This is a genomic window from Paenibacillus sp. NRS-1781 (assembly GCF_050467745.1).
Lineage (GTDB): Bacteria > Bacillota > Bacilli > Paenibacillales > Paenibacillaceae > Paenibacillus > Paenibacillus terrae_A.
Map to the genome: position 1 here is coordinate 1 of NZ_JBITPI010000007.1, position 45,609 is coordinate 45,609.

Annotated in this window: 41 protein-coding genes and 3 pseudogenes; 28 read left to right on the forward strand and 16 right to left on the reverse strand. The window is 47.0% G+C overall.

Translation table 11 applies throughout. From position 1 onward, the window contains the following. Positions 1–6: 6 nt before the first annotated feature. Positions 7–662, reverse strand: a pseudogene (locus tag ACIFO6_RS02200) (DUF2278 family protein). A 41-nt stretch (positions 663–703) separates the two neighbouring features. Here ACIFO6_RS02200 and ACIFO6_RS02205 point away from each other — a divergent pair. The 7 genes from ACIFO6_RS02205 to ACIFO6_RS02235 all read left to right on the forward strand — a co-directional run bounded on the left by ACIFO6_RS02205 (position 704) and on the right by ACIFO6_RS02235 (position 6,935). Further along, entirely contained in the window at positions 704–1,528 is an 825-nt protein-coding gene (locus ACIFO6_RS02205) for a C1 family peptidase (RefSeq protein ID WP_430037618.1), read from the forward strand. Between the two features lie 16 nt (positions 1,529–1,544). Further along, a complete protein-coding gene (locus tag ACIFO6_RS02210; protein ID WP_430037621.1) occupies positions 1,545–1,859 on the forward strand; it encodes a protease inhibitor I42 family protein in 315 nt (104 codons plus the stop codon). A 561-nt stretch (positions 1,860–2,420) separates the two neighbouring features. Further along, positions 2,421–3,713 carry a homocysteine synthase gene (locus ACIFO6_RS02215; RefSeq protein WP_014279530.1) on the forward strand — a complete coding sequence of 431 codons (1,293 nt, stop codon included), beginning with the start codon at positions 2,421–2,423 and terminating at the stop codon, positions 3,711–3,713. 125 nt (positions 3,714–3,838) lie between these two features. Beyond that, positions 3,839–5,821, forward strand: coding sequence for an FAD-dependent oxidoreductase (locus tag ACIFO6_RS02220; RefSeq protein ID WP_430037625.1), 1,983 nt, complete (start codon positions 3,839–3,841; stop codon positions 5,819–5,821). A gap of 83 nt (positions 5,822–5,904) precedes the next feature. Beyond that, positions 5,905–6,213 (forward strand): hypothetical protein, encoded by a 309-nt coding sequence (locus ACIFO6_RS02225; RefSeq protein WP_430037628.1) that lies wholly within the window; start codon positions 5,905–5,907, stop codon positions 6,211–6,213. 195 nt (positions 6,214–6,408) lie between these two features. Then, positions 6,409–6,531: a hypothetical protein gene (locus ACIFO6_RS02230; RefSeq protein ID WP_262384859.1), complete on the forward strand. Its 123-nt coding sequence runs from the start codon at positions 6,409–6,411 to the stop codon at positions 6,529–6,531. A 104-nt stretch (positions 6,532–6,635) separates the two neighbouring features. Further along, on the forward strand, positions 6,636–6,935 hold the full coding sequence (locus ACIFO6_RS02235; RefSeq protein ID WP_430037631.1) for a hypothetical protein: 300 nt from the start codon (positions 6,636–6,638) through the stop codon (positions 6,933–6,935). Between the two features lie 98 nt (positions 6,936–7,033). On the opposite strand, the gene ACIFO6_RS02240 is transcribed toward ACIFO6_RS02235, so the two are convergent. After that, a complete protein-coding gene (locus ACIFO6_RS02240; RefSeq protein ID WP_430037634.1) occupies positions 7,034–7,279 on the reverse strand; it encodes a hypothetical protein in 246 nt (81 codons plus the stop codon). A 537-nt stretch (positions 7,280–7,816) separates the two neighbouring features. Here ACIFO6_RS02240 and ACIFO6_RS02245 point away from each other — a divergent pair. From ACIFO6_RS02245 to ACIFO6_RS02260, 4 genes are all read left to right on the forward strand, one after another. Further along, positions 7,817–9,319, forward strand: coding sequence for an HD-GYP domain-containing protein (locus tag ACIFO6_RS02245; protein WP_430037637.1), 1,503 nt, complete (start codon positions 7,817–7,819; stop codon positions 9,317–9,319). A 174-nt stretch (positions 9,320–9,493) separates the two neighbouring features. Next, a complete protein-coding gene (locus tag ACIFO6_RS02250) occupies positions 9,494–10,939 on the forward strand; it encodes an ATP-binding protein (protein WP_430037640.1) in 1,446 nt (481 codons plus the stop codon). A 50-nt stretch (positions 10,940–10,989) separates the two neighbouring features. Further along, positions 10,990–11,700: an NAD(P)H-binding protein gene (locus ACIFO6_RS02255; RefSeq protein ID WP_430037643.1), complete on the forward strand. Its 711-nt coding sequence runs from the start codon at positions 10,990–10,992 to the stop codon at positions 11,698–11,700. Positions 11,701–11,773: 73 nt separating this feature from the next. Then, positions 11,774–12,154: a RidA family protein gene (locus tag ACIFO6_RS02260; protein ID WP_014279543.1), complete on the forward strand. Its 381-nt coding sequence runs from the start codon at positions 11,774–11,776 to the stop codon at positions 12,152–12,154. 90 nt (positions 12,155–12,244) lie between these two features. Here ACIFO6_RS02260 and ACIFO6_RS02265 read toward each other — a convergent pair whose 3' ends face one another. Further along, complete coding sequence (locus tag ACIFO6_RS02265; RefSeq protein ID WP_430037646.1) at positions 12,245–13,000, reverse strand: tryptophan-rich sensory protein; 756 nt, start codon at positions 12,998–13,000, stop codon at positions 12,245–12,247. Between the two features lie 416 nt (positions 13,001–13,416). Between ACIFO6_RS02265 and ACIFO6_RS02270 the strand changes: the two genes are divergently transcribed. Continuing rightward, positions 13,417–14,541, forward strand: a complete 1,125-nt coding sequence (locus tag ACIFO6_RS02270; protein WP_430037649.1) for an NADH-dependent flavin oxidoreductase — start codon at positions 13,417–13,419, stop codon at positions 14,539–14,541. A gap of 110 nt (positions 14,542–14,651) precedes the next feature. Further along, entirely contained in the window at positions 14,652–15,239 is a 588-nt protein-coding gene (locus ACIFO6_RS02275) for a GNAT family N-acetyltransferase (RefSeq protein ID WP_430037652.1), read from the forward strand. On the opposite strand, the gene ACIFO6_RS02280 is transcribed toward ACIFO6_RS02275, so the two are convergent. From ACIFO6_RS02280 to ACIFO6_RS02300, 5 genes are all read right to left on the reverse strand, one after another. Further along, a complete protein-coding gene (locus ACIFO6_RS02280; protein ID WP_430037655.1) occupies positions 15,169–16,104 on the reverse strand; it encodes a response regulator transcription factor in 936 nt (311 codons plus the stop codon). The genes ACIFO6_RS02275 and ACIFO6_RS02280 overlap by 71 nt on opposite strands. 6 nt (positions 16,105–16,110) lie before the next feature. After that, positions 16,111–16,590, reverse strand: coding sequence for a sensor histidine kinase (locus ACIFO6_RS02285; protein WP_430037659.1), 480 nt, complete (start codon positions 16,588–16,590; stop codon positions 16,111–16,113). Then, positions 16,488–16,868, reverse strand: coding sequence for a sensor histidine kinase (locus tag ACIFO6_RS02290; RefSeq protein ID WP_430037727.1), 381 nt, complete (start codon positions 16,866–16,868; stop codon positions 16,488–16,490). The genes ACIFO6_RS02285 and ACIFO6_RS02290 overlap by 103 nt, the downstream gene beginning before the upstream one ends. 251 nt (positions 16,869–17,119) lie before the next feature. Further along, positions 17,120–18,013, reverse strand: a complete 894-nt coding sequence (locus tag ACIFO6_RS02295) for an AraC family transcriptional regulator (RefSeq protein ID WP_430037662.1) — start codon at positions 18,011–18,013, stop codon at positions 17,120–17,122. A gap of 97 nt (positions 18,014–18,110) precedes the next feature. Next, positions 18,111–18,674 (reverse strand): dihydrofolate reductase family protein, encoded by a 564-nt coding sequence (locus ACIFO6_RS02300; RefSeq protein ID WP_430037665.1) that lies wholly within the window; start codon positions 18,672–18,674, stop codon positions 18,111–18,113. Between the two features lie 105 nt (positions 18,675–18,779). On the opposite strand from ACIFO6_RS02300, the gene ACIFO6_RS02305 reads away from it, so the two are divergent. From ACIFO6_RS02305 to ACIFO6_RS02335, 7 genes and pseudogenes are all read left to right on the forward strand, one after another. Beyond that, positions 18,780–19,718, forward strand: a complete 939-nt coding sequence (locus ACIFO6_RS02305) for a helix-turn-helix transcriptional regulator (protein WP_430037668.1) — start codon at positions 18,780–18,782, stop codon at positions 19,716–19,718. Positions 19,719–19,881: 163 nt separating this feature from the next. Continuing rightward, positions 19,882–23,007, forward strand: a complete 3,126-nt coding sequence (locus tag ACIFO6_RS02310) for a DEAD/DEAH box helicase (protein ID WP_430037671.1) — start codon at positions 19,882–19,884, stop codon at positions 23,005–23,007. A 20-nt stretch (positions 23,008–23,027) separates the two neighbouring features. Then, entirely contained in the window at positions 23,028–23,744 is a 717-nt protein-coding gene (locus tag ACIFO6_RS02315; RefSeq protein ID WP_430037674.1) for a phosphoribosylglycinamide synthetase, read from the forward strand. A gap of 150 nt (positions 23,745–23,894) precedes the next feature. Beyond that, positions 23,895–24,773: a M15 family metallopeptidase gene (locus tag ACIFO6_RS02320; RefSeq protein WP_430037677.1), complete on the forward strand. Its 879-nt coding sequence runs from the start codon at positions 23,895–23,897 to the stop codon at positions 24,771–24,773. Positions 24,774–25,052: 279 nt separating this feature from the next. Further along, positions 25,053–28,127, forward strand: a complete 3,075-nt coding sequence (locus ACIFO6_RS02325; RefSeq protein WP_430037680.1) for an ATP-binding protein — start codon at positions 25,053–25,055, stop codon at positions 28,125–28,127. Between the two features lie 145 nt (positions 28,128–28,272). After that, a pseudogene (locus tag ACIFO6_RS02330) lies at positions 28,273–28,362 on the forward strand (DUF350 domain-containing protein); the annotation flags it as partial. A 200-nt stretch (positions 28,363–28,562) separates the two neighbouring features. Then, complete coding sequence (locus ACIFO6_RS02335) at positions 28,563–29,639, forward strand: Gfo/Idh/MocA family protein (protein ID WP_430037683.1); 1,077 nt, start codon at positions 28,563–28,565, stop codon at positions 29,637–29,639. Between the two features lie 90 nt (positions 29,640–29,729). Here the strand turns inward: ACIFO6_RS02335 and ACIFO6_RS02340 are convergent, their stop codons facing one another. After that, entirely contained in the window at positions 29,730–30,230 is a 501-nt protein-coding gene (locus ACIFO6_RS02340) for an NAD(+) diphosphatase (RefSeq protein WP_430037686.1), read from the reverse strand. A gap of 139 nt (positions 30,231–30,369) precedes the next feature. Next, positions 30,370–31,585: pseudogene (locus ACIFO6_RS02345) on the reverse strand (MFS transporter). 164 nt (positions 31,586–31,749) lie between these two features. Between ACIFO6_RS02345 and ACIFO6_RS02350 the strand changes: the two are divergent. Both ACIFO6_RS02350 and ACIFO6_RS02355 read left to right on the forward strand, forming a co-directional pair. Further along, positions 31,750–32,172, forward strand: a complete 423-nt coding sequence (locus ACIFO6_RS02350) for a MarR family winged helix-turn-helix transcriptional regulator (protein ID WP_430037689.1) — start codon at positions 31,750–31,752, stop codon at positions 32,170–32,172. A 176-nt stretch (positions 32,173–32,348) separates the two neighbouring features. Then, the gene (locus ACIFO6_RS02355) at positions 32,349–33,500 is read left to right on the forward strand and encodes a glycosyltransferase family 2 protein (RefSeq protein WP_430037692.1); all 1,152 of its coding nucleotides are present in this window, start codon (positions 32,349–32,351) and stop codon (positions 33,498–33,500) included. Between the two features lie 204 nt (positions 33,501–33,704). Here the strand turns inward: ACIFO6_RS02355 and ACIFO6_RS02360 are convergent, their stop codons facing one another. Together ACIFO6_RS02360 and ACIFO6_RS02365 are read right to left on the reverse strand one after the other, a co-directional pair. Continuing rightward, positions 33,705–34,133 (reverse strand): DUF3995 domain-containing protein, encoded by a 429-nt coding sequence (locus tag ACIFO6_RS02360; RefSeq protein WP_430037695.1) that lies wholly within the window; start codon positions 34,131–34,133, stop codon positions 33,705–33,707. A gap of 12 nt (positions 34,134–34,145) precedes the next feature. After that, positions 34,146–34,700: a TetR/AcrR family transcriptional regulator gene (locus ACIFO6_RS02365; RefSeq protein ID WP_430037698.1), complete on the reverse strand. Its 555-nt coding sequence runs from the start codon at positions 34,698–34,700 to the stop codon at positions 34,146–34,148. Positions 34,701–35,219: 519 nt separating this feature from the next. Between ACIFO6_RS02365 and thrS the strand changes: the two genes are divergently transcribed. After that, on the forward strand, positions 35,220–37,133 hold the full coding sequence (gene thrS, locus ACIFO6_RS02370; RefSeq protein ID WP_430037701.1) for a threonine--tRNA ligase: 1,914 nt from the start codon (positions 35,220–35,222) through the stop codon (positions 37,131–37,133). 201 nt (positions 37,134–37,334) lie between these two features. Here the strand turns inward: thrS and ACIFO6_RS02375 are convergent, their stop codons facing one another. Then, positions 37,335–38,138, reverse strand: coding sequence for a GTP pyrophosphokinase (locus ACIFO6_RS02375; protein ID WP_430037704.1), 804 nt, complete (start codon positions 38,136–38,138; stop codon positions 37,335–37,337). 266 nt (positions 38,139–38,404) lie between these two features. Between ACIFO6_RS02375 and ACIFO6_RS02380 the strand changes: the two genes are divergently transcribed. The 3 genes from ACIFO6_RS02380 to ACIFO6_RS02390 are packed head-to-tail and all read left to right on the forward strand — an operon-like array spanning position 38,405 to position 40,537. Next, positions 38,405–38,866 (forward strand): S-ribosylhomocysteine lyase, encoded by a 462-nt coding sequence (locus tag ACIFO6_RS02380; RefSeq protein WP_430037707.1) that lies wholly within the window; start codon positions 38,405–38,407, stop codon positions 38,864–38,866. A gap of 5 nt (positions 38,867–38,871) precedes the next feature. Beyond that, positions 38,872–39,642 (forward strand): SDR family NAD(P)-dependent oxidoreductase, encoded by a 771-nt coding sequence (locus ACIFO6_RS02385; RefSeq protein ID WP_430037710.1) that lies wholly within the window; start codon positions 38,872–38,874, stop codon positions 39,640–39,642. Positions 39,643–39,664: 22 nt separating this feature from the next. Then, positions 39,665–40,537, forward strand: coding sequence for a MetQ/NlpA family ABC transporter substrate-binding protein (locus ACIFO6_RS02390; RefSeq protein WP_430037713.1), 873 nt, complete (start codon positions 39,665–39,667; stop codon positions 40,535–40,537). Between the two features lie 558 nt (positions 40,538–41,095). On the opposite strand, the gene ACIFO6_RS02395 is transcribed toward ACIFO6_RS02390, so the two are convergent. Then, positions 41,096–42,052: a hypothetical protein gene (locus tag ACIFO6_RS02395; RefSeq protein ID WP_430037716.1), complete on the reverse strand. Its 957-nt coding sequence runs from the start codon at positions 42,050–42,052 to the stop codon at positions 41,096–41,098. A gap of 90 nt (positions 42,053–42,142) precedes the next feature. Here ACIFO6_RS02395 and ACIFO6_RS02400 point away from each other — a divergent pair, with 90 nt between their 5' ends. Then, on the forward strand, positions 42,143–42,439 hold the full coding sequence (locus tag ACIFO6_RS02400) for a hypothetical protein (protein WP_430037719.1): 297 nt from the start codon (positions 42,143–42,145) through the stop codon (positions 42,437–42,439). 196 nt (positions 42,440–42,635) lie between these two features. Next, positions 42,636–43,948, forward strand: a protein-coding gene (locus ACIFO6_RS02405) for an IS1182 family transposase (protein ID WP_430037730.1) whose coding sequence is annotated in 2 segments (ribosomal slippage) — positions 42,636–43,158 and positions 43,158–43,948 — 1,314 coding nt in all. Because the reading frame shifts where the segments join, the coding sequence is not laid out codon by codon here. A 139-nt stretch (positions 43,949–44,087) separates the two neighbouring features. On the opposite strand, the gene ACIFO6_RS02410 is transcribed toward ACIFO6_RS02405, so the two are convergent. Together ACIFO6_RS02410 and ACIFO6_RS02415 are read right to left on the reverse strand one after the other, a co-directional pair. After that, a complete protein-coding gene (locus ACIFO6_RS02410; RefSeq protein ID WP_430037721.1) occupies positions 44,088–44,594 on the reverse strand; it encodes a hypothetical protein in 507 nt (168 codons plus the stop codon). 201 nt (positions 44,595–44,795) lie between these two features. Beyond that, on the reverse strand, positions 44,796–45,470 hold the full coding sequence (locus ACIFO6_RS02415; RefSeq protein WP_430037724.1) for a hypothetical protein: 675 nt from the start codon (positions 45,468–45,470) through the stop codon (positions 44,796–44,798). Positions 45,471–45,609: the final 139 nt, after the last annotated feature.

The window sequence follows — 45,609 nt, forward strand, 5'->3', positions numbered from 1 at the left end:
GGTTAATCAACAGACGTGTTTAAGTGTATAACCTGTATCATCGTTAGTACACCATGACTGAGATTGAAAAGCCAAGAATAATGCGACCCAACGGTCTTTAAACTGAATTAGCAATCCCCCGTCTTGCCAAACTCCATTATCTTTTTCCCATTTGGGATTTCCTGAGTTACCTTGGTTCATATGAATATCGTGAACTCCATTTCCGGGTTTGAAATGAAAGTATTCATCCTCCTTATGTTCAGGGCCAAATCGTTCTCCATAAGCATATATAACAGCTTCTTCATCAATGGCTTTTTGAACATAGTTTGTTAACTTTTCGTACAAATCGTTGTCGGGACCAGGTTTAATATTTGGGAGTGGTGTCATTTGTTTAGGATCAAACAGACGGCCCCTGACATAATCCAAGGCAATCTCCCGATTGTTTTTATTGATTCCAGTGAAGCCTTCTGCCATACCTTGCAGATGGGTAATTTGCGAGGAATTAAAATTTTCGCCAATCAAATAAAGAACTTCTGACGGCCAAGCTTGTGATTGGATATTAATGGCTAATCTGAACTTTTCTTTGCTATGCGATACTTCCATGAGCACTTCTAGATGCGGGTCATCTTTTCCTAATTTAAATTCTTTAGAATTGCTTTTAGCACACCGTATTTAATGGGCATTGTTATAGTCTCCTTGTGATTAATTTTTTACATTTTCTAACGTGTCTTCTATTTTGCCGCCTTTTATTATTCCTTCAAAATTTGAAGTTAAAGGAATAACTCCTGTAAGAGATCAGGGACACGAAGGAACGTGCGTTGGATTCTCCTGCGCTGTAGGTATGAAAGAGTGGCAAGAGAGAGATAAATATGTCGGACTCTCACCCAGATACCTCTACGAGAAGGCAAAAGCAGCAGATTCAGCCCCAGATAATACACCTCGATGTACTCCTGATGGAGACGGGACATCTATTAGGGTAGCCATGGATATACTAAAAAAACAGGGAGTATGTGAGGAAAGCTTTTGGAAGTATGAAGCCTGTAATCCTGGTAGTCCCCAAGCTGGAGCAGATACAAATGCAGCAAAATATAAAATAAAAGCATATGCAAATCTGGATACGATAAAAGCAATGCAGAGAAGCTTAGTTGTGAACGGCCCTTTTGTAGTCGGGACATCGGTATACAAAAATTGGATGGACTCAAACGTAGCGGCTACAGGTAAAATACCTTTACCCGGAAGTAGTGAATTTATAGGTGGACATGCCATATGTATTGTAGGCTTCGATGATGAAACTCAACTGTTTAAATTTAAAAATTCTTGGGGAACTCGTTGGGGAGATAATGGATTTGGCTACTTACCTTATGATTATCGTATTCAAGCCCAAGCTGAACATTTCTTTTTCGAAGCATATAGCGCAACGGATCTAATCGACAATGTTGACGCCTTAGTCGGTGCCAAGGAGAAAATATTGCAGCAAATGGGTGAAGAGTTTAAAGAAGGGGTTGAGCTTCATCATTGGGGGGGAGATCAGGTTATTAAATATCACTAGAAAGTCAGGTGATTTAATGATCATTTCCATTGAAGAGAAGGACAATGGTAAAATCCTCCGTCTAAAAAAAGGCGAAGCCTTCCAGATTACCCTACTTGAAAATGCATCTACAGGATATACATGGTTGGAAGAAATCGTTGCAGAGAAAAATGTGGTTTTGCTTGAGAAAGAAGATTATGTTGGTAATCACACTGTAATTGGAGGATCTGGTGTCCGAGCTTGGACGTATACGGCAAATGAAGCAGGTCAGAGAAAGGTGAGATTTCATTACCAAAGGCCGTGGCTACAGGAGGCTGTAAAAAGTTTTGAAATTACGGTTATTGTAATATAGGGACGCTGAAAAGCGTTCCTTTTTTAATAAGGGGGATTCTATCCAAAGAGTATATACCGTATTTATCGGATTAGGTTCAAATGTAACTGTTAATTACGTTGCCTATCATATCCGATCTAAAGCCTTCTATCCTGCTGGATATGCTACCCCTGAACTGGGCTCAGCTTGTGGAAGAACAACGTAAACGAATATACGCTAAATAAAGGACTACAGCTCAGAAATATCCTTTCTGATTTCTATCGAAAACACCTCTTTACAACCTCTTTCACCTATTTGCTGTAATGTATATTGCTCGGGTTTTGGGCAGACGTTGAATCCAGTTTAATTCAAATAATCTGTTCTGAAACCTGAAGGTAGTTGAGTTAGAAAAAGAGCATTCCTACGAAGGTGTCGGATGTATTGCGCAAAGTGGTATAAACAGCATGAGTCAAATTGGAAATTTATAATTTCCTACCTGAATAATGAGAATTATCTTCCCAAATCGTTCTTTTTGTGCGAGAATGGTTAAAAAATCATTTATGATTGCGCTTTACAGCACGTATAACAAGGGAGGAAATAACCATGTCAGAAGATCGCAAGCTTTCATTCGAAACTCTCGCTGTCCATGCCGGACAACAAATTGATCCTACTACCTTTGCCCGCGCAGTTCCGTTATACCAAACCACCTCGTATGGATTTCGGGATGCTGAGCATGCGGCTGATTTGTTTTCCCTAAAAGAGTTCGGCAACATTTATACGCGCCTGATGAATCCAACCACGGATGTGTTTGAGCAGCGGATCGCAGCTCTGGAGGGAGGGGCTGGCGCATTGGCAACGGCTTCAGGAGCAGCAGCCATTTCCTTTTCCATTCTGAACATTGCCGGAGCAGGGGATGAAATTGTATCGGCATCCAGTCTGTATGGCGGTACATATAATTTATTTTCCACGACGCTACCCAAGTTGGGCATTAAGGTGCATTTTGTGGATTCGGATGACCCGGAGAACTTCCGTAAAGCCATTACGGATAAAACGAAGGCGTTATATGCCGAGACGATTGGCAATCCGCAGGGCAATGTGCTGGATGTGGAAGCCGTGGCAGCGATTGCGCATGAATACGGTATTCCGTTGATTGTGGATAACACGTTCCCAAGCCCGTACTTATTGCGTCCTATCGAATACGGAGCGGATATTGTCGTGCATTCGGCGACGAAGTTCATTGGCGGACACGGAACGTCCATCGGTGGGGTGATCGTGGACAGTGGCAAGTTTGACTGGAAAGCAAGCGGCCGTTTCCCGGGACTGACTGAGCCGGACCCGAGCTATCACGGGGTTGTATACACCGAGGCGGTGGGGCCTATTGCCTATATTATCAAGGCGCGGGTACAACTGCTGCGTGATCTTGGGGCAGCTATTTCACCGTTCAACTCATGGCTGCTGCTTCAGGGCCTGGAGACACTCCATCTGCGGCTGGAAAGACATAGTCAGAATGCTTTGAAGGTAGCGCAATATCTCGAAAGCCACAAGGATGTGGAGTGGGTCAGCTACACCGGATTGCCAAGCCATCCATCCTACGAATTAGCCCAAAAATACCTGCCGAAAGGGCAAGGGGCGATCCTGACCTTCGGTATTAAGGGTGGCAGTCAGGCGGGAAGCAAGCTGATTGAAAATGTGAAGCTATTTTCCCATCTGGCGAATGTAGGTGATTCCAAATCTCTGATCATTCATCCGGCTAGCACAACGCATCAGCAGTTGAATGCGGAGGAACAGGTTGCTGCCGGAGTCAAGCCAGAGCTGTTGCGTTTGTCCGTCGGGACGGAAGCGATCGACGATATTTTGTACGATTTGGAGCAGGCGATCGCGGCCAGCCAGCAGTAGTTAAGGTTGATCAGGTGGGGGGTAACCTCCACCTTTTTTGCGTCCATGTCATGGAGAAATAACGTTGACAACATACCCCTATAGGTATATATTATACCCCATAGGGTATATAAGGGGGAGAAAAAATGGGCAGAACAATAGTTATTATTGGCGGGGTAGCAGGTGGAGCTTCTGCTGCGGCGAGATTGCGTAGATGGAACGAGGAAGACGAGATTATAATGTTTGAGCGCGGAGAGCATGTTTCTTTTGCGAACTGTGGTCTTCCTTACTATATTGGCGGCACGATCCATGCGCGGGAGAAGCTGTTCCTCCAGACACCTCAAGGGATTCGAGATCGTTTTAATATAGATGTACGGGTACTCACCGAAGTAATTGAAATAGACCGAGAGCAGAAGCTCATTCGCTTCCGTGATGTGAAATCAGGGAAAATGGGAGAGCAGCCGTACGATATGGTGGTTTTGTCGCCAGGGGCCAGACCGATGATACCTGATATTTCCGGATTAAACGAAGCCACTAATCTATTTACGCTAAGAAATATTCCTGACACGGACGTGATTAAGGAATATGTAGATGAAAAGCATCCGCGACATGCCACTGTCATCGGCGGCGGATTTATTGGGCTGGAGATGGCTGAGAATCTGCGGGAGCGTGGACTTAAGGTAACGATTATTGACCAAGGAGAACAATTGCTTCATCCGCTAGATCCTGAAATGGCTAAACTGGTGGAACAGCATATGAAGCTGAACGGGGTGGAGGTGCGTTTAAAGGAAGGGGTCGCGGCTTTTACAGATCAGGGTACACGGCTCCGTTTGGCTTCCGGGGGTATGCTTCAGACGGATTTGGTTATTCTCGCGATTGGTGTTGTTCCCGAAAATGAGCTGGCCATGCAAAGCGGATTGGAGCTTGGTTTTCGTGGGGCTATTCAGGTAAACGCCCAACTGCAAACCAGTGATCCGGCCATTTATGCGGTAGGCGACGCCATTCAGGTCAAAGACCGCAATCACGGGTTTGCAACGATGGTATCGCTGGCTTGGGGAGCCAATCGGCAGGGTCGTTTGGTGGCGGATCATATGAACGGTCAGGCCATTTCTTATGATGGTGCGCTCGGAACGTCCGTGATTAAGGCGTTTGCCTTGACCGCAGCATCTACAGGCAATAACGAAAAAACATTGCTGCGGCTGGGTGTTCCCTATAAGGCTGTTCATATTCATCCCGCTTCGCATGCAGGTTATTATCCGGGAGCATCGCCCATTTCCATGAAGCTGCTCTTTAACCCGGAGACAGGAATGATATATGGGGCACAGGCCGTTGGAGTCGATGGAGTAGACAAAAGGATTGATGTGATTGCGACCGCCATTCGTGGACATTTGGAGGTGCGTGAGTTGGCTGATATCGAGCTCGCTTATGCCCCCCCGTATTCTTCGGCCAAAGATCCTGTCAATATGGCTGGTTATGTGGCTTCGAATATCATGGATGGGCTGGTCCAAACGATGCAATGGCATGAAGTCGATGATTTTTACCGCACAGGCGGCGTTATTATTGATGTCAGGGATGAGGTGGAGCTGCAAGCAGGAGTCATTCCGGGTTCTATCCATATTCCTTTGCCAGAGCTGAGAGAACGGATGTCAGAAATCCCTCGTGATCTGGAGATCGCGGTATCCTGTCAGGTTGGCTTGCGGGGCTATATTGCGGCTCGAATGCTGATCCAATACGGATATCAGGTGAGAAACGTTGATGGTGGCTACAAGACATATTCAGTTATGGCTGAACAGGATTCTGATTCTGATCTGTCTACAGGGGGCAAACTGGGCGAGGAAGCCAAAGACGGATCAGGCACAGAGCTAACCCTGCTGGATGCCTGTGGATTGCAATGTCCTGGTCCTATTCTCAAGGTATATGAAGCCGTTAAGGCTATGGAAGAAGGACAAAAACTGGAGGTTACAGCAACCGATTTCGGTTTTGCGAGAGATATTGAAGCATGGTGCCTCAAAACCGGGAATACGCTGGAATCTCTGGGAGTGTCCCATGACAAGGTTAAGGCTGTAGTGCACAAAGGTTCCAGTAAGTCGCCTGCTCAGGCTCCTTTTCGCTGTCAAAGTCGAGAATAATTTGTACAAATTATGGCTTGGTTCGCTGTGTGACGTCTGTTACAATAGAAGGGACATTTACGAATGGATAGAAAAAAGATCGGATGGTGAGCATTTCTATGCTTTGGGAAGCAACTATATATTTTGTGATTTTGGTAATTTCTGCTCTAAGCGTGATTGTGGTATCAGGTAGCCGGAGGACGGCGAGTACAATTCTTCTGGTGCCTATCGTTTTATTTTGTACGATATTTATGGTGCAAGGTTCAGTACTTACAGCGGTGAAGCACCCGACGATGGGAGCTAATGTTGGTTCGGGCATGGCATTTTTAACAACTTGGGTAGTCACCGGAATATTGTTTGCTGTGACGATTGTGATTACTTTCGTTAAATATAGCAAGAAGAACGAGGCGTAATTCAGCCTTAACCTCAGATGAATTAGGGCTTGCGGTCATTTGCCGAAAGCCCTTTTTGTATTTAATTAGCATGTACTGGTTTGCCTCAAGAAGATACCTGTTGTGGAGTGTTTGGAAAAAAATAGAGCTGGGTTCCAAAAAGAGGTTTACAGGATTAGTTGGGAAGTGTATACATATAGTAAGGAGGCGATTGCTATGAGTGATCGTGGATTTCATCTGTTCTATATTATTTTCCTGACGGTTCTGGCATTAGGAAGCGTTGGTGGAATCGTCTGGTGGCTGCGTTCTGTCGGTCGTCAGGAGAAAGAAAAAAACTGAATTTGAACCGGACCGTAAAAGTCCAAAATGCAGCTTCCAGTAGGAGGGTGCATTTTTATGTGTTATAATAGGAACATATGTTCTTTATGGTGGGAGGAAAGACGATGTTGCCTGATTTGGAACGAAAGCTGTTACGGATTCTGTATAACTATTTTGCCCAGCATCGCCATATGCCGACGATGACGGAATTGACCGTCAAAACGGGGAAGAGGGACAACGAGATTACAGCCGCTTTGCGGCATATGGAAGAGGAGTGTTATATTACATGGGAAAATAACTCCAGTACTCAGCATGTGGTTTTGCTGGAAGGGTGGGAGCGGCCTTCGACGGACAGGGGCACCCGCCCGGAAACAGGGCGATCAACCACGCCGCAGGGCGGCACGGAATACTGGACGAATTATTAGAGTAGAACACATAGCTGGAAAATTAATGAGTTTTTAAGGTGCATATCATTTAGTTTTAAGAAAGGGGGACTATAATGACCCTATTAACCCCTTTTTGATCAAGCTATAGGCTCTGCCGGTGTATCGGCAGGGTCATTTTTTTGTTCATAGATGCTCTCGGCGGTGACTAGATAAATGGACGCTAAAAATCCCCCGGGGATCATCCGGAGGATGGGTGCAGCTTGCGTGAACTGCACGGCCTGCTCGAACTTCATGGTTCGACGGCATAATATATATTCAACCCCTGCTGCCTTGCATAATATGGTCAGCATGTTCATAAGGGGCAGTCCGATTCCACTGCTCATTTTCCAAACGACAAAAGCCCTACCTCTCTTTCGTCCTTGCGGCTCCGATGACCGCGCCAGTGTGAATGTGAAAATCTTCGGCAAAAGCTCAAAATTCTACATTAGGGTTATACATAAAATTTGGAGAAGCTCCATGCGGTGATTAGGAGTAATAGCTTGTTGCGCGGAATCCTATGGGGTTTAATACATACTACAATAGTATAACAAGATCGATTTTAAAATGCAAGGAATTTCTATATTTTTGATGATAGCTGGCCTGGCAAAGTAAAGTTACTCCTTATCGTTCTCCATATAGTGTACATAACTGGAGAAGCGGATCACACCTTTATCAATACGAAAATCAACTACAGAAACAACAGAATGAAGGTAATTCTTTTGAGTCAATGATTATTGCTTCCGTGCGCGATATCCAGTTTTTTGGTTAAGGCAGCATATTGCAAATTGCTCAAGCAAGAAGGTTAACTTTTGCCGACTGTACTCCGATATTGAATAAACAAGATATTTTGTGAGTGTACGGATGAAAAGAGGGGTAGCATTTTGCCGATCTATAAGCGTTTTATTCAGCATGTTATCCTGAACTATATTATAGGTTCGTTTATAGCTGTTCTGTTGGTAGGCGCAATTTTTATATTTTCCACGTTAAATGTAGCCCATTATGAATTTTTAGGTCTTATGAAGATCATTGCTTTTTCCAGTATTATTATGATTGTTTGCGAAACGCTGGTATTTAGGATGCATCTGGGACCAGTTCGTCACTTTTTTCTGGATAAGCGGACGACGTTCGAGGATGTAGAAGCGATGTATATACGGATTCACCGTCTGCCTAATCTGTCTGTGTTACGTATTATGGGCCCGCATTTGCTCGGTTTTTCCATCCCGGCAGCTGGTATGGCCATATGGATGATTCATACCAGACAGCTCACCCTGCCCTTCTATTATGTGGGAATTGCCTGTATAGGGGCTTGTCTGGTTGCTTCGATGCACGCGATGATTGAATTTTTCCTGACGATGAGGGCGATCCGTCCGTTGCTGGTAGAAATTAGAGACCGGACTTATCAGAAATATGGAATTAACCTATCGCTTAGGGGACGGGTATTACTATCCCTCCGGCACAAATTTCAGCTGAGCGCAACGTTGATTGGTGCTTTTCCGCTGTTTTTATTTTGCCTGGCTACGCAGATTCGGCTGGAACATCTGGATGAGGCACTTTCCAGCTCCTATTGGGTATGGGCGGGCACGATTTTACTATTTGGTGTGGCCTTCGCTTATCTGGGAGGATGGCTGTTAACCCGTGAGATTGAGCAGCCCATTCACCATCTGCTGGAAAAGATGAACGAAGTAAGGGAAGGCCGCCTGAACGATAAAGCTAGCGATTTGTACTCTGACGAATTTGCAAAGCTGGTTGAAGGCTTTAATATCATGGTTGAGGGATTGAAGGAACGGGAAGATAAAAACAGTCAGCTACAGGAAAGTTATTTCGCCACCTTGGCGGCAGCACTGGATGCCAGGGACGCTTATACCGCAGGACATTCTTTGCGTGTGGCTGAATACTCGGTGATCATTGGACGGCGGGGCGGTTTGAATGAGACAGACCTCGATTTGCTGCGCAAAACGGCATTACTGCATGATATCGGCAAAATCGGCGTAGCCGATGCCGTGCTGCTCAAGGATGGCAAGCTGACGGACGAGGAATTTGACCAGATTAAAATGCACCCGGTCATGGGAGAAAGCATTCTCCGCCAAGTGGAGCCAGCCTATGCCATGGCCCCTTATTTACCCGGTGTGCGTTCGCACCATGAGCGTTACGATGGCAAGGGATATCCAGACCAGCTCTGCGGGGAGGATATCCCGCTATTTGGACGGATCATTGCGGTAGCGGATGCGTATGATGCGATGACGTCTGACCGCCCATACCGGAAGGGCATGCAGAAAGAAAAAGCGGTAATGATATTGGAAGACGGAAAAGGAAGCCAGTGGGACCCTTACTTTGCCGAATTATTTGTCGATGAATGGCGCCGGAACAAAGGCATCATGAGTTGACCCTATACTGTATATCCATCAGGGCGAGCCGTTGCGGTTCGCTTTTTTATATACGGATGTACGCATCTTTAGACATGTCGAAAGCTGTAGCTTCATGTTATGATATACGAGAACAGTACAAGCGGTCTGCATAGGCCTGGCATCCAATTTTTCGCGCTATGGGAGTGTGAGTCCATGCAATTTTCAATGATGTTTCTAATGAATCTGGGGATGCTGATTGCCGTTGCCTATGTGGCGAACGTGATTTATAAATATGGGTTGAGTCGTACCTCTTCGCGATTTCAATATATCAGCTCGGTACTGCTGGTGGTATTTGGCGGATGGGTTAGCTCTTGCTTCGGCTTTAACTTTAGCGAGACGGTTATTTTTGATCTGCGCTTTGTGCCGTTAATTATTGCGGCGTTGGTGTATCCTCGCTCCTATACGCTTATTATTATCGGGGTAGCGATCGGGCTTACGAGATTTACCTTCGGTGTGAATATGGCGGCGTGGGCCGGCTTTCTGAATATGAGCATTCTGGGCGTGCTGTGCGCCGGATTGAACTACTGGATGCGCCGTTCCACCTGCCGTCTGATTATTAAGGCATCGGTGACCATTTTAGCGGTTAATATCGTAAATACGTTGAATATTGCCTTTCTGGGCGTCATTCCATGGCACTATTATGTGGCGGAAGTTGTTCCTCTCACTTTGCCTATCGGCATTGTACTCAGCTTTTTATTTGCGCTGATTTTACGTGATTTTCAGATGGAGCAGATGCGTAATTATCAGATTATACAGGCGAATCAGCTATTATCGGAACAACGCGATGAGTTACAGAAGACGAAAATCATTTTGGAAGAACGGGCCAAGCAGTTAATGGTGGCTTCCCAATATAAATCCGATTTTATGGCAACGATGTCGCATGAACTGCGTACACCACTTAATAGCATTATTAATCTGGCGCAGATCATCAACGAGCAGGGAAAAGAACTGGATGAGGACGAGCTTTACCAGTACAGCGAGCTGATTTATGTCTCGGGGCATGATTTGCTCCAATTGATCAATGACATTTTGGACTTGTCTAAAGTCGAGGCTGGACGGATGGAAATCGTCAGTGAGCCGGTCAGCGTGCGCGAGATTGCGCAGTTGATGATGATGCATTTTGAAGTCACCGCCAAGGACAAGAAGCTTGAATTCAGCTTGAAGGAGTATGGTGATATACCGGATGAAATTCGATCCGATCCCAAACGTGTACAGCAAATTTTGCGGAACCTGTTGTCTAATGCTTTTAAGTTCACTCATGAAGGACGTGTACTGCTGGAAATCAGCACTCAGCATCTGGAACGAAAAGGGCAGGAGCGAGATTGGGTTGTATTTGCGGTAAAAGATACGGGCATCGGCATCTCCAAGCTTCAGCAGCATGTTATTTTTGAGGCATTCCAGCAGGCAAACGGTTCTATTAACCGAAAATATGGAGGAACCGGACTGGGGCTGTCGATTAGCCGTGATTTATCCCGCTTATTGGGCGGTTTTATCCGTTTGGAGAGTGAGGAGGACAAGGGAAGCACATTTTTCCTGTACCTGCCCATGTGTCCGTCTGAAAGCAAGGAGGCGGGCAAACGGCCGTTTAAATTAGCCTAATAATACAGATGCAGGGAGCAGATAGGTTACAGGCATAAAGGAGGTCTATCGTGGAACGTAAAGCGGTCGTTGTGGGTGCAACGGGGCTTGTTGGAGGTTATGTTGTACGGGAGCTGCTGGTGCAAAAGGAATACAGCCGCGTCATGGTTGTGGGCAGACGTCCGTTGGAAATCAAGCATCCCAAGCTGGAGCAGGCATTCATCGACTGGGAGCAGCCGCAGGAAGCGGCATCCGCCTTCGAGGGGGTTGCTGATGTTTTTTGTTGCCTCGGGACGACGATGAAAAAGGCTGGCTCCAAGGAGCGGTTTCGTCAGGTGGATCTGGACTATCCGGTTCTGACCGCCCGGTTGGGCAAAGAGGCCGGTGCGGTGCAGATGCTCGCCATCTCCTCGATGGGAGCGGACCCGGAATCGCGCATGTTTTACAACCGTACGAAGGGTGAGGCTGAGGAGGCGCTTGCCGATATGGGCTTGCCTGCGTTGCATTTGTTCCGTCCGTCGCTGATTTTAGGCACAAGGCCCGAACGTCGTTTTGGCGAAGCCGCCGCGGCTGTCGTGATGAAGGCACTGGATGGTGTGATGACAGGCAAGCTGGCTTCCTACCGCGCTATCCCGGCCTCGGTGATCGCACGGGCTATGGTACGAATCGCTCTCGCTCATGCGAGCGGCGTACATATTTATCCGAATGATATCATTCGGGTCATCGGAGCTGAACTGACACCCGGTGAGGGTGATTCAGGGACAGAGCGTAACAGTCCTTAATGCGAAATAGTGGCTTTGGACTTCCCGTGCTATAATACGGAGAACCAGTATCAGGAAGGAGAATTCAAGCTATATGAAAAAAACAATTGCCACTGAAAAAGCTCCCGGAGCTATTGGACCCTATAGCCAAGCTGTAGAGGCGGGTGGTTTTATTTACACCTCAGGACAGCTTGGACTGAATCCGGCAACAGGTGAGTTCGGTAAGGATGTACAGGAGCAGGCTCGTCTGTCCTTGAGCAACGTACAAGCTATTCTAGAAGCGGCTGGAAGCAGCCTGAACCAAGTCGTGAAAGCGACCGTATTCCTGAAAGATATGAACGACTTTGTCAGCGTCAATGAAGTATACAGCTCTTTCTTCGAGCAGCCGTATCCGGCCCGCAGTGCGGTGGAGGTAGCACGTCTGCCGAAGGATGCACTGGTAGAGATTGAAGTTATCGCCTTGAAAGGCGAATAGACTAGAGGGACATCAAAGAACTTCCAAAATCCACACTTGATGTGGAAATGGAAGTTCTTTGATGCCTGTGGTATACGTGATGAGATTCCTTTAGTCCCGGTCCCGGTTACGGGCAAAGAACAGCCATAGCGAGTACACCAGGATGATTGCGGCCAGAATGAATGCAGCCAGCCGCACCTTTTCATTGTCTGGATGCTCGATGGCGATGGCGACATAAGCCCACACGAACACAAGTGGATAAATGCTGTCACGATACGGGAAGCTGACCATGATGGCAAGCACGGTGCCGATGATCAGAACGTTGATCGCCCAAGTAGTATCGCTGAGTCCCCAGCCGTTCCACTCGTTCTTTTCCAGTACCACCGCGATGTTGATGATGGTAGCGACGGATACCCAGCCAAGGTTCAGACTGAACGGCAGCTTGACGAACCACATTTCCCCGAGGGTTGGTTGCGGCGTACGAGAGCGTACATATACGACAGCCAGAGAGAGCAAGTACAGTATAATGACAATCACACACAACTCTACATATACATACTGCCACAAAAAAATCCAGATGATGTTGAAGATACAGCTTAAAATAAAGAAAACCCCGATAGACTGAACGCTCGTCTTGGTTTGTCCTGCCGATGTAGCCTGATACACAACAAAGCAGGCAAGCAGCAAGTAAATAACCGACCAGATGGAAAAGGCATAACCCGCAGGTGTCAGCAGGGTAGGGTACATGTTGGATACGGCAGCGGTGCTTCTTCCGCCGATGGGAAGTGTGGAAGCCAGAATGTTAATGACGATGACAGCGATAAACGCAATGATATTCCACCATTTCAATGAATGGCTTCGTGACATAGGGGCATCTCCTCCTCAATGAATGATGAACCGTGGAATGACCGACTGGTCACAATCTTCTACTATGAATATACCCACTTTGCTACCAAATATGTCCTTGCCGGAAAAGTTTCAAGCTACAAATATTTTATTAAAAGGGCGTATCTATACACAGCCATATGTAATCCAATGATAAAAATGTTAAGCACTAGAAGTGAAGAGATAGGAGCATGAATGGTTTGGAATCCGGGTACTCTTATTTTCCGGACAGTCTAAGGAAGGTCAAAAGGTTAGATTTGACTTTATGGAGGCGGATCATTATACTGTGGTTACTATAACCACTGTATTAAAGTAAGCAATTAAAGCAAGTCACAGTAGGCAGGCTTTATGGTTTACAGTCTCATCTGATCTGACTTAAACTGAAGGAGAGAAAACGAATGAATCCGAAATATAAGCCTTTATTTGATACTTTTACCCTGCCATCTGGCGTTACATTGAAAAACCGTATCACGATGGCTCCTATGACCAACTTTGCGTCTCATGAAAATGGTGAAGTCAGTGACCAGGAGTTGGCTTACTACCGTGAACGTTCTGGCGGTGTAGGTGCGGTCATTACCGCTTGCGTGTACGTGACTCCAGACGGTAAAGGCTTTGTTAATGAGTTTGGCGCGGACAAGGATGAAATGATTCCGAGCCTGCGTCGTCTGGCTGACACGATTCATCAAGAGGGTGCGAAAGCCATCCTGCAAATTTACCATGGCGGTCGTTTGTGCCCACCGGATCAAATACCGGACGGACAGCCGATCAGCGCAAGCGCGGTGGCTGAGGAAAAAGAAGGCGCACCTGTGCCGCTTGAAATGAACACCGATGATATTCACCGTGTTATCCGTGCCTATGGCGAAGCGACTCGTCGCGCAATTGAAGCGGGCTATGACGGTGTGGAGCTTCACGGCGCGAACGGTTATCTGGTGCAGCAGTTCTTCTCCCCCCATTCCAACCTTCGTACCGACGAATGGGGAGGAAGCCTTGAAAAACGATTGACCTTCCCGCTGGCAGTTGTCCACGAAGTGAAGAAGGTGATCGCAGCGCATGCGAAGCAGCCGTTCATTTTCGGGTATCGTTTGTCTCCTGAGGAAGGACACACACCAGGCATTACGGTGGAGGATACGCTGGTACTCGTAGACCGTCTGGCGGATGAAGGGCTGGATTACCTGCACATTTCCGTTAACCATTTCTTCGGCGGTTCGTTCCGTGATCGTAGCGACGAACGTTCACGTACCCTTCTCATCTATGAGAAGGTTGGAAACCGCGTGCCGATTATGGGAGTTGGGTCGCTGAATACACCGGACGATGCACTTGCAGCGCTGGAGACAGGTGTACCGCTGGTTTCACTGGGACGTCCGCTTCTGATGGAGCCGCAGTGGGTTCAGAAGGTGCAAAACGGAACAGAAGATACGATCCGCACGACATTGTCCAAGCAAGCTCAACAAGAACTGGTCATTCCGGACTACCTGTGGGATGCGCTGACGACGATGCCTGGCTGGATGCCTGTTACGGATTAATTTTTGAATTGAAGGGATACCCTGGGTTGCTGTCAAGCATCCGGGGTATTTTCCTGTCGTATGTCCCGTGAGTACGAAACATATGAAAGTGAGAAAGAAGGAAATTGACAATGTTACATGAAGCTAATGGTTCGTTTTCGATAGAGTCCACCCATCCCGGGTTACGGATTCGACTTTTACAAGTAAGTGATGCAGAACGATTATTGGAGATTAGACGCGAAAATTTTGATTTTTTTAAGCCATTTGAGCCGGAACGGCCTGAAATTTACTTTACGCTGGAAGAACAGGCCCGCCTGATTTCCATCGGCCTTGAGGCTGTCCAAGCCGGGCAGGGATATACGTTTGGACTTTTTTTGCCGGAAAATGATAAGCTGATCGGCAGAATGGAGCTATCAGGCGTGGCCAGAGGCCCTTTTCAAAATGCAAATCTGGGGTACTTCGTAGATCCTGCACATCACGGACAAGGCTACGCCACCTCAGCAGTAAAGGATATTGTACGTTACGCCATCCATGAATTGGGATTGCACCGTATACAGGCCGGGGTTATGCCAAGAAATACGCCATCCAAACGAGTAATGGAAAAGGCCGGATTTCGCCGGGAAGGGTTGGCTCTAAACTATTTGAAGATTAATGGTATCTGGGAAGATCATGTGCTGTATGCGCTAACGGCTGAGGATCTACAGAATGGCGCCTTCTGAACTCGCCGGGCGTTACGCCTTCCAGTTTTTTGAATACCTTGCCAAAATATTTTTCGTCCTGATAACCGACCATACCGGCAATATGATGAAGGCGGAGCTTGTCATTTAATAGCAGCAGCTTCGCTTTGTCCATTCTGATCCGACATAGATACTCGGACAGATTAACGCCGTATTCCTGCTTGAATTTACGAGAAATATATTCTCGACTGAGGTAAAAACGGCTCGCCATATCCTGTAGGGAAATCTCCTCGTCGTAGTGAGCATCCAGATAGCGGGCAATATCACGGATAACAGGATTACTGGGGCTATGGCTTGGTGTAAGGGCCTGCCCAGCTGCCAGCAGCCGGTTCTCGACCAGCTTCTGCCATAGGGGCAGGGATAGCAAGCCCCGCTTGTCGATCGGCAGGGCAGGGATGGAGCCGTGCTCGTCTGCCAGTTCCTCCCCTGCCGCATCGCCGGGTCTGTCGTTCAGCCAGCGGGACGGTTCGCCCCAATACAGCAGAATAATTTCGTCCATACGCTCCAGATGGCGGAACGCAATCCCGGTTTGGGAATTCCCGAGAAACTCGTTGCAGATGTTCATCAGGGAAAAGCCCAAAAGTGTGTGCAGCGTCTTGTATTTGTCCAGCATATCGGCATTCAGTTGAGTGGTGCTCATCACCGCTGCCATTAGGGCCACCCCGTCCTTGCCAGGCATCCGCATATCCGTGAGTACAACAGGTGGCGAAAGGGCGGTGATGACCTCAATCGCCTGATCGCCCGACTCTGCTTCAATGACCTCAGTCACGCCACAAGCTTCCCAATGTACAAGCATTCGAACGGCATGGCGCACATGCTTTTCATCATCCACAATCAGGACCTTCATGACAGGTCACTCTCCCTTAATATGAATTTCGGTATGAGTTTCGGTACGAATTTCGAGTGTATAACGAACGCCATGAGGCAGAATATTGTCTACATACAGGGTATTAGAGCCGTCTTCGAAGTGAAGCTGGATGCGCAGCAGCACATTACGGAGTCCGATAGAATCCGACTCGCTGGTGTTCGGTTCCTCATAGGCTTTCAGCGGACGTTTCAGCATATGCTGGAGCTGCTCCAAATCAGCCCACGGAATTGATACTCCATTATTTTCCACTAATGGCTGGAGAATCATTTTGGGCACCTGATCATCCAGGACCCCATCTGCCCACTGGTAAGTGACCTCTAATTGCTCGCCAAAGCGTTCTTTTTGCAAATCAAGATACTGCTTTACATGCTCGGCCTCTTCCTTGAGGGTAACGACCGTATGATCCCGCATGTTATAACGGAGCATTTTGGCAAGGGAAGAGAGCAGGGAATAGATTCGCGGCACCTCATGCTGTAGAGCCAGCGTTCCGATAGACTGTGCGTATTGTATAAAAAATGAGGATTAATCTGTTCTTGAAGCGCTTTCAATTGATGTGTCTCGTTCGCCAGTTCGAGCTTGTATTCCTGTAAAATGAGGTTGTTGATGGTATCCATCATCTGTCGGAAGCGGCGTGACAGCACTCCGATCTCATCATTGCTCATGGCCCGTAAATAAAGCGTGCGATTAGGGATTTTCTTAACGAGCGTCCAGCCTGACAGGCTGGCATCCAGCTTGCCATACACCTGCAATGCCGTATCGTCTTCAATAACACCGTGCTCGTCTTATTTAGAAATTCGATTAAGCAGGCCGGATTCCTTCCAGTGTGTTCTAATCGCCTCTTCCTGTCCACTACAGAGCATGTGGGATAATTTGAAAAGCAAATAGTTGGAGCAAAACCGGGGGCTCCTGCCATCCATGTTCCGTTGCCTGTCGCAGTTAACTCGACAGGCTTTATTTATTTTAAGCTTTCCGAAACAGAACCAGCACTTAACTCCTAATTATTGCTTTTATTTCTAAATTTCCGGAAATTGTTGGGGGTTATATGATGATGTTTTTTAAAAGACTGAATGAAGTGATTTACATGATTGAAACCAACCCTGTGGGCTATTTCAGTTATTGTATAATCTGTTGAAATTAATAGTTCGCTGCCTTTCTTGATACGGTACTTAATTAAGTAGTCGTAAGGTGTCATATGAATGGTTCTTTTAAAGCTACGAGTGCATTCCGAAACACTTAGATGCGCTGAATCAGCAATCTCTTGCAGTGATATATTATCGGGGTAGCTCTGATGGATGAAGCTGAGCATTAATTGAAGTCTTTCTTGTTGCAGCTTTAAATATTTAGGTACTTCCTCAGAAGAAAGCGAAATGTTAGAAATTAAGGTGAACCATAATTGTACAGTTTTGATAGAAACCTCATATTCCCATCCCCAGCTTTTTTTTATATCAAATCTTTTTTTCATATCCCAAAGCATTTCCAGTACTTTAGTTTGCCATTCAGCATTCCCTTTGATGACTAGCGATAATAAGAGAGAGTTTGTAAAAGGCAGTACATAATTTTTTTCCATCGCACTATCCGCATAGAAGGCCAGCAGCTTCTCTGGAAAATTAAAACTCACGTATTGACCGTTATGTGTTAGGTGTGTAGTAACATGTAGGACCCCTTTATTAATAAAAATGGCCTGTCCTGCTTCTAATTCATGGTCAATTCCATTGACTTGTATAGTTAGTTTTCCTTTAGTTACTAAAGTAATTTGTAGTTCTTCGTGCCAGTGTAAATCGTTGAAGCCTCTACCTTCAGGGATGATTTTTAGAGCATTAGCAGTGTACATAATGTATGGAAATGAAGCATCCGGATATAAAATAGTCTCGTGTAATTGTTTAGACATTATAGAAGTCCTTTCCGATGGTGATATTATTATATCCGATCATTCATTTATCTAACAGTCATGTGCACAGACAAGGCTCTTAAAACGGACAGACTGTTCAGACCGTATCTGGCCGATAAGATGGGAGCATATAATGAAGCATAACGATATCCCCGCGGTGTTCTATTTGCTGGAGTTCAAACGTACTTGGCAGCGTGCCTTCCGGAAATAGCGGTATTCCTTGTCCGAGCACTTTGGGAATGACTGCAATGATTGCCTTATCCAGCAGTCCCTCTCGCATGAAGTCCTGAACTAGCTGTCCTCCACCCACCAGCCATACTGCACCCTCGGATTGTTTTTGCAGACGCGGAACAAGCTCAGACAGAGCTTCGTCTGTAAACGTAACATGCGGTGCCTGGTGATGCCCCGTCAATGACCGGGTAAGCACATAACACGGCTTGTCGGCATAAGGGAAAGCGTCCGAGAGCTTCAATACCTCCTCATACGTCAATCTGCCCATCAGCACCGTGCCTACGGTGTCGTAAAAGTCGGCATATCCATTGTCCCCGCCATCCCCTTTGACATCATACAGCCAGTCCACTGAGCCATCCGGCAGCGCTATATGCCCATCGAGACTCATGGCAATATACAGTACAACTTTGTTTGATTGTATATCCTTCATCGTTTATCGCTCCTTTCTATCTCCTATGCTACAATATATTTATGACATGCTTTGTCGTAGTTAAACGGCGATTTCAATTTAATATTTTGCTAAAAGGAGTACCTGATGAACGAACGGAGAATTGCCCTTATGAGGATACTGGATTCCCGAAAAAAATATACGGCACGTGAGCTTGCCGAGCGTTTTGACGTCTCCGTGAGGACGATACAAAGAGATCTCGACTATTTGCAGCAGACCGGGTTACCGCTTTATACCGAAACGGGCCCTCATGGTGGATACCGGGCGCTCCCCAATCGACTGCTTCCGCCCCTTCATCTTGCCCGCAACGAGGCCTTGGGACTTTTTCTCATGCTGCAACTGCTGGAAGAGATTCCGGATATCCCTTTCGGATCAATTCGTGAGCATGTATCCGAGCAATATTATGCCGGGCTTCCACAGGATGTGCGGGACAGCATTGATCAATTGAAGGATTATATCTCTTTTCGCATGCTGCCTACTCACGCAGAGTCGCCCTACACCTCGCTCATTTTGGAGGCTGCGTTGAATAAGCGCCGGGTGAAAATGCATTACCGCTCCGCTTCCGGGGAAAAGTGGACTGAAGTATATCCGGTGGGGCTATATTTTGATCACGGATATTGGTACATGCCAGCGCATAGCAAAGACCGAATTATCCTGTACCGTTCAGATCGGGTCATCGTAATGACCATGCTGGAACAAACCTTACCCAGCCTTCCCACACTCCGGGAATGGATGGCTTCGGATGATTCTCGTACGGGGATTCCGTCAAAAATAAAGTTTACCTCGTTGGGTGCCCGGCTGGCGGAATCAGACCCCCTCTTCCAGAATGTCTCCCATCAGGATTGGCATGGATATATTCCGCCCGAGGAATTGAGTTATGTATCCAGACTCCTGTTAAAGTATGGGCCGGAGGCCGAGGTTATATATCCGGAAGAGCTGCGTATGCGAGTTAGGCAGCTGCTGCAAGACAGCCTGAATCCTTATCTGAAGGATGCGGAAGCTGATGATGAAGAAAAAGAGACTTGATCCTATAGACTATAGATCGAGTATTTTTTTATAGTTAATCACATGAATATGTAAGGTTATTAACTAATGACTTTCCATTTATTTTTGCGATAAAGTTTTGAAAAGAGCCCATTTTCGTATATGATGAAGAGTAATAATTCAAAAGGCTGGACGGGAGACAGATATGAATCAACCGCTTTATGGAATATGGCTCGGAGATGTGTTTTTTTGCTTTTCTGGTGAGACGTCGGAACCACGTATTGATGCATGGAGCAGTGTAATCCGCAGGCTGAGTTTGAAGGGAGACCTTCGGCCGTTTCGGCAGGCTGCGTTGCGTCTTGCCGAGGTCCGGATACCGAACACCGCTCGCGTGGAAGTGGCAGGCAGAGGAGGCAAAAGACGCTCTATGCTGGGCCGCACGCTGGAGGGCTTGGCACTGGAACCGCGCGAAACGCTGGCCCTGCTGACCCGCATGGACGAGAAGGGCTGTGCAGCGTCGGGCATTACACTGGGAGAGGAAATGCAATATTGGCAAAAGGCTGCTTATTTTGCGCTGGAACTGATGCAGCGAGGCGAAATTGCGCCATCGCTTACAGAGGCGCGTCCATCGGGACCGCGCCGTCGCGGCCCGGAGGCGGCGATTGGGGTGTGGATTCCCCGGCTACGCCAGGAGGAGGACGTTCGCCGCTTTTATGAGCTGGCTTCGGCGATGCCAGCCGTCTGTATGGCGGCTCCCGCCGTCTTCGCAGGCAAGGAGCCGGAAACACGGGAGGATGCAGCGGGAATTGTGCTCTATTCCTTCCTGTGTGCGGTCATCCATGCGGAAACGACCGCGGTGCTGGCAGCCTCCGACCGTGAGCTGAGCAGATATCGCGCAGAGTATCGGCGCGGGGGATCGCCGCTGGCAGAGCTGTGGTGGAACAGCCTGCTGACAGGTTCCCGCCCGGTTGCGATACAGGGAACGCCTGCCGAGATGGAGGAGTTGGTTCTCCAGGCGGCTTCTCTTGAAGGAAGCGCGATGCCAGTCATGGAACGGGAGGATCAGGAGCCGATCGAAGGACAGGTTCGTCTGTGCCTTCGTCTGGAGCCTTCACTGGAAGAGAATGTGAAGGAATGGCGCATTACCTTTTGGGTAGAAAGCGATGCCGAACCGGGGTTGCGACTACCTGCCTTGGCGCTGTGGGCGCATCCCGAGCGCGATCTGGTGCGCGGCACCATCGTGTATCGCCAAGTACAGGCACAACTGCTGCTGCGGCTTGGACAGGCTGCCGAAGCGGCACCGATACTGCAAGAAGCGTTGAGCCGCCCTTATCCCGAGGGCCTCACACTGGAGCCTGAGCTGTTCTTCCGCTTCCTGACGGAAGCTGTACCCGCTCTGCAAAAGAACGGCACCACCGTGCAAATGCCTTCACGCTGGAGCCGGGAGGGTCGCCGCCGCGCAGGCTTGCGGCTCAAAATGCGTTCGGCGGAGCGCGGCACACCACCGGAAGGCGTGAATACCGACACATCGTCGGTCGGTATCAATCGCATGATTTCCTTTGATGCCGAGGCTGTGCTGGGCGATACGACCTTGACGATGGAGGAACTGGAAAGCATCGTCGCGGCTAATTTGCCGTATGTACGTCTGGGAGGCGAATGGATCGAGGTCGATCCCAAGGAAATTCGTCAGGTGCTGCGTTTTATCAAGCGTGGTGAAAACGGTGAAATGACCTTGTCCGAATGGATGCATCTGGCGGCAGAAAATGAAGGTGCAGGTGAGGCCTCATGGAAGGGCTTGTCCATCTTTGGCGCAGAATCCGCCGGGTTGCTGGCCTCTCTGGTTGAGGGCGGTATGCTTCGTTCTGTGGAGCCGCGTCCTGTACCGAAGACGCTGCATGGCGCATTGCGTCCTTATCAGGAGCGCGGCTTCCAATGGCTGGCTGCCATGCGCGGGCTGGGCTTCGGTGTCTGCCTTGCGGATGACATGGGGCTTGGTAAAACGATTCAAGTTATTACCTGCCTGCTTGATGGCGGCATCGGCGCGAAGGATCAGCGTCCGGCGCTGATCGTCTGTCCGACCTCGCTGCTCGGTAACTGGCAGCGGGAGCTGAAGCGTTTTTCGCCGGATTTGTCACTTTATATTCATCACGGCAACCAGCGGCTTCACGGGGAGGCATTTCAAGAAAGCGTCCGCGAATATAATATCGTTCTCACGACCTACCATTTGGCGGGCCGGGACGGCAGCGATTTATCTGCGGTCTATTGGTCCTCTATCGTGTTGGATGAGGCGCAATATATTAAAAATGCACGGACAAAGCAGTCTCAGAGCGTAATGAAGCTGTCAGCACCGCATCGGATCGCCATGACGGGAACCCCGGTGGAGAATCGGCTGAGTGAGCTGTGGTCCATTTTTCAATTTCTGAATCCGGGTTACCTCGGCACTTCATCTTCGTTCCGTCAGCGCTATAGTATGGCGGGAGAGGAGAGAGGGGGTGCGCTGCGTGAGCTGTATCGTCTCGTCTCGCCGTTCATGCTGCGTAGACTCAAAAGCGATCCGGATATACGCAAGGATTTGCCAGAGAAGCTGGAATTGAAATCGTATTGTGTGCTGACACCAGAGCAGGCCGGATTGTATCGCGGCGTGGTGGATCAGCTAATGGGGACACTGGACGGACAGATTGGCATTGCCCGCAAGGGGCTTGTCCTGTCTTCGCTGACCAAGCTCAAGCAAATTTGTGACCATCCGGGTCTGATCATTCCGGGCCGGGCTGATACTGGAAAAACTGAAAATTCGGGCAAAATGGAACGGCTGCTGGAGCTAGTGGAAACCATTCGGGAGAATGGAGAATCCGCTCTGATTTTCACCCAATATGTGTCTATGGGAGAGCTGTTGGTAGCACGACTGGCCCGGATTTTCGGGGAAGAACCGTATTTCCTGCATGGAGGGCTGGCGAAAACCAGACGGGACGAAATTGTCCACAACTTCCAGCAGGGGGAAGGACCGAATATATTCGTGCTTTCCCTGCGGGCGGGCGGCGTGGGCCTGAACCTGACGCGTGCCAGTCATGTTATTCACTATGACCGCTGGTGGAATCCTGCGGTGGAAAATCAGGCGACGGATCGGGTTTTCCGCATTGGTCAAAGCCGGAACGTGCAGGTGCATAAGCTGATCTGCCAAGGTACGCTGGAGGAACGGATCGACGAGCTGATCGAGAGCAAAAAGGCGCTTTCCGAGCAGGTTGTCGGCTCCGGTGAGCATTGGCTGACGGAAATGTCTGACGATGAATTGCGTGGTCTGATTGCGCTGCAAAATGATATATGGATTGAGTAAGCACAGAAAGGATGAAGACGATGACAAGGCTGCGAGTGAAGCTGCGAGTAACTGACGGTCAATGGGAGGCAGAAGTAGAGGAGTACGGAACGGACAATGGTTCGGCGATTGCCCAGGCTGCCCACTGGACTGGCACCGTGCCTGTACTGGACCCGGAACAGCGGAAGGCATGGCTGGAGCAGCTAAAGGCGGAGCCTTGGGACATATACCGTTTTATACAGGGGGAAGCCTGCCTCTCGCTGGATGAGGTCGTTCAGGTAGCAGCCGATGCGGCTACATCCAATCTGGATGACGGCGTTGGTGCAGCCGACGAAGCGAAGAAGGCTCTCCAAGCGGGGCTGGAAAGCGAGCCTCTGCTTGGTCTGGAGCTGATTGGAATGACGCGGGAAGCGCTGCTGGAGTTCGTATTCAGCGCTTGGGCAGGTGAACTGTCCCATGTGCAGGGGGCATCTCTCGCGCATGAGCCAACCTCGCGGTCAGAGGGCGCACGCAGCGGATCGGCGGCGATCAGCGAATGGATTGCTGAATCTGCCGCCGAAGGAGCCTTACATCGTCCGGGCGCGGGCTTCCATGCCATTGAGATTCACCTGCCACAGAAGCTTGCACGTATGAATGAAGCGGACATTACGGCATTGCTGCCGGGTCTGCCCCGTGCGGAAGAGGCACTGAAGCTCATACGTGAGCGTGTAGCTGAACGCGCCCGGGCTACCATTCCACAAAAACGTCATACTCCCTAACAATTCGGGTCTATTCTTTCTTTTTCGGGCCTATTCAGCTTCATTGAACTGGATAACGGCTTCGAAGAGTGTCGAAAGTTCAGTTACAATAGGGGAACGTAAAACCATAGCAAGCCATGCATCAAATGTAATATTGGAGGAGATACCCGCATGAAACAACATATACAACAGAAACGGACCCCTCAGCGCTGGAGCAAAGCGCTTATCCCGGGACTGATCCTGCCGGGGCTGCTGTTGGCAGCGTGCCAGCAGGGAGGTTCGGGTGGACAGGAAAGCGAGCCGCCGAAATCATCCCCGACGACACAGGAGAGCGTCCAGCCTGCCACCCAGTCGAATGCGGGCAATCATAGCACTGAAACTGGACAGGCAGATCCCGTGATGGCGCTACGAAGCGAGAGTGCGCTGCAAGCCACGGTGAAGGAAGATGGGGAGACTGCCATTGTCACCAATGCTACAGCTGATACTGTCGTGGTGAACAAAAATCGCAGCTTGCCTGTTGGCTATGCCCCGGACGATCTGGTGGAGCCAAAGGTACCTTTTTCCTTCGAAGGTCCGCATGAGAAGAGACATATGCGCAAGGAAGCGGCAGAGGCGCTGGAGAGGTTGTTCGACGGTGCGAAGAAGGACGGCATGGAGCTGCGTGCTGTATCGGGGTACCGTTCCTATAAGCGTCAGGTTTCCATTTTTAACAATAATGTGAAGACAAAGGGGCAGGAATACGCCTCTAAAGTCAGTGCTGTACCGGGTACAAGCGAGCACCAGACAGGATTGGCGATGGATGTGTCCAGTCCAAGCGTAGGCAATGTGCTGGAACAATCCTTCGGAGCTTCCAAGGAAGGCGAGTGGCTGGAGAAGCATGGGCCGGAATACGGATTTATTATTCGTTATATGAAGGACAAGGAAGATGTGACTGGCTATGTATACGAGCCTTGGCATATTCGTTATGTGGGAACTGACATCGCGGAGGACTTATCCAAGCAGGGAATGACGCTGGAGGAATATTTTGACGAGAAGAATATCAAGCTGTAGTAGCCGAGAACAAAGCCGTAATCCTGGGGATTGCGGCAGCAGCGACTATTCCTATGGCGGCTCGCGTAGTGGAGCTCATTCCGGGGGCTAGGATGAATAGGGGGACCTTTGTCGTTACCTGCTCTCTTTAGCAGCCAAGCAAGAGAATGGCTAAATCCTATGCTATAATGTAAATAATTAACAATAAAGAGCGGTCAAAAGAGGTTTTATTCATTTATGACAAAATTGATGAACTTCATACAGGCAAAGCATATAACACTTTTTAAATATATAACCATCATGCTGTTTATTTTTGCTGCATTAGTCAGCATGAGATGGGCGTGGTCTGTCGTTTTTCCCGTATCCGACCACCAGCCCCGTGCTGTTGGCGGCGTGCTTGACCTGCGCGGTATTGATCTGGAAAATTCCCCTGTGCTCTATTTGAATGGAGAATGGCAGTTTTATCCTGGAAATTTTGTTACGGGAGACGAGTTTCTGGAGACGGAACCCGAAGCAAGCCATGTTACCGTACCAGGTGACTGGGGGAGCGCGCTTCAGCAGCATTCAAACAACTCGTACGGGTATGGAACGTATCGTCTTCGCATTTTGATTGATTCGCTTCAGACTCCTGTTTCATTCTGGTTTAAAAATATTGAGGCGGCATCGGAAATTGAAATTAATGGAAAAAATTTTGCCACTATGGGCAAGCTAGCCGACGCTGCAAATGAATATACACCCAAAAGCATCTCTTTTACCTCTACTTATGACACAGAAGGAGTGACCGAGATTGAACTGGTCATTCGTGCGGCAAATTTCGATAACCCCTATAAGGGCGGCATTGTAACTCCGATTCGCTTTGGCACTGCGGCCACTATTGATTTTGTACGCTGGTACTCGATTGGATTTCAGCTGTTCATTTTTCTTATTCTGCTGCTTCATTGCCTGTATGCTTGCATTCTCTATCTATTCAGCTCAAGAGAGAGGACCTTGTTGATCGCAGCGCTGTTAACGATATCCGTTGGCATTACGATTCTAGTAAGTCAAGATAATATACTCTTGTTATGGCTGCCGATTAACTATACATGGGCAATCAAAATTAGACTGATCTCTCTGCTGTGGCAAAATGTGTTTCTGCTTCTGCTATTCAAAAGCTTCAACGCGGCCCCGCTGCGAGAAAAGTGGTTCCAAACCTACATTGCAGCGAATGTTGCTCTTACTGGCATTTTCCTGGTCTCACCAGCCAATATTGCTTATACAATTGTCCATTTCAATGTATTTCATACGATTAATTTCATATCATTCGTCTGGTTTATATACATAGTAGGAACGATGATTTTGCAAAAAAATAAAGATAATGACGTCATTTTCTTGCTGTTCTCCGCAGCAAACATCTTATCCAACTTACTGTGGAGTATTGCTGAGAGCGCGAGAGATGTTACGACCGTCTACTATCCCATCGACATTATTTTTGCTATTACTGGCTTTTCTGCCTATTGGTTTAAAAAGTATTTTCGAAATTCGATAGAAAACATGGAATTGAACAAGCAGCTACAAAAAGCGGATAAAATTAAGGACCAGTTTTTGGCTAATACGTCCCATGAACTCCGCACGCCGCTGCACGGTATTATGAACATCGCTTATAACGTTGTCACCAAAGAGAAGACCAGGCTTGCGAAAAGCAGCCTTGAGGATATGCAGCTGCTCATTACGATCAGCAGACGGATGTCACAGCTGCTTGGCGATCTTCTCGATGTCGTTCGGCTTCAGGAACAGCGCATTGTTTTGCAGCGGGAGCCCCTCAGCATTCAGTCCATCGCTCCTGGCGTTGTCGCAATGCTGCAATTTATGAAGGAAAGCAAGCCAATCGAACTGCATATGGAGATACCGGAATCGCTGCCTTTGGTATTGGTGGATGAGAAAAGGCTCGTTCAAATTTTGTATAACCTGCTGCATAATGCGCTTAAATATACCGAGGAGGGAAGCATCTCCGTCTCAGCCGAAATTCGGGACAGGCAGGCTGTTATTCATATTGCCGATACGGGGCCCGGCATGGATGAGGCGACCCTGTCGCGTATTTTTCTCCCTTATGAGCAAGGCTCTGATGGAATAAGCGGTGAGCAGGGCATCGGACTGGGCTTAAGCATTTGCAAGCAGCTTGTCGAGCTGCATAATGGCGACTTGACGGTTCGCTCCAAATTGGGAAAGGGCTCCGTTTTCAGCTTTAATCTGCCTTTAGCAGACGCAGCAGATTTTGAACCCAATCAGGTCCCTATTGCTCAGGATCAAACGAAGGGAATAATAGATGAGGTGCCTGCCGGCTTTCTTTTTCCGCAATCCATTGGGGAAATGGAAGCTGCCGCCGCACTGCCGCCGCTGTTAAAGGAGGAAAAAGCCTATATAATTGCCGTTGATGATAATCCGGTCAATCTAAATGTTCTTGTCAGTATCCTTTCAACGGAGCCTTATAACATTACTACCGCTCGTTCCGGACAGGAGGCGATAGAATTGCTGGGGACCAGGCAGTGGGATCTGATCATAGCCGATGTTATGATGCCGCAAATGTCCGGCTATGAATTAACACAGAAGGTTAGAGAGCAGTTTTCCATGTCAGAGCTTCCTGTGCTGCTCCTTACCGCACGCAGCCAGCAAGCGGACATTTACACCGGATTTTCAGCAGGGGCAAGCGACTATGTGACGAAGCCCGTAGACGCTTTGGAGTTAAAATATCGGATCAGGGCATTGATAGCCCTAAAGCAATCCATTAAAGAGCGTCTACGTATGGAGGCTGCCTATTTGCAAGCGCAAATCCAGCCCCACTTCCTATTCAACACCCTTAATTCGTTAATGGTGTTAAGCGATATCGATACGGAAAGCATGCGCAAGCTGGGTGAGGCCTTCTCGTCCTTTTTACGAATTAGCTTTGATTATCTCAATACGGGGGAGTTAGTAGAGCTGGCCCATGAACTCGCGCTCGTTGAAGCCTATCTATACATCGAAAAAACGCGGTTCGGGGATCGGCTGTCGATTACATGGGAGGTGGAGGCGGGCATGCGGCTGCTGCTTCCTCCGCTCTCAATTCAGCCGCTGGTCGAAAACGCCGTCAAACACGGTCTTCTCAGCCGAAACGCAGGCGGTACGATTCAGCTGTCCATTACTCGCCGGGAGGGCTTCACCCTTATTGAAGTTAAAGATAACGGCAAGGGAATGGAGCAGGAACAGGTCAATCAATTGCAAAATGCGGCTCAGAGTGAAAAAGCAGGCATTGGCATCCCTAATACGAATCGGCGATTGCAGCAGCTGTACGGTCAAGGCTTGTCGATCGTGAGCCGTGTTAATGAAGGAACAACCGTGTCGTTTGTTATTCCAGATAGATAGTAACAAGGCTCACGTCCTGGACAGGGATGATACCATGACGTGAGCCTAAATTCTAATTCGAATCCTGATCAAATATATTATTTATTTCCATATTAATCGTAGGATATTTTATGTTCAGCTTGCTGATACGTTATAACGATAATAAGAAATTGCCGACGGCAATGTGGCTCTGGCGCAACTGCTGCGCTCGATCATCGTCGGGGTGTCTTTTGTGGTAGGCACATTTTTGATGTAGCTCTGTAATGAGGATTGGTATAGAGAAGGTGTGAAAGGATCTGCGAAACCGGACATCGGAATTGCTGGTCCTTTTTTTAATTTATGGACCACTATCGTTTCTGTGGGGACTATTCTGCAAAGCTACGGGTGATACTGCATAGCAAAAAGGAATTTGATGCAGGCATTAAGCCAAATTGAAGAGAAGGGAATTCTGATCACATGAGTACCTCCATCTCCCCAACCAAACCCATTCGTATGGGTGTCATCGGCCTGGGCCTTATCGCTGAATATCACATTAGATCCCTGCAAACCATCTCAGGGGTTTCTATTGTGGCCATTAGTGATGTGAACCCCAATCGCCTTCAACTGCTGGGTAAGCAATTGCAACTTTCTGCTTCCAAGCAATATCCCCATTATGAAGCCTTAATCCGTGACCCGGAGGTGGATGCGATTCTGTCGCTGACACCCAACGATGTGCATTTTGACATCATTCGTATTGCACTGGAAGAACACAAAGCTGTACTGGCGGAAAAACCGTTGACACTCACGTGGGAGGAAGCGCATCAGTTGAAAAAGCTGTATACGGCGAGCCCGGTGCCTTTTCTGGTTCATTATAAGCATCGTTACGGCGCTGCTTTCCAATATGCCAAGCAATTGCTGGATGAACACAAGCTGGGCAACATCTATAACATTCAATTTCGATATCTGATGGATGCATTCTCACCATATCGTCAACATCCGTATACATGGCGCCATAATTTAGCGAAGGCAGGCTCCGGGGTCGTGGGCGATACAGCCTCGCATATTATTGACCTGGCCCGTTTTCTGGTGGGTGAATTTAAAAGCGTCGCGGCGCTGCTACATACGATTACACCCGAGCGGACTGATCCGATCACAGGTCTGCCTGTAAAAGTAGATGTGGAAGACTTCGCTGCTTTCCATGGAATCATAGGGGATAATACCGTCGGCACGTTCATCACCCACAAAAATGCCATTGGCAAACGCCACGAAATCGAAGTTGATATCTATGGCGAGCTCGGTGCGCTGCACGCCAGTCTCAACAACCGGGAAAATGTTCGCATTGTGCTGCGAGATTCGGAGCATCCGAATGCCGAATACGAGAATTGGGCTGTCCCTGCTATCTATGATCATACGGCCTATGGAGACTTCGTGAAGCTGGCAAGGGGAGAGTCCGTGGATCGTGCCCCATTGTTCGAGGACGGGTACAAAAACCAATGGGTCCTCGAACAAATACTGCAATCCTGGAAAGAGAACGGATGTTTAGTGGAAGTGTAGGGGCAAGCATACCAAACTGTGGCCCATAAGATGGATTCCTGAAAAGAGTAACCCTCTTGCGGATCACAGTTCCGCTTGGTTTGAATCACTTCAAATGAATCCAGCTTCGATCTGTTGAATAATGGTCAGCAAGAAGGATTCAGCCAAGCTGTTTTTCAAAACAGCCTGTTTGGCTTCCTCCAGCGTAAACCAACGTGCTTGATCCACCTCTGCGCTGAGAACATCCAGCTTGTCATCGTTCACAATGGATACAAAATTCAGCATCAGTGTATGGGTTCGGTCAAAATACTCGCTGCGCATATATTTATACTCATCCACTTGCAATCCCACTTCTTCCATAACCTCGCGCACCAATGTCTGCTCGGCGGATTCGCCCTTGTTCACATAACCAGCCAGCAAAATAAAATCCTTGATATTGTACTGCTGTATGAGCAACACTTTATCTCTTTGCCGATTGATTACAGCGGTGCTAATTGCAGTGCTGAATATCGGGAACCGAAAGACCTGGCATGTATTGCAATAGGGAATAGGGCCTTCGCCTTCACACTCCTTCACCATTAGTTTTGTTCCACATTCATAGCAATACTTCATCTAAGCGCCACCTTATATCTCATTTTTAAATTGTAAATGTTGCTTGTTATTCCATGTTCGTACTTCGTACGGAATACTCATCATCTTAATTCCACAATAACTATTTTGTCTATGCGCGTTTTCGTTCCTCTCGACTCCTTTATTGCTTTTCCTCCTGTACCTTTGCCCGTCTGGACCCGATCAGCCGCCAGCCTGTCAGCAGTGCCGCCACCAGACAAATGGACGCGGAAGTCATAAAGACCACATGCATTCCTGCCAGAAAAATTTCCGGGTGACCCGGAACCAACCCGGTGACTCGATAACCAGCCTCTTTGCTCATGATATAAAACAGGATCGACGTGGCCAAGGTAATCCCCACCACCATGCCGACGTTGCGGACTAGTGAATTGACACTCCCGGCTGAGCCGAGCTGCGTGCGGGGCACCTTGGACATGATTAGCGAATTGTTCGGCGATTGGAATAAACCACTGCCGATACCCAGCATAGCGATCCAAAGACCCACAAACGGAACGGGACTGCCTGCATGGAGACGAGCCAAGCCAATCTGGGCGACTACCATGACTACCAGTCCGGCAAAGGTGAGCAGCTCAGACCCTATTTTATCTGAAAGCGCACCGCTGAGAGGGGCAACGATAATCATGGAGATGGGAAACAGCATCAGCAGGAACCCTGCATAAAAAGGCGACAGGTTCAGCATATTCTGCGCATAGAAAGGCGAAATAATATTAAAGCAGAAGTTAGCGGTGAATACGAGAAAAGCGCACAGAATACTGAGCGAGAACAACGGCCACCAGACCAATCGGTACATTGACCCAGAAAATATATGGCCAGCCTAGCGAAGAGACGATAATACCACCCAAGCTGGGTCCCGCGATACTGCCGAGGGAAACGAAGGTTCCGATTAGGCCGAGTGCCTTGCCTCGTTCGGTGGAAGGAAAGATATCCGTGACGATTCCCTGGCTGTTGGCCATGGTCATGGATGCTCCGAGCGCCTGAATGATTCGGGAGATCAGCAGCATGGGCAGCGAATGGCTGAGACCGCACAGCAGTGAGCCAAGGATGAACACGATTGTGCCGATCTTGAATATTTTAATTTTGCCGACCATATCTCCAAGCTTGCCAAAAAATAAAATGGCTGCACATATAGCCATCAAATAGGCTGTTGTGACCCATTCAATCTGTGCTACGGGTAAATTCAGCGTGCGGGACAACACGGGTAGAGCAATATTGACGATGCTTCCATCCAGCGTGGACATAAACGTAAACAGATTCAATACAATCAAAATCATCCAACGTTTCTTCTGGATTTCGCTATTTTCCTGATACGTTGCGGCAGCTGTAGCGGTTGAACTCATGATTAGCACCTCTTCATCGTTGAACATTACCATTTAGTTGCACGCGCAACTAAATGACGGTTTTAGTGTACAGCAATTTAGTTGCGTATGCAACAATATTGTTGTAAAATGTGCCTTGGTCCTACCTGAAGATTTGTCATTTTTAAGCCACTGAGGTGTATTTAATGAGAAAAAAACCGATTGGAAAGCTGATTTCCCACCTGTACCGGCGAAATCAAAAAATACTGTCCCAAAAACTGGCTCCTTATGGGATCGGCAGCGGGGGCCAACACAGCTTTTTAAAGCTTATTTTGCAGCATCCGGGCATTACACAGGAACAGTTGACGAATGAACTCAAATTTGACAAAGCAACCACTGCGCGTTCTGTGAAACAATTGGAGAAATCAGGTTACATTGAGCGAGAAACGGACCCGAATGATCGACGCTCCCATCTTTTGTTCCCAACGACCAAGGCATTAGAAGTTTATCCTGTCCTGCAAGGAATCTTGGATGAGTTCAATGCTGATCTTGTCCATAATTTATCTGATGAGGAAGAAGACCTGCTTATCGCCCTGCTGCAAAAGATTAGTATAGACCCTGGTGAATAAAGGTATACAGCGGAGTCATTGGCCGCTCCCCCATCGGCTCCAAAATACATCTCCAATAAAATCAAGCCCGTTTCAATCTTTAGAGGGTGTTTGACTATACCAGGCTAAAGTCATTGAATATATTGTTATCATTCATCTTATTTAAAGGTTTTCTAAAAAATGGGGAGGAGATCACATTGGCTTTCCGCTACAGCATCGTCATTCCAACCTATAATCGAGCCCAGCAGCTGTTGCTCACGCTCGCTTCATTTGAAACACAAACCTATTCGAAGCATCTATTCGAAGTGATTGTAGCTGATGACGGTTCTACAGATGGAACGAAAGAAATGGTCGAAGGCTTCAAAGCATCCTATCCTCTTATCTATGTGTCCCATCCAGAACAACGCGGTCGATCTGCCGTTCGAAATTTGGGACTGCGCCGTGCCAAAGGGCTATACATCATCTTCTGCGATGCTGACTTTTTGGTGTTACCTGAATTCATTAGAATTGTGAGCCGTTATCACCGCAAATACCCCAAAGCCGTGCTTTCAGGCTTCCCTCACTCGTGGGATGATGCTTATACCCATTATTACCCTGACTTTTCCCCTGCGGAAAAAGAACATTTTCGTAATACACTTACACAATCCAACCTATGGAGTGCGGACTTTGAAGTAGCGAATGAAATTATTCCGATCATAACGCCAGACGATATCCTTCATCAAACGGATGCATTGTCCAAGGTTATGATCCCTTCCAGAGTTCCCCCAAATATTAAAAAGCAATTTGCCAAAACGGATGTAGCTCCTTGGACGTTATTAGTTACACGTTGTGTATCCATCAGACGCAGCCATTTGGCTCGTATTGGAGGTTTCAATGAACGGTTTGTACTCTATGGACTCGAAGACTGGGACCTTGGCTACAGGCTGCATCGATTGAAAATCCCTTTTTATTGCATCAAAGAGGTAGTCGGATATCACCAGGAGCATCCAACCCACCTCAGAGGAAACGTTTTAAATATGGAAAATCTAAGAATTATGTTTGAAACCTACGGATTCAATGACTCCTCGTTAAATTTATTCGCCCTTGTACATCCATCCCTGGATTTAGAGACTTACAAAAATACGTTGCGGGTACTGCGCAGGGGAAGCCGATCCAAGCAAACACGTTCGTCAGCGCTGCTGTTGAGGAGAACACTGCGAATGGCAGCCAGGCAGTTCGTTCAACCAAACCATACTCATGCATACAAAAAATCATTACGATGGATAAAAAAGAAAGCAAAGAGTGGGAAAAGTCGAGTCGCTCACGTGTTACGAGACATGGTGCTGAAGTCTGAAAAGCTGGTAGAGTAGTGTTGCTCGTTTTCAACGTGCAGCTCATACCCATCACATCTTCCCTATTGAGTGCAGGTAATTCAGGAAATGAAAAATCCACAATCTCACTCGATTGTGGATTTAGCAAAATGGAGGCGAGCGGAGTCGAACCCCTGTCCGAAGATAACGACATATAAGCTTCTGCGAGTGTAGAGACAGATTCAATATGACTACAGATCGTGTTTACTCCGTACGCAAGAACATAATCATTAAAATGGCTGTTCCCAAAAGGAAACAAAGGGGGGAATAGAGCACACGGTCCCATGTTGCAAAAACGGTTCCTTTCTCTCTCTTGAAGAACCCTACCCATTTGAAATCACCTATAGAACGTAAAATAAATAAACACGACAACAAGCCTGCTCCGTAGGAATAGAAGGACTTAAAAAGCAGGAAGGGTGTAACTCCCCCTAGTTCCAAGACGAACCCGGCTGCTAAAGCTAACAAAATGGCTACAATCGTCGTACCTGTTTTAGAAGGCTCAAAGAGTAAGGCCGTTCCTGTGCTCGGGATCGCCGCTTTAGATCCTCTTTTCCCGCCAAATGCCCAATATACATGCATTCCACTCAATATAAAAAGAATTCCGCCAACCGCCCATGTGAGAAGCTCCAACATATGACATCCTCCTTAAATTGAAATCCACTCCGTCCAAATCATGTGAACATGCTGCTGAATGGCTTCATCACTTAACGTCTCTTGTTTGTGCCGCTCATACCACCCTAAGTAATAATGGTACAACATCCATGATCTCTGGAAGGCTTTCTCTGGCTGCATACCCTTTTGGATAAATAACTGCTGCATAAACTCCGTTCTCATCTGTTCCACTTCATCCAGAATGGAGTGATACGTATCATCCTTCAATGACAGCTTCCGTAGATAAAACAGGAAGTCTCCCCGTTTCGTCGTCCCAAACATTCGGGTCAGCACGTCTCTGATTCGTTCGTCTGCGGTAGCATGGACAATGGACGATGCAATAACCTGTTGTGTTGTCTGTTCCTTCCACGTCTCAACAATCTGTCTAATATAGCTGCTCCGATTGTCAAAATACCAATAAAAACTGCTCTTGCTGCATCCTAAAGAAACAGCCATTTTTTCGATAACGAGCTGCTCGATTCCACCCTGTTCAAACCGTCCAATTCCTTCCTGAATCCATTGCTCTTCTGTGACAATGATTTTGGGCATCTTTTCTTCCCCCTCTCTTTTTTTTCTGTACGATATCGTCTAGATAGGTTTATATTACAGAGCTTTTGGAATGATGTAAATAGATGTACATAAACGCCCACTTGAAATAGCTGCGGATTTGATCTATAATGCTGTAGCATATAGTGATATTCAAGGCATTGACCAAAGACAGGATTTCCTTGAAGGGCCGTTCAGAGAGAAAAGACTTGGCTGAGAGCTTTTCCGGCAACCGCAAGTGAAGTTACCCCTTTGTAGCCGTGACGTTGAACCTGTAGCTGTGCAATGTGACAGTGACATCAGTAAGCGCCTACCGATTTATCCCCGTTAACGGATACCAATGGAGGGTCACGCATGTCGTGCATGAACATGTTTAATGAACATGAATGTACGTGCAGGAGCGGACCGAACTAGGGTGGAACCACGAGCTGAACGCACTCGTCCCTTGAGGGAGAGAGGCGTTTTTTTGCGTTCAATTTTGATATATAGCATGTACCTACAATTTGAATGGAGGCTTTAATCGTGAGTATTCAAGTGAAATTGCCAGATGGAGCGGTACGGGAGTACGAGCAGGGTGTAACCATTGCCGACGTGGCGGGTTCGATCAGCTCCGGTCTGAAAAAGAATGCAGTAGCAGGTAAAGTGAATGGGAAGGCTGTGGATCTGAATACTGTTTTGGAGCAGGACAGCGACCTGGAAATTATTACGCTGGATAGCGGGGACGGTCTGGAAATTTATCGTCACAGCACAGCGCATTTGCTGGCACAAGCCCTCAAACGCATTTACGGTGAGAAAAACGTAAAGCTGGGTATTGGTCCAGTCATTGACAGTGGCTTCTACTATGACATTGATATCGGAAACCCGTTGTCCGTTGACGATCTGGCGAAGATCGAGAAGGAAATGACGAAGATCGCTCAGGAGAATCTGCCGATTACACGTCGTGTCGTTAGCCGTGAGGAAGCAACTCGTATTTTCGGAGAGCTGGAAGATCCGTTGAAGCTGGAACTGATTCGCGATTTGCCAGAGGATGCGGAAATCACGATCTACGATCAGGGCGAATTTTTTGACCTGTGTCGTGGCCCGCATTTGCCATCTACAGGCCGCATTAAAGCTTTTAAACTGCTGAGTGTAGCAGGTGCATACTGGAGAGGCGATTCCAACAACAAGATGCTGCAACGTATCTACGGAACTGCATTCCCGAAAAAAGCACAGCTGGATGAGCACTTGCACCTGCTGGAGGAAGCGAAAAAACGTGACCACCGCAAGCTGGGTAAAGAGCTGGAGCTGTTCATGTTCTCCGAGGAAGCACCGGGTATGCCGTTCTACCTGCCTAAAGGTATGGTTGTCCGTACTGCGCTGGAGGATTACTCCCGCGAAATTCAACGCCTGCATGGCTATGAGGAAGTACGCACACCGCTGATGATGAACAATCGTCTGTGGGAGCAATCGGGACACTATGAGCATTACAAGGAAAATATGTACTTCTCCGAAGTAGATGAAACTACATTTGCTCTGAAACCGATGAACTGCCCAGGGCATATGCTTGTGTTTAAAAATGAGCTTCATTCTTACCGCGATCTGCCGATTCGTATCTCCGAATTTGGACAAGTGCATCGCCATGAGCTGTCCGGTGCGTTGAACGGTATGATGCGTGTTCGTACATTCTGTCAGGATGATGCGCATATTTTTGTTACTCCGGGTCAGATTGAGCAAGAGATTACGGACGTAATCAAGCTGATTAACGAAATGTATAGTGTGTTTGGCTTTGACTTCACAGTGGAGTTGTCCACGCGTCCGGATGACTTTATGGGCGAGCCAGCGCTGTGGGATCAAGCGGAACAAGCTCTGCAAAACGTGCTGGATCACCTAGGCATCAACTACCGTATTAATGCGGGAGATGGAGCATTTTACGGTCCGAAAATTGACTTCCACATTCTCGATGCGCTCAAACGCAGCTGGCAGTGCGGAACGATCCAATTGGACTTCCAAATGCCTGAGAAGTTCGACCTCACTTATGTGGGCGAGGATAACCAGAAGCACCGTCCAGTCGTTATTCACCGTGCCATCTACGGTTCTATTGACCGCTTCATGGGCATCCTGACTGAGCATTTTACAGGTGCATTCCCATTGTGGCTGACTCCTGTTCATGCGAAGCTGCTGCCAGTATCCGAGAACTATATTGAGACTGCCAATGAGATACAGGATGCATTGCTGAAAGCAGGTCTGCGTGTCGAAGTAGATACTCGCAATGAGAAGCTTGGTTATAAAATCCGCGAGGCACAATTGGAGAAGGTTCCATATATGTTCGTCATCGGGGAAAATGAAAAAACATCCGGTACTGTAGCGGTTCGCAAACGGGGCGAAGGCGATCTGGGATCGCTCAGCATTGCGGATATCGTTGAGAAAATCAGCACAGAAATCCGTGAGAAGCAATAAGCTCTGGATAAAAGAAATAGAGCAAGACGAAAAAATATAGAGCAAAAGAGCGCTCAAGCCACGATAAAAGTGGTTTTGAGCGCTCTTTATTTAATAATCAGGATTTTGCAAAATCCTCATAACGCAAAATTTGCAATGCTGAAGCTGAATCGAGGCTGTTGATGCCTCAGCCCAATGTTCAAGGATCATATACACCCATGCCTAGCAGGTCTGCGGCCGGGATTCGATGTGATCCGTGGCGTGGGAGAGTGTCTTCGAAGAGGATTCCGCAGCAGTTGGCTGCTCCGAGGATTCTGCTTGATCTTGCTCCTCACTGAGCGACAAGATTTCGCCGCGCAGTTTTAGCATTTTCTGATCCAGCTCATAGGTTGCACGCGCAGCCTCGGATAATCCGTTAACGACATGCTCAGGCACTTTCTTATCGAACTTATAGTACAAAATATGCTCCATGCTGGCCCAGAAATCCATAGCCAGTGTGCGGAGCTGAATTTCAACCTTGATCCAGCGCGTACCTTCAAACAGAATTAGCGGAACTTCTACAATCACATGAAGGCTCTGATAGCCGTTGGGCTTGGGTTGGGCGATATAGTCCTTGATCTCCAGAATGCGGATGTCTTCCCGTGTGCGCAGGTGATCCATCAGGCGGTAAATATCTTTGACAAAAGCACACACAACTCGCATACCCGCGATGTCATGAATTTCACGCAGTATATTGTCCAGGGTGACCTCATAGCCTTTGCGTCGAACCTTTTCCACAATGCTGTGAGGCTCTTTGATTCGGGTCTTGATATGCTCAATTGGGCTAAAGCCGTCCATCAGCTTCCATTCGGTCTGAATCAGCTTGATTTTGTTCTTTAATTCCTCCAGAGCCAACTGATAAAGGACGGGGATCTTTCTCCATTCCTCCAGTTGCTTGGCGTTAACTCCGTTCTGCTCCAGCTGTAGCTGAAATTCCTGTAAGGGCAAAGGGACAGCATTCAAGTGCTTCCAATCCGGTTCATTCACAGGCCATTCTCCTAAGTGAGGCTTACGATGTCCTCGATCTATTTCGTAAATATGCACTACCGTATATATTGTACACTATGTCAAAACCTACAGGCAAAGGAGAAGAGGCGGTGGGAAGAAAAAAAGGATAACAATTTATATTGTAAAACCGAGTAAACCGATGTATAATTGCTGAAATGTTGCTTTGAAGCATTTTTTTAAAAATTACATGAAGCTCTGTTAATTCATCTATTCAATATAAATTACAGAAAAAGAGGTCGAGACAAATGGCAAAAGTAGAAAGCTTTCAATTAGATCACACGATTGTAAAAGCCCCTTATGTAAGAGCAGCCGGAGTAGAGCATGACGAAAAAGGAAGTACAGTCCAAAAGTATGACTTGAGATTTTTACAGCCGAATGAAGATGCAATTCCAACAGCCGCTGTACATACGCTGGAACACTTGTTGGCGACGTATTTGAGAGATGAAATTAAAGGGATTATTGATATTTCTCCGATGGGATGCAGAACCGGGTTCTATTTGATTCTTTGGAATGAACATGAGCCCGAGGAAATTGCAGTCGCTTTGGAAAAAACCATGAAAAGAATTCTGGAAACGACGGAGGTTCCGGCTGTCACGCCTTTAGAATGCGGGAACTACAAGGACCACTCCCTTTTCTCGGCACAGGAATATGTGAAAATTGTATTGGAAGCTGGAATTAGCCGAGATCCTTTCGAAAGAGTATTTTAAAATCTATGATTTCGATCGACTTATCTCATCAGACAGCGGTAGTGACAGGCGGCAAGTCAGGTATAGGCAAGGGAATTGTGGCGCTGTTCATTCAAAGCGGGGCCAAAGTGATTTCTGCTGATATTTCCTATGAAGAGCCGTATCGAGTGGTCCATCCGCAGTTGGTTGAAACTCATTTGGACATTTCCAGGCCGGACGATATTGAGAGATGGTGCAATGTTCTGTTCAGTGAAACGGGAGTCCCTGACATATTGGTAAACTGTGCGGGCACTTCCACAATGGACTATGTCATTGATAGTGAGTTAGCAGACTGGGAGAAGGTATTTTCTATAAATTCAACTGGATTGTATGTAGCGTCCAAACGTTTTGCCAAAGAAATGGTGAACGCTCATAAGCCGGGACGAATTATTCAAATCGCTTCGCAGGCTGGAAAAAATGGATATCGGGCGATGGGGGGCTATTGCGCCTCCAAACATGCGGTTCTCGGATTAACCAAGGTTATGGCGATTGAGCTTGCGCCGCAAAATATTTTGGTTAATGCGGTCTGTCCCGGCATTGTAGAAACGCCGATGAAGCATCGGGAACGGATTGAGGGGGGCGTCATTCGTGGAATGACCGCTCAAGAAATATACGAGGAAGATTGTTCTCAGGTACCTCTGGGAAGAACGGCTGAGGTGGAGGATGTCGCTAATGTGGTACTGTTTTTGGCAAGTCCGCTCTCCGCATATATGACAGGACAAGCGATTAATGTTACAGGCGGAATGACGATGCACTAGCAAGATCTGGGGGGAAGTAGAGATGAGGAAATCATTCGTTTTACTATTAGGAATCAGTTTATTATTAGTAGCTGCAGGATGTGGCAATAAAAACTCTGACAGTAGTGGTGCCAGCTCCACTTCCGGTTCGGAAACACAGAAAATAGTCATCGGCTCCATGGGATCGGACGCACAGATCTGGAAGCATATTGCCCAATCTCAAGCAGCCAAGGATGCCAAGCTGGACATTCAAGTGAAGGAAATTAACGGCGGGATCGAAACGAACAATGCCACCAAAGAAGGCGAAGTGGACGTGAATGCATTCCAGTCGTGGGCTTATCTCGTTACCTACAATAAGGAAAGTAAGGCGGATTTGAAGGCTATTGCTACAACCTATCTGGAGCCGATGGGCATCTACTCACAAAAATTCAAAAGCATTGATGAAGTGACGGACGGGGCTTTGGTGGCTTTGGCAGATAATCCGGCCAATACGGCAAGAGGCTTGAAGCTGTTGGAGGCGTCTGGCCTAATTAAGCTGAAAGCAGATTTTGATGACGCTTTAGGCACGGTCAAAGATATCACCAGCAATCCTAAAAACCTGAAATTTGAGCTGATCGACGATAAAACGGGTCCTCGTGTGATTCAGGATGTAGGCTTGGTGTTGATCGGGAACACGATTGCTCTAGAGGGTGGACTGAATGTGCTGAAGGATTCCTTGTTCCACGAAGAGATCAGTCAGGCGACCAAAAATAATATCAATGTCCTGGTCACTTCATCGGATAAGGCGAATGACAAAGGACTTCAAAAGTTAGCAGATCTGTATCATAACGAGGATACCCAAAAATACATTAAAGATGAATTTGGCGGCACCAAAGTAGAGGTTAAAGAGCCTGTTTCTTATTTGGAAGGAAAGTAAGACTGGGAAGTAGTAGTCGTTAAAATCATAGTTGAGCGATAGAGGAATGACAGGGCGTCTAACGGAATTGCGTGCTTGGAGTCAAAATTTCAAGACTCATTACGTTGCTTCGTTTTTTAAATGCTCCGATTTCCTCTATTTTCCAATTTATTGATTATAAACCCAAAAACCCAATGTACCCAATATGCATACCAGTGACAAAGGATAGAGCAGCCACTTGCTAACCCTATCTTTAGAAATGATTACCAAACAAACGGTGCACATCCACGCGATTATTAATTGCCAGAAACCCAATGAAACAACGCCTCCCCATAACAGCATCCTTCTACAAAGTGAAATTTATATCCTTCTACTTTTTTTTCATATGGAGCAAGAACTGCAAGAGTTCCAAAGATTCTGCAAGGATTATATAAAAAAGGTCGGCACATTGGCCGACCTGATTCACCGAGGCTCGAAAGCAGCGACGTGTTCCTTATTCGATTTTCCATGATACAAATTTACCACAGCAAAAGTCCAGTGGCGGGCCATAAAGCGGTCATTTTCCAGTCAAAAATATTACTAGTCCCATTGACCAATTGTGAAATTGCTTCTCCAACTCCAAAAATCGCCTAATCCAGTCCCAGTAATACTCACTGAACCTAAAGATATAGCGAATGGTACTTCACTATATGCATGAGCATAACTATTGGCAAAGCTACCTGTACTACCATCATGCGCTACTGGTATTCTTACTTCAGTATATAAAGTTCCGTATTGCTCTTTGATGGGTATTAAGCGGACTGACCCAATAGTTCCCAAAGTTTGTGACTGGTCAATATTACTAAATTCACCATCATGCCAGTTTCCATTTGCTGTACGATTAAAGAATTCGGCTTTTGACCCAATGGCAGTAGTATGGGATTGGAAAGCATGCGCAACCTTATCTGTTAAGGTAAACCAAGGGATGTTGCTCCAGCTAAAATGTGTTCCGTATGAATACTTGAACTCTCTACCATTTGCTGTTTTCCCCATATAATGAATTGAAGAAGTGCCTGAAAAAGTACCGTCGTTAACAGATCCCATCGCAGATGTGCTGAACTTATCACCTTTTATTTTTTTCAAATCAGCTTCTCTGATTTTGTTGATTTCAGCTTCATTTTCTGGTGTAATTATATGTTCCTTACCACTAAGATCAAAATATTTGTGAACCATTTCACTTTGGGTTACTTTAACTTTCACTCCACCCTCAGTAATGAGATAAACTTTCTCTGCCTCAGAGAGTTCTTCACTTTCTTTTTCGGTATAACCCATTTCGCTTAAGACCTCGTCTTGTTGTTTCTCCGTCAAAGATTTTGCATTCTCAATCGGCTCAATACGGCCATCAGAAAATTTTTTAACCGTTAGATTGTTGTCAATTTTCAGTGGAGTATAGTCCATTACCTCCATTTCTGCCGCACTAGCCACGCTAACTGAGCCTTGAGAAAATGCAAGGAGTCCAACTACCACAAGCGAGAGTAATCCTGTCTTCTTTTTCATCTTTTACCTCCAAAATGGAATAATATTGTAATTCTACTCCCAATAATATCATAGATATAGTATAATGATCAATTAATGGAGGTGATTGATGTGTTGATTACAAAAAACAAAACTGCTGCCTTTATTTTAAGAATTATATTTTTTTCACTACTTATTGGTGTGATTTATTTTAATTACAAATCTCCAGTTCATGAAGTCGCTAAATTAGTAGAGAAAAATAAAGATTACCTGGTCATACAGAGTAATCCTGCTAACGGTGGTGAATATAAGAAATTGTATATCTCATCAAAATCCGTTATTCCTCATCTAGTCGTAGGGGAAGAATATTTTTTCAAGTCTGAAAAGAGGTATTTTGAGCCTCGATACATCAGTTCTGTTGAAGACTAACAGCAGCAAAGGGCCGAAGGAACTACCTTCGGCCCTCAGGCTGTCGAGAAAGTCTCGACAGCTTTCTTTATGCCTAAAAGATTTAAGACGACACCGCGTTAATGTTATATAATATAGGTAACTATTTTTAGAACGGATGGTGTTGTGTATGTTACGTTCCAACCGATAAAAACAACAAGCGTACGAGTTTGTTTCCATCGAAGAGTTGGTCCCTCAAGATCATTTGCTGCGCAAAGTAGATAAATTTATCGACTTCTCCTTTATCAATGAAAAAGTTCGGCCGCTTTACTGTACAGATAACGGGCGTCCTGCTGTTGATCCCGTTATCTTATTTAAAATGATTTTTCTCGGGTATTTTTATGGCATCCGATCCGAACGTCAACTGGAGCGGGAGATCCAAACGAATTTGGCCTACCGCTGGTTTTTAGGACTGGGTTTAACGGACAAGGTTCCAGATCACACGACCATTAGCTGGAACCGTCGAACCCGATTTAAAGATACGAGCATCTTTCAAGATATTTTCGATGAGATCGTCCTTCAGGCCATTTCACACCGGATGGTCGGTGGACGTGTTCTTGTGACTGACTCCACTCATGTGAAAGCAAATGCGAATAAACACCAGTACACGAAACAACAAGTGCTGCAAAATACTAAAGATTACGTAGACGAACTCAACGCCGCTGTGGCTGAAGACCGGAAAGAGCACGGAAAAAAGCCCTGAAACCCAGAGAGGAAGTGAATGAGGAGAAAGAAATAAAAGTGAGCAAAACCGATCCAGACAGTGGTTATATGATCCGTGATGGTAAACCAGAAGGCTTCTTTTATCTGGATCACCGTACGGTTGATACGAAATACAATCTGATTACCGATGTACATGTGACACCCGGAAATGTTCATGACTCCGTGCCGTATTTGTCGCGTTTAGACCGCCAGCAAGAGCGCTTTGGATTGAAGGTCGAAGCCGTGGCGCTTGATTCAGGTTATTTAACCACGCCCATTTGTCGAGGACTACAAAGACGAGGGATTTTTGCTGTCATTGCACACCGAAGATTTCATCCTAAGCAAGGATTGTTTCCAAAGTGGAAGTTTACCTTTGATGCTGAACGAAATCTCTATGTTTGTCCGGCGAGTCACGAATTGAATTACCGAACCACAGACCGCAAGGGTTACCGGCAGTATGCTTCCGATCCAAACCATTGTAAAGGTTGTCCGTTGCTAAGCCAGTGTACACAATCCCGAAACCACCGAAAGGTGGTGACCCGGCACGTCTGGGAAGACAGCAAGGAATGGGTGCGGAACAACCGACTTAGTCAGTCTGGCAAGAAGTTGTACCGCAAACGAAAAGAGGCGATAGAGCGAAGCTTCGCGGACGCTAAAGAGCTCCATGGGTTTCGCTATTGCCGTTTGCGCGGACTTCCGAACGTCAGGGAACAGGCTCTGATGACGGCAGCTGTGCAGAACATGAAGAAGATGGCGATCCACCTGGATCGCCTAGAAAAGCGGGGGTAACCTCCTCGTTTTCCCGATCTTGCATCTGCCTGAACATAAAAAGAAACCCAAGGCCGTAAAATGACCTGGGTTTCTCGACAATCTGAGACGTTCTGATCAAATCAGAACGTCTTTTTGCTTGGCATGGAATGAGAATTAATTAGTCAATTGAAACAATTTTCCATATTCCATCTTTATCTTTTTCAAAATAGAAGGTATACCGTATATCAGGTGAGTATCCTTCTTCTTTATTAAGCCGTTCGCCTATAACAGGTACCAATATCCGATCATTTTCTTTTACAGCTTCGGCAATACCAGTAAACTTCACCGGATGATCGAAGAGATAATCGTGAGCTGTTCCAACGTTTGGAGCGAGCGCAGCATGGAATTGATCCAAATCTTTTGACACAAAGGCGGCTATTGCCGATTTGAGTTTTGTTATCATGGCATCCTCAATCAGAGGGTCTTTAACTTCATTCCATTTGATTTCGTCCAAGTTTTGCAGGGCAACTGATTGATCTGGTCCTTCTTTTACGACCGATTCTGAGGCTGGTGGTACTGTTTCATTAGTGGATGTACCTGTTGTTTCCTGCTTTCCACAACCAGCAAATACACTTACACTTGCAGAAAGTATAAGAATAGAAATAATTTGAGCAGGTTTGTTCATATTTAGATTAACACATCCTTTCTCTTTCTATAACGAATCCTATGTTAAAGAAAGTTGCAATGCCTTTATAATAATTTACTCTATTTTTTAAATTATGTAAAAAAGAAGACATCAATCGAATGATGCCTTCGTTCTATTGTATGTCCCAGGCATCTTTAGGGTGAAGAGGGGCTGGCGAGCACCCTCTACTTGATTTTGAGATTATCGTAAGGCAACCATGGAGAAAACTTTACGTCCATCGCCGCTTGCCTTAACGGTTCCTGCTCTCATTTGTGCAGAACCAGAACCATCTAGGAAGATACCGTTCACCAGCGTACCGGAACCAACTTTTTCTTTAATTGCAGTACGGAACTGTGCAGCCGTGCATTTTGTGTTGGTAACAACGAGCCAGACATTCTTTGCGTTATTATATACCAAACCTGCACGCTCTGTAGAACCTGTGCGGTTTGGCATATTTTCTTTATCCGCTTGAGCGGCCCATCCGGATTCGTTATTCAATCCCATACTGATTCCACCTTGCGCCCAATACTGATTGCGACTTACTACAGCAAGACTTGCTGCCGAGCTCACCACCTGAACAGAGAACTCGCCTTCACGAGAATCCCATACCAGCGTACCCCGAGCGTATTTTGCGTTCTCATAACCTGAGCCGTATGCCCCTTTGCTACCACCGACTGGAACGTCATTGTTTACGGCAATCGTCAGCAATGCACCAGTAGAGAAATCGAAGAAACTACCGTTGATACCATCTGTATTCTGATTTGCAATCGAGGACCCACCGGGAAGAGCCTTCATGTAGACGCTGTTTGGGGATGTTTTGATTGAATGCAGAACGACTCCGTTAGATGCTGCAATTTGTGAATATGTGTATGCCATAATACTCACCACTCCTATAAATTATATTTTTAATTTAGTGGAAGAACAATGAGGGGGAATTCATCTCCAGTGCACCATTCCCTAGCCCTTGCTGTGATGCCGTATTGCCTTCTCATATATAAAGGAGCCATTCCTGTAA

Excerpts from the sequence above, each read along its gene's own strand:
- ACIFO6_RS02340 (WP_430037686.1), bottom strand. The coding sequence starts at position 30,230 with ATGAAGTATTGCTATGAATGTGGAACAAAACTAATGGTGAAGGAGTGT.
- ACIFO6_RS02240 (WP_430037634.1), bottom strand. The coding sequence starts at position 7,279 with ATGAGCAGTGGAATCGGACTGCCCCTTATGAACATGCTGACCATATTA.
- ACIFO6_RS02365 (WP_430037698.1), bottom strand. The coding sequence starts at position 34,700 with ATGCCCAAAATCATTGTCACAGAAGAGCAATGGATTCAGGAAGGAATT.
- ACIFO6_RS02265 (WP_430037646.1), bottom strand. The coding sequence starts at position 13,000 with ATGTCACGAAGCCATTCATTGAAATGGTGGAATATCATTGCGTTTATC.
- ACIFO6_RS02215 (WP_014279530.1), top strand. The coding sequence starts at position 2,421 with ATGTCAGAAGATCGCAAGCTTTCATTCGAAACTCTCGCTGTCCATGCC.
- ACIFO6_RS02305 (WP_430037668.1), top strand. The coding sequence starts at position 18,780 with ATGAACGAACGGAGAATTGCCCTTATGAGGATACTGGATTCCCGAAAA.
- ACIFO6_RS02260 (WP_014279543.1), top strand. The coding sequence starts at position 11,774 with ATGAAAAAAACAATTGCCACTGAAAAAGCTCCCGGAGCTATTGGACCC.
- ACIFO6_RS02300 (WP_430037665.1), bottom strand. The coding sequence starts at position 18,674 with ATGAAGGATATACAATCAAACAAAGTTGTACTGTATATTGCCATGAGT.
- ACIFO6_RS02320 (WP_430037677.1), top strand. The coding sequence starts at position 23,895 with ATGAAACAACATATACAACAGAAACGGACCCCTCAGCGCTGGAGCAAA.
- ACIFO6_RS02230 (WP_262384859.1), top strand. The coding sequence starts at position 6,409 with ATGAGTGATCGTGGATTTCATCTGTTCTATATTATTTTCCTGACGGTT.
- ACIFO6_RS02210 (WP_430037621.1), top strand. The coding sequence starts at position 1,545 with ATGATCATTTCCATTGAAGAGAAGGACAATGGTAAAATCCTCCGTCTA.
- ACIFO6_RS02395 (WP_430037716.1), bottom strand. The coding sequence starts at position 42,052 with ATGAAAAAGAAGACAGGATTACTCTCGCTTGTGGTAGTTGGACTCCTT.
- ACIFO6_RS02270 (WP_430037649.1), top strand. The coding sequence starts at position 13,417 with ATGAATCCGAAATATAAGCCTTTATTTGATACTTTTACCCTGCCATCT.
- ACIFO6_RS02335 (WP_430037683.1), top strand. The coding sequence starts at position 28,563 with ATGAGTACCTCCATCTCCCCAACCAAACCCATTCGTATGGGTGTCATC.
- ACIFO6_RS02310 (WP_430037671.1), top strand. The coding sequence starts at position 19,882 with ATGAATCAACCGCTTTATGGAATATGGCTCGGAGATGTGTTTTTTTGC.
- ACIFO6_RS02225 (WP_430037628.1), top strand. The coding sequence starts at position 5,905 with ATGGTGAGCATTTCTATGCTTTGGGAAGCAACTATATATTTTGTGATT.
- ACIFO6_RS02385 (WP_430037710.1), top strand. The coding sequence starts at position 38,872 with ATGATTTCGATCGACTTATCTCATCAGACAGCGGTAGTGACAGGCGGC.
- ACIFO6_RS02250 (WP_430037640.1), top strand. The coding sequence starts at position 9,494 with ATGCAATTTTCAATGATGTTTCTAATGAATCTGGGGATGCTGATTGCC.
- ACIFO6_RS02315 (WP_430037674.1), top strand. The coding sequence starts at position 23,028 with ATGACAAGGCTGCGAGTGAAGCTGCGAGTAACTGACGGTCAATGGGAG.
- ACIFO6_RS02380 (WP_430037707.1), top strand. The coding sequence starts at position 38,405 with ATGGCAAAAGTAGAAAGCTTTCAATTAGATCACACGATTGTAAAAGCC.
- ACIFO6_RS02235 (WP_430037631.1), top strand. The coding sequence starts at position 6,636 with ATGTTGCCTGATTTGGAACGAAAGCTGTTACGGATTCTGTATAACTAT.
- ACIFO6_RS02360 (WP_430037695.1), bottom strand. The coding sequence starts at position 34,133 with ATGTTGGAGCTTCTCACATGGGCGGTTGGCGGAATTCTTTTTATATTG.
- ACIFO6_RS02295 (WP_430037662.1), bottom strand. The coding sequence starts at position 18,013 with ATGTCTAAACAATTACACGAGACTATTTTATATCCGGATGCTTCATTT.
- ACIFO6_RS02415 (WP_430037724.1), bottom strand. The coding sequence starts at position 45,470 with ATGGCATACACATATTCACAAATTGCAGCATCTAACGGAGTCGTTCTG.
- ACIFO6_RS02350 (WP_430037689.1), top strand. The coding sequence starts at position 31,750 with ATGAGAAAAAAACCGATTGGAAAGCTGATTTCCCACCTGTACCGGCGA.
- ACIFO6_RS02275 (WP_430037652.1), top strand. The coding sequence starts at position 14,652 with ATGTTACATGAAGCTAATGGTTCGTTTTCGATAGAGTCCACCCATCCC.
- ACIFO6_RS02325 (WP_430037680.1), top strand. The coding sequence starts at position 25,053 with ATGCTGTTTATTTTTGCTGCATTAGTCAGCATGAGATGGGCGTGGTCT.
- ACIFO6_RS02410 (WP_430037721.1), bottom strand. The coding sequence starts at position 44,594 with ATGAACAAACCTGCTCAAATTATTTCTATTCTTATACTTTCTGCAAGT.
- ACIFO6_RS02390 (WP_430037713.1), top strand. The coding sequence starts at position 39,665 with ATGAGGAAATCATTCGTTTTACTATTAGGAATCAGTTTATTATTAGTA.
- ACIFO6_RS02220 (WP_430037625.1), top strand. The coding sequence starts at position 3,839 with ATGGGCAGAACAATAGTTATTATTGGCGGGGTAGCAGGTGGAGCTTCT.
- ACIFO6_RS02280 (WP_430037655.1), bottom strand. The coding sequence starts at position 16,104 with ATGAAGGTCCTGATTGTGGATGATGAAAAGCATGTGCGCCATGCCGTT.